Origin of the sequence: Butyrivibrio sp. VCB2006 (assembly GCF_000420945.1) — a bacterium.
Taxonomy (GTDB): Bacteria; Bacillota; Clostridia; order Lachnospirales; family Lachnospiraceae; genus Butyrivibrio.
Window position 1 is genome coordinate 1 of the sequence record NZ_ATVX01000010.1, and the last position, 57,671, is coordinate 57,671.

Sequence of the window (57,671 nt, forward strand, 5' to 3'; positions counted from 1 at the left end):
ATTGCTTCCTTACAGGAATTAAGTTCTTTCATACCTATACCCCTTCCAATTATATTGCCTTAAATAACCCGAATGCCTGTCATAGGCCCCAATTATGACAGGCATACAATATAGATATGATACCTTATCACTTCATAATTTTCAATATTTTTATTTAACGCGCAACATATATAGAAAATCTTGATACAAAATTAACACAAGATACAAGAAAGAATGCCGCTTGCGGCATTCTCGCGCCGAGCGCGGTTGCATTTATGCAACATATTCCTATCGCGCGAGTGCGCATCCTCGCGGAGCGTTTTTTATCTTATAGGAATTCCGAAGGAATTTCCTATAAGATAAAAAAATCGATTCAGCACGAAATGTACTGAATCGATTTGATAAACCTATTAACAAATACGAAGATTATTTGCAAAGAGCATATGTATCGCGAGCGATTGCAAGTTCCTCGTTAGTAGGAACAACAAGAAGTGTTACCTTACTGTCAGCAGTAGAAATGGTCTTCTCTTCTCCTCTAACCTTGTTAGCCTCTACGTCGATCTTAGCACCGATAAATCCAAGTCTGTCGCAGATAAGCTTACGAACGAAACCACTATTCTCGCCAACACCGGCTGTAAAGCAGATTACATCAACACCGCCCATAGCAGCTGTGTAAGAGCCGATGTACTTAACTACTCTGTATACAAATGTGTCTACAGCACGTCTTGCTCCGGCATGTCCGTCATTGTAACCTGCCTCAAGATCTCTGAAGTCAGATGAAAGCTCATCTGAAAGTCCGAAGACACCAGACTTCTTATTAAGAAGGTTAGTTACATCTGCTACAGAAGAATTCTCTTTCTTCATGATAAACTCAACTACTGAAGGATCGATATCACCGGTTCTTGTTCCCATGATAAGTCCCTCAAGTGGAGTAAGTCCCATAGATGTATCTATACACTTGCCACCGTCAACTGCAGAAAGAGAGGCACCATTTCCAAGGTGACATACGATCATCTTAAGATCCTTAGCATCTTTGCCAAGAATCTCAGCTGCACGCTTGCTTACAAATGAATGGCTTGTGCCGTGGAAACCATATCTGCGAATGCCATACTTCTCATAGTATGAATATGGAAGTCCGTAAAGATATGCATCCTGAGGCATTGTCTGATGGAAAGCTGTATCAAATACTGCAACCATAGGAACGCCTGGCATAACCTTCTGGCAAGCTCTGATACCGATAAGGTTAGCTGGGTTATGTAAAGGAGCAAGATCACTTACATCCTCGATAGCCTTAATTACTTCATCATTGATGATTACTGACTTAGTGAACTTCTCACCGCCGTGAACAATACGATGTCCAACAGCACCGATCTCCTCAAGCTTAACAACACCGTTCTCGGCGTTTGTAAGAGCCTCGATAACAAGCTCGATAGCTCTGTTGTGGTCTGGCATTGGCTCAACCTTGGTAATCTTATCCTTACCGGCTGGAGTATAAACAATCTGGCTACCCTCAATACCAATTCTCTCACAAAGTCCCTTGCAGATAACTGCCTCTGAATCAGAGTCGATGAGCTGGAATTTCAGTGAAGAACTTCCACAATTGATAACAAGAATTTTCATAAATAACCTCTTTTCATTATATTGATATTGTAGTTAACATGCATATAGAATAAAATCATCTACATGCTTATAGAAAATAATAGAATTCTGACTTAATTATTTTTTAGCCACATTATAATTGTATCAGTGTAAAATATATAAGCAAGGTAAAAATTGTACAAAAATAGGCAAAATTTGAAAGCGCTTACATCCACATGAAAACAATAGGTATAGTTGCAGAATTTAATCCATTTCATAATGGGCACTTACATTTGCTGAATTATTGCAAAAAAGAGCTTGGTGCCGACTATATTGTCATCGTCATGAGCGGCGATTTTGTTCAGCGAGGCTCTCCTGCCCTGGTGGACAAATTTGTGCGCACCAAAATGGCTCTTTCCTGTGGTGCTGACCTTGTTTTCGAACTTCCTGTCTGCTACTCCACAGGCAGCGCAGAATTTTTTGCCCAGGGTGCTGTATCTCTTCTTGATAAGCTTGGAGTTGTGGACCAGCTTGTATTTGGAAGCGAATGCGGTGACACTTCTCTTTTGACAGAGGTTGCCAATATTCTTGTAAAAGAGCCTGATCAGTACAAAGAAGCTCTCTCTGCCCATATCAAAAAAGGTGATTCCTTCCCGGTAGCCAGAGAAAAAGCTTTAACAGGATATATGAAGACCGCACAAGATAATAGAGAAACTGATCTTTCGGTTCTATCATCTCCTAATAATATCCTTGGAATAGAGTACATCAAGGCGCTTCTTTCACGGAACAGTAAGATAGAACCTATTGCTATCAAAAGGATCGGCGAAGCCTACGACTCAGAAGAACTTAATAGCCTTTCAAGCGCCTCCGGAATCAGATCAAGCATTACTTCCGGTGGTATTTCAGCTGATATAAGTAGTGCCATGCCTTCTTCATGCTATGAGCTTCTTTCTGAAAACACAGGTCGATTAGCTGATAACAAGCGTATCTCTGATCTTCTTCACTATAAATTATTACAGGAAAAAGAAAATGGATATTCAGTATATCTAGATGTAAGCGAAGATTTTTCAAATAAGATTTTGTCAAAGCTTGAGAAATACGAAAGCTTTGATCAGTTTTGCAATGTTCTTAAATCAAAGGACACAACTTACTCCAGGATCAGCAGATCTTTAACACACATTTTACTTGGGATAACAGATTCAAATATGGCAGCTTACAAAGAAGATGGCTACACCACCTTTGCCAGAGTCCTTGGAATGAAGGCCAAGTCATCTCCTCTTTTAAGGGAAATAAACAAGTCTTCCAAACCGCTTTTAACTAATATCAAAAATGCGCAGGAACTACTGTCTCCACTTGAATTTCGCATGTTCAAGGAGACCTTGTTTGCTACGGAAATCTATAACCTTGCCTGCCCTTCAAAAAACAATAATGAGTACCGTCTAAAGCAGATTATTTTATAAGCTTTTTCTTTTATATAATTTTAAGATTTCCCACAATGCATGCGGATTGAAGTTAACTTTTTGACGTGATAACATTATTATATGTAGGATTGTGACGTTTAATCGGAGGCATAATATGGGGCTTATCAAACTCGAAAAAGGACAAATACTTCATAAAGCAGGCACCGATGTTGTTGAAACTATAGAAGTTTTGGTCAAGGGAAGTCTTAAAGTTTCAAATCAGTTTACCTCGATTACTCTTACTGTGGGTAGTTTTGTTGGTATCGTAGAAACTCCCGGCACAGCCTACAAATATAATATTGAGGCTCTGGAGGATTCTGCAGTATACTCCTATTCCTTCGAATCCGAAGCGGATATTCCTAATGTAGTCAAATCAAACCCTAAGATTGCGCCTATTTTGGCTGCCCAATCCGTTGAATCAGCAGTAAAATGCTGTGACGTATATGAGCAGGAATATGACGATGCTATGGCCGAGTATGACCAGATTATCTCCGATTATACTGACTACCCTGCCCTTTGCATTAAGGTTGGCGAAGTAGCCAAGCAGTTTCCCGAAATAGCAGAAATCATTTCCCCTGAAAAGAGCGATAATATTTCCGATTGGGCATTTGATTTTGTAAGAAGTCTCAAAAAAAACGAGGCAACCCTAAAAAAATATGTATATCCTGCAAGTATAGAAATTGCCACCGGTGTAGTAATGCAGACCTATACCATATACACCAGGATATCCCAGGAATCTCAGCTTCTGGTAGAGTACAGAAATACTTTAAAGAAAAAAGCGGCGGCCTTTGCCAACACCATGAAAGCTATAAAGGCAAAGCTTAATGATATAGAAAATAACGGCGGAGACGGTGAAGGCACTGTAACTGTTGTTAATGCTCTGAATACTATTTTGCAGTACGCGGAAGTGCCTGCTGAAGTAGCCATGAAATTCGAAGAACAACTGGCTGCATTTAAGGCTATGAATAATCGCTATGATTCTGCAGATGAGGCCAGAGCTCTAAGAAGAAGCCTTGGAAGCACCTTCTTTGATGTATATACCCCAGCCTTCTTGAAGAGTCTTAAGGATGACAATGTTCCGACAGAACTTAAAATGTTCTTTATGTTTGGCTTTGTTGATGAGGAACTGGCAGGAGAAAAAAATACAGCAATTCTGTACAACATGGCAAAAGCCTATGTTCCGGACCCTGAAGGAAAGGTACTTCTGTGTTACGAATGGCTTAAAAAGATCTATAATCTTGAAGTTGAGCCTTCCAGAAATGAGTTTGACCAGGATTGGCCTACATATCTTCGTGAACAAAAGGCCACAGGACAGCTCAATCAGGCCCAGGTAGACCTTATGGCCGATGATCCTACAAGTAAGCTTAACTTTGAAATACATAATCTTTTTGCCCTTGGAAACAGAATGACCTTTGGCCGCATTTCAGCCTATGTTCCGGTATTTGATGCCCAGAACGTACTAAGACCTCTGGACATGGCATATCAGACAGTTGCCAAAATAAATGAATATTATTCCATGATACGAAATGTGGACTACGGAGTATTCTGCCGTTCTGCTCTCTTTTCAGATCCTGAAATCGGAGTTCCGTCCTTCCATTTTTCAGATGATATCACACCATACATGATCCTTATGCCCAATATAGGATCAAGAGCTTCTTTGTGGCAGGAAATCGAGGGTAAAAACAGAAGAACTCCCGCCAGAATGCTGGTATCTATATTTAACACAGAAAACACTGAAGAGTGCATGATAAGACTCTTTGCCGAGTTCAGATGGGAAATGTGCAAAACTGAACAGGGAATTCACTGGAATGATGTTACAGATCCTTCCCTTACTTCCATGTACTGCGATTACCTTCAGTTCTATAAAAAGAACCCTGCTCTATCCTCAGAAAACAAAGAAAAGCTCAGAACAGACCTTAAGAAATTCAGTAATAACTATAAAAATGTGTTCATTGCGGACTATCTTTCATATGTAAAGTTCGAAGCTGCCGGCTCACCAAGGTTAAACAAGGTTGTAAGAGAAATCCTGTTTACCTTCTGTCCGTTTGCAAAAGAGCTTCGTGAAAAGGTTGCAGACAATCCTCAGTATACAGAACTGATCAACCATTACAATACTCGTATATCCAACCAGACAAAGCCTGTTGTAAACATAATCAACAAGCTCAAGAAAGAAGAAATTCCAGTTCCGGAGCCTTTGATGACTCAGTACGAATTCCTGAAAAAATAACAAAAAAAGCAAGGGAGATTGCATTTGCGGCAATCTCCCTTAATTTTAGGCCATGTATTTCTTTTCAATACTCTGAATAAATTCTCTTGCAGCCACGGCATTATCAGGCTTGGTATCCTCCAATGTAGCGTGGATAAATGGCTTTTTCTCCACTGCAAACTTAACGATTGTATCGTAATTTATCTCGCCAAGACCGCAGGCCATACTCTTAACGCTGTCCCCTTCTACTACTGCATCTTTCAAGTGAATCATGCAGATATCTTTTTCCAAAAGATCAATTGCCTCTTCGAACACTTCCTGTCTCTGTTCAAAATTGTCTGTCCAAAGAAGGTTAACCGGATCAAAGATAATCTGAAGATTTGGAGACTCAATTCTATCAAGGACCTCTCTTGCTCTCTTAGGATTCCATACAATATGTCTATAAACAGGTTCAATTGCAACAATTACACCCATTTTCTCAGCATATTCGACTACAGGTTTAAGTCCGGTGATAAAAGTCTCAAGAGCTTCCTGTGAATGACAGGCTTCTTTATCATAGTGATAATCCACATTAGGAGCTCCGGTCTCAGTTCCGACCATACCTGCCCCCATAAGAGAAGCAAAACGTATATGAGCCATATATTTGTCCTGAGTCGCCTTAAGAGCAGCTGCGTCAGGAGTTGCAAGGTTAAGATAGCATCCAAGTACTGCCACATCAAGATCAGCTCTTCTAAAGGCATCTCTCATATACATAGCATAGCCCGGAGTAAGTGCATTTGTGTCTGCTGTAAATCCCGGGACCTTAGAAAGAGCTATGTGAGTGCAGCTAAAGCCCTGTCTCTTAATCTCCTGTAATCTTTCCTCAAATGGTAACTGTACTGTATCATGAAATCTAATTCCTATCTGCATAACATTTCCTTTCCTTCGTATGTGGGATTATGAAAACTCACATAAAGTTCATTATCAATACCGCCATATGCATACATACCAACAAGAGCACCTGTAAATCTCTTTCCCTTATCATACCCCTCATCACATAGATAATAAACCTTTGATAATGTAGCAAATGTGGTCAATTCTGAATCATTCAAATCCTTATCAGTAATTATTCCATAGCAAAGGCTTCTTTTCAAATGGTCTGTTGTCATTTTAAGTTCAATCTGACTACACTCTGCCAGCAATGGCTCCTCGCTGTATATATAGCTGTCAATTTCCCCTATATGTTCATTAGAATACACCAGTATTTTGTTGTCTTTTTTGATTATTCCAAATTCCAAATAAGTATTTTCGTCGTAGTAGCCGCATATTCCTGCTGTTTGGCCCTCAGTAAGGTTAGGTATGTCCATAACAACAGTATATTCAAAAGAAAAATCGCATTGTCTTCTAAGTACAATATTTCTGCTGTCTATGCTGCTAAGAGGCATTTTGCTTCCACGAATAATGAATGTTTCACTACACTCATCAATGTCCCTAATATACTTAAGAGCATCTTTTTCCAATGGCCTTGGTGTCATGTAGTCAAACGGAATACCACAGGGAGATATTTGCGCATTATCACTGTTAATTGAATCTCCTACAGTCCATTTTCCCGATTTCACTTCACCAGCTTTTTCAATATAAGGTTTAACCTGCATACAGGACGGTCCCTTTAGATTATTAACTATCGGCCAGCCATCTGCAGTCCAGGTAACAGGGTCAAGTGCTGTCTCTCTTCCGAGAATACTGTATCCATCCCCTATTTTTCTGCCGCATAGATATACCATAAACCATCTGCCATCAGGGGTTTCCACAAGATCTCCATGGCCACAGCGCTGAATTGTAGCACCTTCATCATTCTGTCTCATAATCGGATTATAGGGACATGGCTCATAGACTCCCATAAGTTCTTTACTTCGCGACACCGTCACTCTATGCCCCGGGCCTGTACCGCCCTCAGCCTGAAGCAAATAATAATATCCGTCCTTTTTGTATATATGAGGTCCTTCAGGAGCTCTTTTGTTACTTCCATAGTATAAGAGCACCGGCTCCGAAATCTTTTGGGTGCCTGTTTTATCCAGTTCAAAAATCCGGGCTCCCCTGTTTAAAAGCATGTATCTACGGCCATCATCGTCATTAAAAAGTCCCGGATCTATTCCATCCTCATCTATAAAAACAGGCTCTGAATATGGTCCCTCAGGTTTATCAGAACACACAATCATCTGCCTTCTGTACACCGGTCCTATATCATTAAGCCTGTATGTTGCCGCAATATAAAACTTTCCTTCGTAGTAGCTTATATCAGGGGCCCAGTAGCCTCTGCCCCCTTCCAGGCCATCAAGATAAGACCAATCCGGGTTAGTGATAGCATGGCCTATAATATCCCAGTGAATCAAATCCTTGGAATGGGAAATTGGAATACATGGGAAAAAGATAAATGAGGAATTTACCATGTAATAGTCATCCCCCACTCTACATATGGAAGGATCAGGAAAGAATCCGGTCCTGATTGGATTTCTGTAAAAATCCTCATACCTGTGGCCGTATTTTTCTGCAAGATAATTATCTATCTTCACAAGACCTGAGCTTTTATCCATAGATAGTTTAGCAGCCTCTAAAGCACCACATCTATCTTCCTCTTTTTTCTCATGTGATTTAAGCGCATCATTCTCTCTCTTCACAATATCCCAGGGAGTAACAAGATCCTCATCTCCCTGAAGTGGGTCCAATCCGCACCGCTCCACAAGATATATAAACATCTCAGGATTACCGGACATAGCCGCATAATGAAGCACAGTCCTGTGGTTATCAGCAAATTCATTGAGACTTGCCTTGGAATACTCTACTATCCATTTAAGCAGCATAAAATCACCATTTTGTGCTGCCTCATAAATACTTACTCTTCCAACATCCATGAAATTACACCTCGTGAATTTCCACTGATTTAAATCTTGCAAAACCTCTCGTTTCAGCTATATTTGTAACACCTTTTGCAAGTGCAAAAATGCCAATCTTGGCTCCAACCCAGGTGTGGTCGGAAGGCGTATAATCAACGTTAAGATCAAGAGCTGTGGATACATCCATATCTTCATTCAAAGTAATATACATCTTAAGACTGGGTGTATTATCCTTGTCATCAACGTTCTTATAATACAAATGCTCTGATGTAATAGTCTTATCTTCGCAGTCAAAAACAAGATGAAATCTGATATTTTTAAGCCCGTCTTCCAAAGAAATACCATAATCACGGCATAACTTTCCAAATTCAAATACATTCAAAAGCTTTTCTTTCTTGTCGCCATCTCCGCCGTAAGACTCTATAACAATAATTTTATACTTATCGTTCTCACGTTCAATATAGGCAGCCATATACTGTCCGCCTGTCATACATACACCGGCTCTGTTCCCTGGCAAAAGACCTGTCGCATCAAGCCTGATATCTCCTGTAAAAAGAGGATACACAAGCTTCTGAGTAAGTACATTTGAGCTTTTCCATATGACTGGTTCATCCTCGCCTGATGAATTAAGTGCATAGAGCTTTAAGCCCTTTTGACTTCCGCCTGCAAAATAATCCTTATGATTTCCGAGCCATTGCCACATAAGTCCAAAGGAGCCTTCCTCAAAATAATCTGATGCATCCAAATAGCAAGGCTCATCACAGATAACTGTATTTGGCTTATTCATCTCTTTTACCGGCTCACCCGCATCATCAACATCAGGATTTATACCTATTATGGGCCAGTCATTCTTCCAGCTTACAGGCTGAAGGTGGCAGATTCTTCCGTACATTCCTCTATCCTGAAAATGAATAAACCATTCATCTCCATTTACAGTGTCCACAAGGCCTCCTTGATGAGGGCCATTAATCGGAGTATCTCCTGTATGCATTACCTCTTTGATTTCATAAGGTCCATGAATATCCCTGCTCCTTAGAACAACCTGATAGCCTCTTGTCACGCCTCCTGCAGGAGCCCAAATATAGTAATAACCATTTCTTTTGTATACCTTAGGCCCCTCTATTGTAACTGCCGCATTCCTTGGATCATTTCCATCAAAGATAAAGTGGTCCTCGGATATCGCTTTAAGACCATCACTACTCATTTCAAATATGCCTAATATACTCTTAAATCCAATCCTGCTCTTGGCATAACCATGAATAACGAAGGCTCTTCCGTCCTCATCCCAAAATGGACACGGATCAATAAGCCCTTTCCCTTCAAGGATGCAAACAGGCTCCTCCCATTTTCCAAGAGGATTCCTGGTTCTGACTACATAATAGCCTTCATCAGGCATGCCATAGTATATATAGAACATTCCGTCATGATAACGTATAGAAGGAGCCCATACTCCTTCTGAGTGTCTTGGAATGTCGTACCTTGCTTCTTTGATATTATCGAGAGCATAACCCACCAGTTTCCAGTTAACAAGATCGTGGGAAATAAGAATTGGCAGCCCAGGTGTATAGTTGAAACTGCTTGCAGTCATGTAATAGGTATCGCCTACTCTGATCACATCCGGATCTGAATAATCGGCAAAAAGTATAGGATTTCTGTATCTTCCATTCTGCAAATCTGCTAAATAAGTCATTTTGAACTCCTCTGATAGTATCCAGGTATGTTTTATGATAATCCCATACTATCATCCATTGATTTCAATGTTATATGTTTCTTTTAGATAGTCTTTGTCTGCTATCAGGCTGCAGTAGGGTTCTGCAAGTTTTGAAACTTCTTTTGCAATCATTCCTGCATAAAGCATTGCTCCTTCATAGCGAAGATGGGAGTTATCCTCTTTACCTTCCGGTGCCCAGGAAATCTCCCCCGGAGCCAGATTCATATAATACTTTTTGGATGCGTTATCTCCTGTTCCCGCCAAAAATGCTCTACTCATTGAATAAAGGTCAATCACAGGAACATCAAATTTTTCTCCGGCTTCCTTCATTCCAAGAACATATTCTTCATGCCCGGAAAACTTAAGCTTTCCATTTTCATCAAATAGTCTTCTCTCAACAGGAGTGATAAATAATGGATATGCACCTTTATTTCTTGCAGCGTTAACAAACTTACCGAGATTAACTATAAACTCACCGTGAGGATCGGTGAATCTGGCAGGGTCATTACTCTTTTCATCGTTATGCCCAAACTGAATAAAAAGAAAATCACCTTTTGTTATTTCATTGTATATAGGAGCCAGCCTGCTTTCATCAATAAAGCTCTTGGTGCTGCGGCCATTTACTGCATGGTTATAAACAACCACGTCATTTCTCGTATATCTGTCAAAAGTCTGCGCAATTCCCGTTTGAGGATAAGTTACATATTTGTTAGTAGCGCAGGTAGAATCCCCTGCCCAAAAGATATGTCTCATTTTATTCCCTTTCTGAATGAAAAAAGAGAGAAATTCAACTCGAATTTCTCTCTCATTAGTTTTCAAAGTAATACCAAATTACTCCTTAACAGCACCAACATTAACACCCTGAACAAAGTACTTCTGAAGGAATGGATATGCTGCCATGAAAGGAAGGATAGCTACAACGATAGCTGCATAGTAAAGAGTATTCTGAGATACCTTGTATGCTGTTGTAGGTGTATCACCATCCATGATCATAACCCTCAGTTTGTACTGGAAGTTAACCTGATCTGGGTTTGTAATATAAATCTGAACTGTGCTGTAATCGTTCCATACAGTTACTGCATACATAAGACCGATTGATGCAAGAGCTGCCTTGGAAAGAGGAAGCACGATCTTGAAGAAGATTCCCATAGGTGAGCATCCGTCAATCTTAGCTGCCTCAAAAAGAGACTCAGGAATGCCCTCGAAGAAGTTCTTCATAAGTACCAAGTTGTAAACGTTCATACCATGCTTGATAACAAGGATCCACATTGTATCTACAAGGTGAAGCTGTTTCATAACAAGGTATTCAGGAATCATACCACCAGAGAAGATCATTGTGAAAAGGAGGAAAAATGAAAGTGCATTTCTTCCCGGCATCTCTTTCTGTGTAAGTACGTATCCACCAAGTGTTGAAAGTACAAGACCAAGCAGTGTACCTAATACAGTTGTAACAACTGAGTTAATGAATGGTCTGTAAAGTCTAACTGTAGTAAAAATTGTAAGGTATCCGTTAAAAGTAAAGTCCTGTGGCCAAAGCATGAACTTGTAAACGCCAACAGAGTTGAATGAATCAACAAGTACTTTCCAAATAGGAATAAGAACAATTAAAGCTATGATAACGAATACTATATAGTTGACAACGTCAAATGCATGTACTTTATTTCTCTTAGCTTTCACACGCATTGGAGCCTGTTTAACCTGTGCCATAATGTCCCTCCTTAAATAATTCCGCGTCCACGGATCTTCTTACTAGCCCAGTTACATACAAGAACAAGTACGCAACCAACTATAGATTTGAACAAACCAACGGCTGTGGTATATCCATAATCAGGAATAGCTGTAAGGAAGGTCTGACGATATACATATGTTGAAATAACGTCTGATACATCAAATACACGGTTGTTATATAAAACGAATACTGATTCAAAAAGGTTAAGAACCTTTGCAAGGTTAAGGATCAGCACGATAATTACCGTATTCATAAGTGCTGGTACTGTAACATACCAAATTTTCTGAAGTCTTGAAGCACCATCTATGTCAGCTGCTTCATAAAGCTCAGGGTTAATACCTGATAGTGTTGCAAGGAAAATAACTGTTCCCCAACCTGTCTCTTTCCAGATATTGATAATGTAGAAAATAGGTCTCCATAATGACTTAGTATGGAGGAAGTCAATACTCTTAGTAATAAGATCCATTGACTTAAGTGTTTCATTTACAAAACCAGTTGATGAAGTAGAAAGGAACAACTGGAAAATAGCTGCTACTACCGCCCATGACATGAAGTGAGGCAGATAGATAATAGTCTGCAAAGACTTCTTAGCAAACAAATTATGCATTTCGTTCAGGAAAACTGAAACAAGTACAGATGTAAAAGTTGTAATAAGCAACTTAGTGATAGATATTTGTAGCGTATTTGTAAAGGCTGTCCAGAACTCCTTCTTACCAAACATAGTCTCAAAGTTCTTAAAACCAACCCATGTGATGTTCTTCAGCTTATACTGGTAAAATGCGTATCTAACGCCGAGCATAGGCCAATAATAAATTATGATTACGAAAACTAGTACCGGAAGAAACATCAAATAGTATCCACGGTTGTTCCAGATACGTGTACCAAGAGGTTTCTGATTGATAGGAGCACCAGTGGATGTAGTAGTAACGTTCTGTTTCTTACTCATTGCATCCTCATCCTTTCACAAAAAATCGTTAATTTTTTTCAATTTAATTATATCAAAACACGAAATTTCTTCAAAAAAATCCCACCCTCCAAAAGAGCTTTTCCCTTGGAGGATGGGAAAAAGTCAAATCTTTATTAGCAAAAAGCTAATTACTGAGCGTTGAGCTCGTCAAGAATCTGCTGAGCGATATCGCCAAAGTCAGCCTGGTATGTAGCTACAGCTTCCTCAGGTGTGATCTCACCAGCGATTGCCTGCTTCATAAGAGTTGTCTTCTCTTCTACAAGAGCTGCCTCGTTCTCTGTAAGAGTATCGCAAGAAGCTGCTGCAGGAGCGTCAACACAGTTCTCTGTGAAGAACTTGTTACCAGCCTGTACAAGCTCGTCGTTATCAACGTAACCGTTTGTAAGAGGAGCAATTACAAGTACTGGATCGAGGTGGTTCTTCTTCCATACAGAGTTAGGGTCGTTAGGAGACTGCTTAAGGTGGAACTGACCCTCTTCATATGAATAATCCTTCTTCTTCTCTGGATCATCAGCGTTTGTTGTGAACTCTTCAGCGTGAATTGACCAGTGAACATCCTCAGCACCATATGTCCAAAGTGTCTGAACCTTGTCACCATCAAGCATTGTCTCAAGAAGAGCATCGAAGATAGCCTGCTCACGAGCTGAGTTGCCATCCTGATCATCTGTGATTACCCAAACTGGAGCTTCTCTGTTGAGGTATCCGCCCCATGTATCTTTGATTTCCTGGATAGGAGCAAGCTGTACAAGTCTGTCGTCGCCGAGCTCGTTGTCAACTTCCTGCTTCTCCATGTTTGTTGTAAGTGTTCTAAGCCATGTACCAGCCCAGTATGTGAATACACCTTCTGATGTTGTCTGATCGTTTGAGAAGAACTTCTCACGAGCCTGCTTTGTTCCAGCATCCTCTGTATCAGGATCGATAACGCCATCAGCTGCACCCTGTGCAAGTCTTGCAAGAGCGTCTACAGTAGCCTGCTCCTGGAATCCATCTACCCAAACACCATCCTTCTGATAGAATGAAGGATATGCGCCCTGCCAGAACTCTGGCATGTAGTTGATGTATGGAGCCTCATCAAGCTTACCGTAACCAGCTGCGATAACACCGTATGTACCAGCTGATCCGTTTCCATCAGGATCGTTCTCTGTGAATGCCTTAAGCATTGCATAGTAGTCATCGAAAGTCTTGATATCGTCAGCCTTCATGCCAACTGCATCAAGCCAAGACTGCTTAATGTATGTAACACATCCGTTACCATATGTAGGAGCGAATCCATAAAGGTGTCCGTCCTTGTCCTTCATGTTCTCGTTAACTGTAGGAAGAGTTACACGAGCCTGGAACTCAGCGTTTGCATAAGCATCAGCCATATCCCAAAGAAGGCCTGTTGTCTGGTACTGTCTAAGCATTGTAGCGCTCATGATAAGAGCATCAGGATAAGATCCGTCACCAGGCTCGCCTGTAGTAAGAAGACGTGAAACTGTTCCTGAGTAATCTGAGTGGTCAAGCTGGTTGATAACAAGATCAACTGGGTGGCCAAGTTTCTCAGCTACAGCAGCTTCCCACTGCTCTTCGAACTCTTTCTGTCCGCTCTCTACTGTTGCTGTAAGTGTTCCGTCAACAACGATGTTAAGAGTCTCAAGTGTGTACTCCTCAGCTGCATCTGCACCAGCTTCTGCTGTAGCATCGCCAGCTTCTGTAGCTGTTGTGTCAGCAGGTGTCTCTGCAGGTGTCTCTGTAGGTGCTGTCTCGCTACCGCAAGCTGCAAGAGAAGCTACCATTGCTGTTGAAAGAAGTAATGATAAAACTTTCTTTTTCATTATTTTTGTTCCTCCCAAAATAATTTTTGAAAATAAAATGTAAGCGTTTTCACTTGCTTATGTACGTACTTTATCACGGATTAAAATCCATTGCAAGCATGAATTTTGTAGGATTTGTAACAAAGTTGTTCACTTTTTTCGGAAAGTGGCGTTTTTACTGCATTTCCGAAAGTGCTTACATGTAAAAATTAACAAGAATTTTTTTAACAAACTATGAACAGATTTGAAAACCGATGGATATTTAACTACATTTTCCACAACGCAACCGGTTTCCGTTTGTGCATCTTGCACAACGGCAAATTTTAAAATATTCAGTTCATGCTGATGGCTTATCACAAATTGCTTACATTTATTACAAAACCACATTCAGGTCATGTTTGCGTAAGTCCTTACATTTATAGAGTAACGCCTCTCTTCCAAATAGCCATATCATGGAATCCGGCCTCTTCACTCTTAAGTTTTTCTCCGGAAGCTGTTCTCAATATCTTGTCAAACAGTTCATCTGTAAGTTCCTCAAAGGTTCTGCCCTCAAGGATCTGGCCTGCTCTGAAATCAATCCAGTTGCTCTTCTTATCTGCAATAGTATTATTACTTGCAATTTTCATAGTAGGTACTGGACATGCAAATGGTGTTCCTCTTCCTGTTGTGAAAAGAACTATCTGAGCGCCAGCACTTGCAAGAGCTGTTGCTGCACAAAGGTCATTTCCAGGAGCACAAAGAAGGTTAAGGCCTGTTACATCAGTCTTTTCACCATATTCCATTACATTCATTACAGGGTAATCACCTGACTTCTGGGTACATCCAAGAGATTTATCCTCAAGAGTTGTGATACCACCAGCCTTGTTTCCAGGTGAAGGATTCTCGTAAATAGGCTCGCCCTGCTTGGTGAAGTAATCCTTAAAGCCATTTATCATATTAACTGTATCGTTAAATGTAGCTTCATCCTTACATCTGTTCATAAGGATTGTCTCTGCGCCAAACATTTCAGGAACCTCTGTCAGGATAGATGTTCCACCACACTCGATAATTCTGTCTGATATTCTGCCTACCAATGGATTAGCAGTGATTCCGGAAAATCCATCACTTCCACCGCACTTAAGTCCAATTACAAGCTTAGAAGCATCAACTTCCTGCCTCTCATCCTTAGAAGCTACTTCTATAATTTCTTTTAAGAGATTAACTCCGTCCTCCATCTCGTCATCAGACTGCTGAGATACAAGGAACTTAACTCTTGATTCATCAGCCTTTCCTATATAAGGCTTAAGAACATCAATGTTGCTATTCTCGCAGCCAAGACCTAAAACAAGCACACCGCCTGCATTAGGGTGATTAATAAGATCTGCTAGAATTGTTCTGGTATGCTCCTGATCATCTCCAGTCTGAGAGCAGCCATAGTTATGTGTAAATGCGACAACCTCATCTACGCTGCCCTTCACAAGTGCATTAGCCTGTTTAGCAAGAGCTGTTGCAATGTTATTAACGCATCCTACAGTTGGAATGATCCAAACTTCATTTCTGATTCCAACCTTGCCATTTGCTCTTACAAAGCCCTTAAATGTGGCCCTTTTAGTACCCATCAATGAAATCTTTTTATCTATATCTTCCTTATTAGGCTCATATTTATAATCAAGAATTCCCTCAAGGTTTGTCTTGATATCATGAGTATGAACCCATCTTCCTATACTTATATCCTCTGTAGCATGCCCAATAGCATATCCGTATTTGATAACATTATCATTAGAAGAAAGATCTTTAATTGCTATCTTATGTCCGGCTGGAATTTCCTCTTTAGCCGCTATTTCTCTGCCATCTGAAAGAGTAATGCTCTCTCCCTCTTTAAGCGGCTCCAGACATACAACAACATTGTCTTCCGGATGAATTTGTAGATATTTACTCATATAACCTACCCCTTTTTCTCTAAAATGCTAAATGTAAGCGTTTACATTTAAACTATATTATTACAGTAACGTTTAGTCAATAAATTTTTAGTTAACGCGTATTCTCTGAGTTATATTATATATTAATTTTAACGTTAAACTTTTTGCTATTGTATTTGATTTCTCGGTCTTGTATAATACTTTTGAAAAAATATATGAAATCGCTTACATATTTTTTACATTTTAAATTTGTGGGTCTAGTTTCACTTGCTAAGAACTACTAAACTATATGAATATTGTGGAGGTAAATTGGATGAAAAAGTTCATGGATGAAGACTTTCTGCTCCAGAGTGAACCTGCCAGAAAGCTATATCATGAATATGCTGAGAACATGCCTATTCTTGACTATCACTGCCATATCAGCCCCAGAGAAATTGCTGAAGATCGTCACTTTGAGACAATTACTCAGGTTTGGCTTGGTGGAGATCATTATAAATGGCGTCTTATGAGAGCCTTTGGTCTTGATGAGAAATACATGACCGGAGATGCTTCCGACAAAGATAAATTCCTTATGTTTGCTAAATGCCTTGGTAAGGCAGTAGGTAACCCACTTTATCACTGGGCTCACCTTGAACTCAAGAAGTACTTTGGTTACGACGGAGTTCTTAATGAGAAAACAGCTGAAGAAGTATACGATATCTGTAATAAAGTTCTTCAGTCTCCTGATATGAGTGTTCGTAAGCTCATCAAGATGAGTAACGTTACTTTAATTTGTACAACAGATGATCCTGTTGACTCTCTCGAGTGGCACGACAAGATCAGAGAAGATAAATCTTTTGATGTTAAGGTTCTTCCTGCTTGGCGTCCTGATAAGGCCAAGAACATCAGAAAGCCTGAGTTTGTTTCATACATTAATACTCTTTCAGAAGTAAGCGGTGTTAAGATTGATTCTTTTGAAAGCCTTAAAGAGGCACTTAGAATAAGGCTTGACTACTTTGCTTCCAAGGGATGCAATGTTACAGACCATGCTCTTGAGTATGTAATGTACAGACCAGCATCTGCTGAGGAAATCGAGAAGATCTTTGCAAAGCGTCTTGCCGACGAAGAGCTCTCTTACGAAGAAGACCTCAAATATCAGACAGCATTTATGCTCTTTGAGGGAGAAGAAATTGCCAAGAGAGATTGGGTAATGCAGCTTCACTTTGGATGCAAGCGTGACAACAATACTCCTATGTATGAAAAGCTTGGTCCTGATACCGGTTTTGATACAATTGATGCTTACTACCCTATGGGCGAGCTTGCAGATTTCCTTGATGCTCTTCATTCCAAGAAGATGCTTCCTAAGACTATTCTGTACAGTCTTAACCCTAATGATGACAAGATCATCAACACTACACTTAATGCTTTCAATGAAGGTCCTGTTGTAGCCAAGATTCAGCAGGGAAGTGCTTGGTGGTTCAATGATACTAAGCTTGGTATGGAAAGACAGCTTGCATTTGTAGCTGAATCCGGTAACCTCTCAGGTTTCGTAGGAATGCTTACAGATTCACGTAGCTTCACTTCATACACAAGACATGATTATTTCCGTAGGATCCTCTGCAATTACCTTGGATCACTTGTTGAGAACGGTGAGTTCCCTGATGATTATGATATCCTTGGCGAAATTGCTGCTGATATTTCCTACAACAATGCAGTACGATATTTCAAATTTCCTTTAGAAACGAGATAAACTGTATGAGTAACCAGATGACAATATATGATATATCCAAAAAAGCTGGCGTTTCCATTGCTACAGTTTCAAGAGTATTGAACGGCAGCACAAATGTTAAGCCTCGTACCAGAAAAAAGGTAATGGATATCATCGAGCAGTATGGCTACAAGCCAAATGCTTTTGCCAGAGGACTTGGTCTTAATTCCATGAAGACCATAGGCATTCTTTGTGCTGATGCCTCTGACCTTTATCTGGCCAAAGCCATCTATTTTATCGAGCAGAATTTAAGAGAAAACGGATATCACTCAGTACTTTGCTGTACAGGTTATGAAATGGCGTCCAGGAAGGATTCACTTAATCTTCTCCTGTCCCAGCATGTAGACAGTGTTGTAATGGTAGGTTCCAATTTCATCATGAACAACGCTGAAGATAACCAGTATGTCAAGGACGCAGCTGCTACTGTTCCTATCATGCTTCTTAATGCAGACTTCGATTGTTCAAATGTCTACTGTACACTTTGTGATGATTACAAAGCCACACAGGATGCAACCGAGAAAATGTTGGATGCAGGAGTAAAAAATATCCTTTATCTCTACAATTCCAATTCATATTCTGGCCTCAAAAAGCTGGCCGGATATCAGAATGCTCTTCTTACACACGACATTCCTCTCAAAAAGGAAATGCAGCAGTGTTTCAAGGGTAGTCACGAGGATATAGATGGTGTTAAGAATTTTGTAGAATCCATCTACAAAAAGGGAATTAAATTTGATGGTATTGTTACCAGTGATGATTTCCTTGCAGTTGGAGCAATGAACTTTGCAAGAGCCAATAATATAAATGTTCCTAAGGATTTACAGATCATCGGATACAATAACTCTATTTTGACCCTTTGTTCTGAGCCTGACATATCTTCTGTTGATAACAGACTTGAAGATATGTGCATTCAGCTTGTAAAAACTCTTATCGGTACTCTCTCTCAGAATGAGATGCCACAAAAGACAATCTTTTCAGGCGAACTTATAAAGCGCGGCTCAACTTCATTTTAAAAATAATGCGATAGCTTTCACAAACGAAGGCTATCGCATATTTTTTACTTATTTATTAAGCAGGCCTGCAAGAACGAACACAAGCGGAGAATTCCAGTAGATTGTAATTTCATTTAGTGAGTAGCAGGCAATGTCGTCCAGATAGCATTTCATTGGAGGTAGGTCTTTTCCTCTAAGTTCCTGTGCCTTTTCATCGTGAAGACCAACATTGGGGCCTCCGGAAACAAGTCCTGGCCAAGGCTGTTCAATATCATCTATAGCGGTGGGACGAAGATGGGGATTCTTATATGCCTTCTCTCCGTTTCCTGTCACATAGCTTACATCCATGCTATTGCAGCCAAGAAGATAATCAAGTCCCGATTCTATAGCGTTCCTATAGTTCTTCTTTGAATCGAGTCTATAAGCTACAGTAAGTACCATCAGATACTTAAGAAGCTCCATATTACTTCCCCAAATGAAATCTTTTTTATCCATGCAAAGTCCAAAGCCATTTCCGGATGCAACTAAGACAAGTCTGTCAGCTTCAGATAAAAAGCTGCTTCTTGCGTTCAGGCAAAGAGTATTATCTTCTCTTTTTAGAATAAGAGATAAATTGCCAAGGCCGGCTACTTCTGCCCATCCAAGGCATGTAAATACATCTCCCTGATATCCCTTTTTCTGAAGCTTCTTATCAAATGCTGCCAGTCTCTCCTTTAGTGCCATAGCCTCGCTATAGTATTTACCGTCAGAGGTTGCTTCATACATTGAGCACGCCGCCCAAAATCTGTTTGATATATCCTCAGCCTCATCATACTGGCCGGTGTTGGAACCTTCCGGATTGAAGAACAAAAGCTCATCAGGATTCTCAGAAAGCCACTTATACGCTAAAAGAGAACGCTCCATAAGCTTATCGGCATATTTAGCATCGTACTCTTTATAAATTGTGCTTGCCAGCGCGAATACTGCTGCAATATCCGCTGTTGCAATTGAAGACACAGCAAATAAAAACAGCTCATTTTTGTCATCCTCGGGCATAATGAAATCGGCATGATTAAAGGTAGTAACCTTATGCCATACTGATCCGTTTTCCCTTTGCATCTTCATAAGAAAATCAAGCTCAACCTTGACCTCAGCAAGAATCTCAGGAAGATATCCCTTATCACAGCTTTCTTTTGGGATATCATAATGAACATCCAAAAGCCCCTTAAAGAAACGCACTCCATATAATAGATGAGCTACAGCAACTGCTCCTGCTGTTGAATATCTGCCGTAGTCTCCTGCATCATGCCATCCCCCTGTAACATCAACAGGTTCGGTATCTTCTCCGTAAACGGTAGCCTTTGTCATATGGCAAGGCTCATGATGATACTCTCCTGCATACTCCCTTGCGAGCGCATCACCGCATCTGAGGAAATAAAAGCACTTGCATATATCCTTCATGAGTTTGTCGTATGCATTATCTCCAATTTCAAATGTGGCGCTTTCGATTCCACCCGCAACAACTTTATATTTTCCCTTTGCTGTGAGGGCGCTGAAATCAGCAACAAATGCATCTTCTCCGGATATTTCATCTGTTCCGAAATGCTTCACATCTCCTTCAAAAGCGTTTTTACCATTTTCATCCACAACATAAAAGTCGTGAGCTTCAAAGTTCAAAACAGCTTTCTTTTCGGCATTACATAAAAAACCAACCTGATTAACAAATACTTTTTTCACCACAAGCCTCCCTATACAGTAATTATCACTATTATAGCAACTACTAATCTTCAAATATAGTCATTTATTGCTTTCCGGCAATTTTTTTGATGTGAAATCTACATTATATCTTCTTTACAAGGACTTTCCTTTGGAGTAACTTAGTATTAGTGTTTAAAAAAGCTAAGGGGGATTTCACATTGATTTCGCAGTTACTAGAAACAATAACTTCCAAATATCCGCTTATAAGCCGCGGCAGCGCAGGCTTCGATGGAATCAAAATCAAGGGGATGACATTTACTATAGGATCTTACGAGGCAGAAGGCCTTGGTCATGTTTCAACCATGAGTTCAAAGGGCTTTTTCGGCCTAATGAAAATGGACACTCTTATCATCACTCCATTGGAAAAAGATCTTCCAATTTTCTCCTATGACAGAATAAAAGCCATGGGCAACGACAAGCTTTATATTGAGTTGTATGATACCATGATAGATCCGCCTTCATTCGAAGCCCTGGATAAGATAAAAGAAAAGTATAAGGATCTGCCGGCTTTTACACCTGGCCCACAGTGGTATGAGAACATTAAGCTTCCTCAGACGGTTACATATTCAGGCAAAAAAGCTGACTCTGATAAATTTAACGCTATGGCAATAGAATACATGAAAGCTTTCATCAGTATCAGCGCTCCTTCTGTTTCCGATGCTGAAACCAAACAGAAAAAAACTGATTATTATGTAGATGGACTCCTTAACAATGGTGGTCCCGCAACAGACGTATTCCTAAAGGCAATCGGCAAAGAGAGAACAACTACTCTATTCAAGGAAGTTCTTTTCTAATACAGATGCGCAGAATGTAAACAAAAAGACTAGTACATATCACAACTTGATTATACTAGTCTTCTTTATTATCATTAATTCTCTGCATCAATAGCAAGCTTTATAGCTCCCATAATTCCCTGATCATCATTGAGGCTTGCCGGAACAATGTATTCGTCTAAGTTATCCAAGGTCTTGGTGCTAATATATCCTGCCATTTTCTCCTTAAACACTCTTCTGATCAAAGGAAACAGCTGCATCTGATGCATAACGCCGCCACCAAGAATAATCTTCTGTGGGCTAAGTGTCATGCAGAAATTCACTAGTGCAGTACCAATGTAGTCAGCTTCCAGTTCCCAGACAGTTTCATTATCAGCAAGCTCTTTGGCCTTCTTCCCCCATCTCTTTTCTATAGATGGTCCTGCCGCAAGGCCCTCAAGGCAACTGTCATGATATGGACAGACACATTCACCCTTATCATCAGCTCTTTTGCCGACGATAACGTGACCAAGTTCGGGGTGCATCATTCCATGAAGGAGTTTGCCATTTGTCATAACTCCGCCGCCAATTCCGGTACCGATAGTAAGGTATATGGCATCTGTAAGCCCTTTGGCACAACCATAGGTAATTTCCCCAAGAAGCGAACCATTAACATCAGTGTCAAAGCCTACAGGAATGCCAAGTGCATCCTTAACATAGCCTACAATATTAAAGTCCTTCCAGGCAGTCTTTGGCGTAGATGTAACGTACCCATAGGTCTCAGATTTCTTATCAAGATCTATAGGGCCAAAGCATGCTATTCCAATGGCAGCAATGCCTTTATCTTTAAAGTAATTGATTATCTGAGGCATTGTTTCATCCGGTGTTGTTGTAGGTATTGAAACCTGCTCGTGGATCTTGCCAGTTTCATCTCCAATTGCGCACACCATCTTGGTTCCGCCTGCTTCCAAAGCTCCGTATAACATAATTACTCCTTCCCATCAATAATACTATCAATAATGCCGCCGCCAAGAACTACATCGCCATCATACAGTACAGCTGACTGTCCTGCTGTGATTGCTCTTTGTGGTTCATCAAAGATAACCTTGGCCTTGCCATCTCCAAGCGGTATAACGGATGCCGGCTGCTCTTTGTGTTTATATCTGATCTTGGCCTGGCATCTAAATTCATCTGTCGGCTCAGTTCCAGTTATCCAATGGAAGTCTCTGATTATGAGCTCTCTTTTGAAAAGATCTATGTTGTCTGCAAGAATAACCTTATTATTCTCAACATCAAGTTTGGTTACATATAGCCTTCTATCTGCCGGAATACCAAGGCCACGTCTCTGGCCAATAGTATAATTGATTATTCCGTCATGCTCCCCAAGAACCTTTCCATCCTTATCAACAAAGTCCCCATGAGGATATTCCTTGTTCCTGTATCTCTTTATCATTCCGGCGTAGTCGCCATCAGGCACAAAGCAGATATCCTGGCTTTCACTCTTATGGGAAGTCACAAAGCCATACTCTTCTGCAATCTCTCTTACCTCCGGCTTAGTAAACTCTCCAAGAGGGAAAAGAGTGTGCGCAAGCTGCTCTTCAGAGAGATCATACAGCACATAGCTTTGATCCTTGTTAAGGTCTTTGGCTTTCTTTAAGTAAAAATGACCATCTTTTTCCTCAATTCGAGCATAATGACCGGTTACTATATAGTCACATCCATACTCCAATGCCCTTTTATAAAGGCTGTCAAATTTAAGATATCTATTACATCTGATGCAGGGATTTGGTGTTTCCCCCTTTTCATAGCTACATACAAAGGGCTCGATTACCTTATCCTTGAACTCAGCCTCATAATGATAAATATTGTATTCAATACCAAGCTTGTCGCAAACCGCTCTGGCATCCTTAGTATCCTCTATACTGCAACAGGTTCCCAGAAGATCTAGACCCACCATGTCATTTTCATAAAGTCTCATAGTGCAGCCAACACAGTTATAACCCTTTTTAAGAGTAAGGGCTGCTGCAACACTGCTGTCTACTCCGCCGCTCATGGCTATAAGTGCCGTATTTGAAGATTTCTTCTCATCAGAAACCGGTTTGAATTCTATTCCATCCATAAATCAATTCCCATCAATGCCTAAGTTTAATATTCCTAGTTATTTTACCACATAATAAAGCCGCAAGGTAACTTAATACCTTGCGGCCTATAATCGAATTGTTTTTATCTTACAATTGCAAATGCAACCTGAGCTAAATAAATCAATATCATAACAATACCCTCAGGTCTGTTAAGTTCCTTTTTACTGATAAGGAAGAGGTATGTAACAACACTCATAAATATCAGTACAATAAGGTCGAAGAAAGAAGCAAAATTCACCGCTACAGGATGAACTGCTGATGAAACGCCAAGGATAAGCATCAGGTTAAAGATATTTGATCCAATTACATTACCGACAGCAAGTCCTGTCTCCTTCTTTCTCGCTGCAATAACTGATGTAACAAGCTCAGGAAGTGATGTTCCAAAGGCAACTACAGTAAGTCCGATAAGAGTTTCTGTCATACCAAGGGCTCTGGCGATCTCTTTGGCACTATATACAACTGCCTGTCCACCACCTACGATAGCAACAAGTCCAAGGACAATAAAAAGGAAACATTTCCATACAGGCATGAGTTTATCTTCTGATTCCTCAGTTTTATTCTCTTTGGCAGACTTAATAAGTACAAGAATATAACCAACAAACAAAACAATAAGAATTATAGCCTCTATTCTTCCGATCAATCCTGCCTGATCAGCCATGCTGTGTGAGAACAGTCCGCCTTCCAATACAGTGCTTGAAAAAGAAAAGATTAAAACAAGTACTGTAACGATAATTGAAAATGGGAAATCTCTTTTAATGATATCTTTGCTTCCGGGAACAGTACAGAAAAGTGCACATGCTCCAAGAACCACCAAAAGATTGAACATATTTGATCCTACGACATTACTGATCGCAATCTCATTGGAACCGGCAAGTGCTGCAGTTGTACTGACTGCAAGCTCCGGAGCACTGGTGCCAAGAGCAACGATTGTAAGACCAATGATAAGGCTGGGCACTCTGAATACCTTAGCAAGGGTGGCTGCGCCATCCACGAAGTAATCAGCTCCCTTTACAAGAGCTACAAAGCCAACGATTAACAGTAACAGATTTAGTAACATATTTTTCCTCCTTAAAAATATGCAGAAAAAAAGAGACCTTTTTTCCACAAAAAAATTGTGGTAAAAGTCTCGCTAATTATAACATATCCCGAGGATAAATCCTGTGCTGACGATATATGTTACATGCATTAAGCATGCAAGCTACTCCCTATTACCTAGAGATGATTATAGCACAATGTACTGCAAAATGACAAATATTTTTATGACAAGAGGTGCAGCCTGCTTTTATCTAGCGATGCAAATAAGGACATATATATGGATATTCGAATAAATTCAAATCCATATATATGTCCTTATTTACATCACTTGATAAAAGCAGGATACGGGAATCGAACCCGCCTCCTTAGCTTGGGAAGCTAATATACTACCGATGTACTAATCCTGCAAATATATTTGCCTATATCTAGCACCGACTATTTAATTTTAGTCAATATATGGTATAATTTCAAGAGGAATTGAACCTATAGTTCCCGTAAACAACAGACTTTTTGGGGAACACAAACTAGATTTGTGTAGAAAGCAGGAGAAATGACAGAAAAAATGAAAAAAGTAGCAGGTAAGAGCAAAGGTCTTGCCGGAGAATTTCGTGAGTTTATCATGCGTGGCAACGTGATGGACATGGCTGTCGGTGTTATCGTCGGCGGTGCATTCCAGAAGATAATATCCTCTCTTGTAGATGATATTATCATGCCGGTAATCAGCCTTCTTACAGGTGGTGTTGATTTCAACAACAAATTTGTAGTCCTTGATGGCGGAAGCTACGCCACATTGGAAGCTGCCAAGGAAGCCGGCGCAGCTACACTTAACTACGGAACATTTATCACAGTAGTTATCAACTTCATTCTGATGGCTCTGGTAATCTTCCTTCTTGTTAAGTTCATGAACAGCGTGTCCAACAAATTTGCCAAGGAAGAGGCTGAGGCACCAGCTACTACCAAGATTTGTCCTAAATGTAAGAGCGAGATCAACATCGAGGCAACCAAGTGCCCTTGCTGTACTTCAGATCTTTGATTTTGTATTTATCAAATTTTCATTTCAAGCATAATAATACGGCTACCGCTTATTTAAACATAAGCGATAGCCGTATCTTTATATTCATTATTCAGAATATAACATGATATTTACATAATTATCTGATTTATTGCATTATTGTCAACGTAATATAATTCATTAACTATTTTCATTAACATAGATTGATAATCTACTCTGTATGATATCAGCTACCTCTTTTGCACTCTTCTGCCCGCTATAATATGCGGATGCCTCCTCAAAAATAATATTATTAACGCTTGAGTTATAGTTGCTGACAAGAGTCAGGGACTTAATGAAGTTTGTAATCTCCAGAACTTCGTCTTTGGTAAGAGGCTTCATAGGGATATCCTGACCACCGATATAGTAGGAATCCTCATACTCTACCTTAACACCATCCTCTTCGTAATATGGATTGTGAGTAATCTCATCTGCTTTTTTATCAAAGCTGGACTTTCTGATAGGGAAGCAATATGTATCATCCTGATACTCTTCAGACAGGAAAGCCTTTATGTATTCCCAGGCAGCATCCTTGTATTTGCTCTGGGAGCTGATTGCCAGACGCTTACTTGGATATATAATTGAGTTATTTATGCCCATATCATTAGGATATCCGACAAAAGATATATCTGTGCCGAACATTCCCTGTTTCCAATACTGATAATCACGGAATTCACTAAAGGACATTATTGAGAAAAGTGCATCATCAGTTCTATACAAAGTATCTTTATAATCTTCCCATACATTATCCGGGAATTCTTCTACGAAATCCTTGCTGAATTCAAGGAAATGTATAAAGGACTCACTGTCAAAATGACAGGTCTTGTTTTCCCAATCAATATATGTATTTCCTGAATATCTTATGCCCTGTTCAAGGAACTCATTTCTGGTTTCAAGCCCAAATGCTGTCTGTTTGGTAGCCCCCATTTTATCCATGAGGTCTTCGCAGTCCTTGAAAGTAAGAATATCCTTGCCATCAGTAAGCTTGGTCTTCATGACCATTGTTGCGAAGTAAAAGCTTGGAACGAGCTGATAAAGCTTATCTCCTGTCTTGAAAGCATCAACGACATTAGTCAAAAGATCACTTTCCGATACATCAGGATCATTAGCTAAATAATTAGTAAGATCTGTGAACAGTCCCTTATTAATATAACTGTCAACCGGAAGGTCATCGGAAATCACAAGAATATCCGGTGTATTGCCTGAAACGATGTCCATATTAAGCTTTTCAGCTCCGGCTCCATAGTTATCATCTGTATCATAAGAAGAATAATCCACAAACTTAATCTTGTATTCGCTATTATTTTTATTAAATGCAAAAGCCTGTTTTCTAATTTCATAGTCAAGGTAATATCCGCCCAGAGTAAGAATCTTTTTATCCTTAACATCCTCAGGCGCCACCTTGGTAAGTCTTGCCAAATAGAAATTGTAATCAGCGTCCGGAAGGCAAGCCACAAACTCAGCATCGCTTATTGCAACCACAGCACTGACAGATCCATCTGCCTCGATATCTGAATCCACATAGTCCATAAGCTTAGTCATTGAATCGCTTGCTGCATCATATCCCCAGAAACCTTCAGAATCGCTCATGTAGAGATCATATCCACTTCCGCCAAAAAATGTTCTGTCTCCATAGGCAGAAATAGCCTGTGACTTACTACCAATTGTGCCTGTTTTGGGATCAAAGCTGCAAAGGTTATTACCATTATCATCGTAATAGGATACAAATATCTGCCCATTAAAGCCTCTATACAGCTGGTAATAGATATAGTCGTTAACCTGAGACTGATCAACAAGCTTTTTAAATCCATTTTCTTTGGTATAACTGATTATTCCCTGATCCAGGCTTAAAAGAGCTGTTCCGTCATCCGTTACAGTAAAACTATTGATAGCTACGTATCCATCTTCGCCAAAGTCCGCCATCAGATCAATCTTTTCCTGAAGATTACCCTCTTTATCGTAAATTACAAGATAGGTCTCATCTTCACCTGAAGAATAATAATCTGTTTCTATTTCAGATATTTCATCTGATGCATCCTCTGAAGCAATCTCCTCTGAGCTTTCCTCTTCGGAACTTACTTCTTCAGAACTTGCCTCCTCAGAACCAGCCTCTTCTTCCGTGAAGATATGCATTTCTCCATCGTCTGATTCTTCCGAATGTCCTTCTTCATCAGGGTCTTCTATTTCCTCATTGCTCCAGGCATATTTAAAATTAATACCATAAATATTACCCTCGCCGTCAAAGCTCAGATATGAAATACTGTCATTATCCTTGGAAGGAAGCTTTATGTTTTGTACATCAGAACCATCTGAATAAAAAGAATAAACATCAATATGGTCTCCTGATGAATATGTTGACGCATAAACCCTGTCTCCAACACAGGATACTCTGTTTATGTTCTGAACATTGTCCGCAATATCAAGCACTTCAGTCGCAAACACATACTCTTTGGATGACTTAGTTGCATTTTCAATCAAGCTATCATTGGATTTTTTACCGCACCCTGCAGCTGATATAGCAAGGATTGTAGCAAGAGATATGCATATACCCTTATTAAATACTTTCCTCATTTTCATAATCTCCTCTCAAGTATTACAAGTTATCCTGCTTTTTATCGGATAGCTTAGCTTTTTGCCTGGTTTCAAGTTCATATTTCTTATCAGCCGCATACTCAATAAGGCCTTCAATTGTCCAGGTCTTATGTCTATAAGCATGAACAGCCATAACACAAACAATTAGCACACAGGCAATTTTGCAAATAAGCCTGATCATATTAAGTAGCGCCAATACGTCTTCATAACCTCTTGCCACATTTTCCCAGTAAGGATAAAAAATAGGCTTATCCCACATACTTCTTTTACCGAAGCTTGTACTGACATCAAGAAGCTTAAAGAACGAAAATCTGTCCGTATTATCGACTACGTTAATATATTTATCATCATAGCCGGAGCTAAGTTTAATGCTCTGAGCCACAAGTCCGTCAACTGGATTAGGTGCCACAACCTCATAGCAGTTTATCCCACCAATATTGGCCGTCGAACCATCCTCAGAAATCTCAGCGTTACTTGTCTTACCGCTTAGTATCTCTCCATATCTTGAAAGAGAATCATAAGACATATAGACGATACTCTCTGACAGGCCTGCCGCCTCATTCATACGGCCTTCCTGTCTTTTTACAACGCCTGCCACATAATGGTTTACGCCGCCTATGGTGACGCACTGGCCAACGATATCATTAGAACCAAATAGCTGCCAGGCCAGATCCTCATCGATGACAATCTTATCCTTCATAACTTCGTCATCAGAAAAGTACGAGCCGCTTACAAGCTCCAATGGATGGAAAAAGAAAAAGTCACCGTCAACGCCGATTGTCACGATATTCTCAGCTGTTCTGTTTTCAAAAAGAATTGTTGATATCCCCTGAGCACTAAAACAGCTGTTATATACCTTAACCTCTTCCTGAACTTCCTGACTTTTTTCATCATCCGTCTTTTTCTTGCCAGGGACGTTGGTATCAACTATTTCCTTTTTGTCGGCTTCTTTCTCATCGTCATCCACCGCAATAATTCCTGCTTCTACAAGCTTTTTTTCAAAGTTGTACTCCAGCTTTCTGATCTCACCAGGGGTAATTTCCCTATCCTCCGTGTAGAAAAGACTTACCTGGGCAACGCTTCCATCATAATCCCACCTGTCAGCACCAAGCTGCTCCGGCATTTTAGAGATAATGATTCTGCTAAAGAGCCCCATAACAAGATCAAGTAGCAATAACGCAGCAAGAATTATCAGGATAATATTACGTTTTTTATTTGAAAAAAACTTTTTTATAAAATCCAATATCTTTTCAAAAACCATTACTCGTTTGCCAGCCTCACCTGTTCTCCTGCCTTAACAGGCTTAGTTGATGTTGTGATAACATACTCATCTCCATTAAGAGCTGCGTTGATTGCGGAGTAGTTATCATCTGATGCTATAACCTGTACATCTACATTAGATGCAATATATCTGTTTCCAAGAGGACTGGATTTACTGTTTACCACAAGTACAAACTTACCTGTGCTTCCGGTCTTGATTGCGCTGTTAGGTACGATCATGTCATAGTCAACAGATCTCTCGCCGATGGCAAGAGAGATGGACTGTCCCGGAGTAACCTCGGTACTCTCAATCTTAAAAGTGAGAAGCTTTCTGTTTGATGGATCAGACTTGTCGTTTTTAATAGATGTGAGTGTTGCTTTAAACTCATCGCTGAACATCCATGAATTCTGAGGTCTTGCAGCATCTCCAACATGAAGTTTCTGAGCCTGCGCATTTGTTACAGAAAAGCTTGTAGTCATATCTTTACCGTCAATCTGTATTACAGCTATAGTCTCATCTGCAGAGATAGACTCGCCGGCTGCCTTATTAACCTGTGATACAGTTCCTGCTACAGGAGCCTTCACAGACGCTCCCACAGACTCTTTTTCAAGCTCAGCAATCTTTTCCTTCTGCTCCTTGATACTGTCACGCTGATTGCAAAGGGATATCTCGGCATTTATACTCTTTACCTGCTTGGTCTTCTCTTCTTCTGCCTTCTCAAGTTCTTTCTTAGCAGCTGTTTCATTGGCCTTTGCTTCTATCAGCTTCTGATCATAGCCAATGCCCACCTGGCTCTTATAGGTCTCAAGTTCCTTGGTCTCACGGTCATTCTCGTCCTCAACATGAGTCCATTCCTTCTTGGCCTTTTCAATAGCCTCTGTATCGTTAGGATCATAGGTATATTCAATATACTTCTTCTGATACTCAGCGTTGGCATTCTCGTAATTATAGGTCAAAGTCTGGTATTCGATTTCGTTCTTGTCATGGCTTTGAAGATCAGTCAGGTATTCAACAGTCTTGGTAGCTGCATCTGCCACTGCCTTGGCTGCATCATATCTGTCATTGACACCCTTAAGCTTAATCTGGTAAGCATCATAGGAAGTTGTAGCCCCGCTTCTAACCTTAGAAATGACATCATCAGGAACATCTCCTGAAAAAAGTGCCTGCTCATAGGAAAGCTCCAGCTTTTCCAGGTTTTCTCTGGCTGTCTTAAGCTCCTCAGACTCTCTATCCTCAAGGTAAAAGAGTACATCTCCGATTTCCACGTGCGCTCCTTCTTTGACAGCAACACCTGATACCTTCCTGGTCTCTTTTAATGTCACATTGTATGGATCCTCAGCTGATACAGTTCCTGAACCTCTGATTTGAGGGCTCACGGATCCCCTGCTTATCTGCTGGGTTGCAACCTGAGGCAGTGAATAATTCATAATTGTGTTGGAAAAGAACGTAAGAATCAGCATTACTGACAAAAAGCCAATTGCAAAATTCTTGATCATATCCTTTTTATCAACAGGCTTCTTGTCGTTATCCTTGACAGAAACCACGCTGCCCTCAACTACCTCTACCACATCATCATTTTTTGAAAACTTGTCTGACATCTTAATAAACTCCCTTTAACCCTTTATTCCTCCCTGGTATGAGATTCCCTCAACCAGATAATCCTCGCCGTACAAGAAAATAAGTAACGGCGGAATCAAGTAAATAACTGCTACTGCAAAAGCAAGACTAATCTCCCCTGAATTAATCTTGGACAAAAATACCGATAGCGGATGCATATCCGAATCCGGCAAAAGAATAAGCGGCTGCTCAACCATGTTCCAATAATCAAAGAACACCAATATGGCAATTGAAGCAATTCCTCCCTTACACAAAGGGAAACATACCCTGCTGAAGATATACCACTCATTCGCCCCGTCTATGGACGCAGCCTCCATAACTTCTGTAGGAATACGCCTCATAAACTTGGTCAAAAGATATACCGCAAAGGGCGAAAATATTCCCGGAAGCCAGATGGCCCATTTCGTTCCATAGATTCCTATAGCCTTGGATACAAGGAAATTAGGAACCAGTGTTACCTGATAAGGCATCAGCATCATGATAATGTATGCAAAAAAGATAATGTTCTTAACACGGCCCTGATATCTGGCAAAGCCATAACTTGCAAGGGTGGCTATAACCAGCTGAAAAACAACAATTGGACCAACGTATAAAATGGAGTTCCAGAACTTGAACAAGTATTCCGGACTCTTAAACAAAACCGTAAAGTACTGTGTAAAGCTGACCATATCCGGGATAAACTTAAGATTTACCGTCTTGGATATGAATACCTTTCCGCCCTTTTCAGTAGTTGCAAATATACTTCCGTAATTGGCACTTATCTCCGATGCTGACATAAAAGAATTGGTTATTGTCAGTATAGTTGGCAAAAGAAAAATAAAAGCAAAAACTATTGCGGCCACAGTAACAAGCACTGTCTTGAAGTTATCAATTCTGATTTTTTTCTTTTTATATTTATTCTTGAAACTAACCTGAGCACTCATTTATCCATCACCCTTCAATATCCTTTCCAAACCAGTTCTCAACTGCATACATGGCATAAACGAGAATGGTTACAACAATGAACATGATGATGGCTGCAGATGAAAGCTTCTGATAATCAAGAGAAGCAAAGGTGTTATTCATAAAGTGCTGCAGTATATAAAGGGTCTGATACGGGTAATCTCCCGTCATAAGGTATATTTCCCTAAATACCTTAAAGGAACTGATAAGTGACATAATAGCTACAAACAAAATTGTGGAAGACATGTATCTTACCTTAACGATCCAGAATACCTGCCACTTATTGGCATTTTCAAGGGCCGCCACCTCCAATAAATCCTTGGGAATACTGGCAAGGGCTGCCATAAATAAAATCATGTTGTAGCCAAGATTCTTCCAAAGAAACAAAGCGACAATAACTATATAGGCTTTGTCTGACTTAAGCCAGTCAATCTTGTCATTACCAAACACACTGAGGAAATTGTTAACTATTCCGTTCTGATGAAACATTACCTGCCAGATCAGAACTACTGACGCTGTAGGAACCATCAGAGGGCTTAGGAAAAAAGTCCTGAAATAGCTTTTAAAAGGAATCCTTGATTCCATAACGGCCGCCAGAAACAATGAAAGAATTACTGCTAGCGGAACAGCCATCAGTGAAAAAACAAAGGTGTTAGAAGCCGCCTGCTGAAATGCAGCATTTTTCCAAACGTTTATGTAATTCCGTAAGCCAACAAATTCCTTCTGTATAGGGTTGTTTATCAGTGAATAGTAGATAACAACCCCAAAGGGCGCCACAAAAAACAGCAATACACCAAGTAGTGAAGGCAGAAGAAAAAGCCAGGATATCAGCTTTTTCTTCTGAAGTGCTGTAAGCTTATTGGGTATCTGAATAGACAAAACTTGGTACCTTCCCCATTTCAAAAGAATAATATCTTGCAACCGTGCTGGTTCCGTTCTTGCCGTTTCGTACATTGGCAATTACCGAAAACTGATTGTTGGTAAGTTCATATGACCTGTACCATCTGCTGTAAAAATCATTGCAAACCACATTCTCTATTATATCCCTAATCTGGTCTTTTTCGGTATAGGTAAAATAGCCATATTCTGTGTTTTCTTCAATAGAATCAACATCCTCTTTCTCAATATCGTGACCGGGATAATAATTTGTTATCTCTATGCTTTCAATGATGTCTAAGTTTATTTCACTATCTGTATAGATACCATACTTTTTAAGCAGCTCAATGGTATTTGTGTAACAATCATAAACATTAAGAGTACATTCGCAATATCCCTCATCGCCATAGTTATCGAATTCAATCTGACCAATAGGGCGATTTGTGCTTGCCATTTCAAATGTGAAGTTATTTTCTACATCCTTCATGTAAGCATCACTGATTTCAGCATAAGACAGCTCTTTAGTTGTCTCATTTCCTGCAAAAGAAATGTACTGTACATTTCTTGTTTTTGCATTTTCAAGGTCATACTCTCTCATTTCATCATCATGGAATACTTCAAAATAGCCTTCCCTGTACTCCGGAGAATCGATGATTGCAGAAAGAACCTTTGTATCCATGTTATAAGGGATGCAGATGCTTCTATATACAACCTTTCCATTTTTGAGCCTGTAAAGGATATCCTCATTCCAGCCACAATCAATATATGTGCCGTCATTCTGGCTCTTCTTCCAAACCTTTTGGTTCTTAAGTCCCTCTTTTACCAGTTTGTTGAAGTTCTCAACATCAGTGATTTCCATATATAATTCAGGATTATTTTCAAAATCACTGTATTTATTGCCACGAAGTAGTCTGTAATTGTAGCCGGTACTAAGAAGTGCACAGCTCTCAACTTTAGAAGCATCAGGTATATAACTGTCATATCCGATCAGGTCCCCCCTGAAAATTACAAAGATAAGTGATACCACAGCCAGGGCCATAATTGTCTGGGCTTTACCATTTAAAATGCTACGAATATTACCCTCAAGAATGCCCTCTATAATGCAGCCGGAAATAATGGTAGCAAGCACCATAACCACAAACATCATTATGTAGAATCTTGAGCCGTTCCAAATATACCCATTCATGGAATAAAAGATATATCCGCAGCCCAGGCCTATGAGAATGCAGGAAACAATCTTAAGCACCCATCTAAATGGCCTATATACAATAGCCTTTCCGGCATGTTCAGCTCTTCTGAATTTGCTAAAGACAAGGACAAAAACAAAGGCTATTATTCCAACAAACAGAGTATCCAGATCATAACGTATTATTCCGCAGATGCTCTCTTCTAACGTAACAAAAGAGTTACTGTAATCACTGATGTTATATCTTAGTCCCATTAAAAAGCCATAAGCTGAAATTCTGTCATAGAGAGGAGAGCCAAAGAACCCTGCCTCTCCTCTTGCTGAGTAGGTAGCAAAAAATACTTCTTTGAAGGAAGTTATCTCCAGGCCAAAAACTAATGAAATAGCCAAAAAGAAGGCCAGCACCAGCATTGCAATGAACATATTTCCTGTCAGCATAATTGCCAGTATCGTAATGTTATAAAAAGCAAAGAATAAAACCAAAACTCTTACAAACTCTATAAGAACAGATAACAAAACGACGCTGTTAACCGCGCCCATGCAGGCTGCAATTATAAGAGCAATGACATTTACAGATAAATACATCATTACAAAAGTTGAGATAGCATTTAAATAGTTTTTCCTAATGCGTTCTCTTCTTGTTGTAGGCTGACTTAAGTAAAAGTCAATCATACTGTTGTTAAACAGATATGAAAAACCCTGAAAGGCAAAGGCAATTGCAATTCCTGCTACCAGAACCCATCCTACCTGTTCAAGTCCCAAAACTCTTGTAACAGCAAGATATTTCTCATGCTGTGTTACAGCTGCGGCCTGATGATGAATTCTTCCAAAGTTAATTGATCTTGATACCATGACTATTGTTCCAAACACATAATAAACAGCCATGAGTACAAAGCCCAAGATGGATGACCACAGAGTTCTTGTTATATATTTTTTGTGATTAGATATTCTATTACTCAAGGATAAACTTGCGGATGTCATACCCAACTACCTCCGTTTCACTAATAAATATCTCCTCCAGGGAAAGTGGCAATACTTCAAAGAATATTGGATTGCCTCTCTTGAAAGCCGACTCAACCTCTTCTCTGTCGCCTCTCATTGTAATAGTGTGAAGTCTTCCTCTCTTTTCGTGAATAAGAACATTAAGGCCCTCCAGAGCACTTTCTTCATCGCTATCATTTGTAAATACACACTGAACTTTCTGCATCTTGAGCTTCATGTCGCTAAGATCCTCGGAAAGGATCACTCCGCCCTGATGGAGAAGTCCTATGTGATCACAGATATCCTCAAGTTCTCTAAGGTTATGGGATGCGATTATTGGTGTAAGTCCTCTGTCAGACATCTCCGCAGCGAAAAGGCTCTTAACGCCCTGTCGTACTACAGGATCAAGGCCATCAAAGGTCTCGTCGCATAAAAGGAACTTGGTTCCTGCACATATTCCCAATAGGATTGAAACCTGCTTTTTCATTCCCTTGGAAAAAGTGCTGATCTTGCGCTTTGTATCAAGCCCAAAGCCGTTACACAGTTTAAAGAAACGAAGCTTATCGAATTTATCGTAGATTTCCTCGTAGTAATTAGCCATTTCCTCCGGAGTACTGTTTGGAAGGAAATACTGATCATCCGAAATATAGAAAATATCTTTTTTAACCTCAGGGTTGTCATATACAGGTCTGTTATCCACACAAACAATACCTTTGTCAGGTTTGATAACCCCGGCAATTATTCTTAGTATTGTGCTCTTACCTGCTCCGTTTGTACCTACAAGACCAAACACTTCACCATCACGAATATTCAGTGATACATGATTGACAGCCTTGATGTCATCAAATGATTTGTATAATTCCAGTAACTCAATCATGCCCTTCCTCCCTTTAAACCTTTGTTGTCAGCAGTTAATGCATTGGCACCTCCTGCCATCTGTAATCTATCCTTAATTTCAGCAATAATTTCTTCTAAAGGAATTCCTACATCTTCTGCTTCTCTGAATAACTTCACAATAGACTCAATAAGCTCACTCTTCTTGTTGTCTATCATGGAGGAATTGCCCTTTACAAAGTTCCCTCGACCCTTCACCGTATAGATAAAGCCCTGGCGTTCAAGCTCAGCGTAAGCTTTCTGCACAGTATTAGGGTTTGTGGACAGTTCCATTGCAAGGCTCCTTACAGATGGCATCTGATCGTCTGCCTGAAGGATTCCCTTGTACATCTGAAGTTTGAAATTCTCAACAATCTGTTCGTAGATAGGTCTACTATCCTGGTAATCAATTAGGTTCATCTCATCCCCACCATAATTAATAAAACGTTAATGTTGCCTGTTCCCAGCTGACTGACCTGATGTTTTAGATGTATATTAACTGTACTAACATAACTAGTACAGTTATACATTAAAACACCCCCCGCAAAAATGCAAGGGGTAAATAATTAATTCTTGAAGCTGTGTACAGGTGCAGGAATTCTGCCGCCTCTATTAACAAATGCATCACAAGAGAACTGGTTCACAGGCATTATTGGTGCATAACCGAGAAGTCCGCCGAATTCTACAGTCTCGCCAACGCCCTTTCCGACTACAGGAATAAGTCTTACAGCTGTTGTTTTCTGATTAATCATTCCAATGGCCATCTCATCTGCTATTATACCGGCGATTGTTGTATCCTTGGTATCGCCCGGAATAGCTATCATATCAAGGCCAACTGAGCATACGCAGGTCATAGCTTCCAGCTTTTCAAGCGTCAAGGCACCTGCCTCAACTGCATTTATCATGCCCTGATCTTCACTTACAGGAATAAAAGCACCTGACAATCCGCCAACATAGGAAGAAGCCATAACTCCGCCTTTTTTAACCTGGTCATTTAAAAGAGCCAAAGCTGCTGTAGTTCCCGGAGCGCCGGCATGTTCAACGCCAATTTCATGAAGAATATCAGCAACGCTGTCTCCTATTGCAGGTGTAGGCGCAAGAGACAGATCGATAATTCCAAAAGGAACACCGAGTCTCTCTGATGCTTCTTTTGCAACAAGCTGTCCAACTCTGGTTACCTTAAATGCAGTCTTCTTAATAGTCTCGCAGAGGACCTCAAAGCTCTCTCCTCTTACCTTTTCGAGAGCAGTCTTAACAACGCCGGGGCCTGATACTCCAACGTTAATAATCTTGTCTGCTTCTGTAACGCCATGGAAAGCTCCGGCCATAAATGGGTTATCATCAGGAGCATTACAGAAAATTACAAGTTTTGCACAGCCAAGGGAATCATTTTCTTTGGTAGCCTCAGCAGTCTCCTTAACTATAGACCCCATAAGTCTTACGGCATCCATATTGATACCGGTCTTGGTGGAGCCAACATTAATCGATGAGCACACAACATCTGTGGTTGAAAGAGCCAGTGGAATAGACTCAATCAGAAGCTTATCTGCAGGTGTCATTCCCTTGCTGACAAGAGCAGAATAACCACCGATAAAGTTTACACCAACCTCTTTAGCAACCTTATCAAGAGTCTGCGCAATACTTGCAAAATCCTCTTTAGTCTTGCAGGCAGCACCACCCACAAGAGCTATAGGAGTAACAGATATTCTCTTGTTAACGATAGGAATACCATATTCCCTTGAAATCTGTTCGCCTGTAGCAACAAGGTCCTTGGCCGCCTCGTATATTTTGTTATAAATATTCTTATTAAGCTGATCCAAGTCAGTACTGATACAATCGAGAAGACTGATACCAAGAGTTATGGTCCTGACATCCAGATTCTCTTTTTCAATCATCTCATTGGTTTCTACAACTTCATTAACATTAATCATAACCGGTCTCCTAATACGCAAACGACTCTACCGCGCCACGTATAAACATGGTGCAGCAGAGTCGAATTATTTAAATTCTATGCATAGAGTCAAAGATTTCTTCTCTCTGACACTTGATTACAACGCCGATATTCTTGCCAAGCTCCTCCAAATCATCCGCAACTGTGTTGAACTCCTTGGATGTGCCGGCCATATCAACGATCATCATCATATTAAAATAGCCACTTACGATAGTCTGGGAAATATCAAGAATGTTAATGCCTGCATCAGCAAGATATGTACATACCTTAGCAATAATGCCCACTGTATCCTTACCAACAACTGTGATAATAGTCTTGTTCATAAACTCCTCCCACGTGTTCGTCATTAGTAAAAAAAATACCAATATATTAAGCAAATGTCAATTGCTATTGATCAAAATGTTAAAACCGGTGACAACTCAGATCTTTTAGCCACCATAAGCTTAAAATCACTGGCATGATATGGATTATCATTCATATCAATTTCAACTCGAACCGTCTCATATGCAAGTTCAGGCAGATTATTTTCTTTGGATAAATGCCCCAGGAATATTCCTTGCATTTTATCATTCAAAAGCTTGCAGAGAAGCTCTCCGCTCTTTTCGTTTGAAAGGTGACCACAGTCACCAAGAATACGTCTCTTAAGCTGATATGGATAAGGACCGGTCTGCAACATTCTGATATCATGATTTGCTTCAAGAAGAAGTGCATCACAGTCTTGAAGGCACTCTACCGTATAATCTGTATAGCATCCAAGATCAGTAGCCACGCCAATTTTCTTATCGCCGCAGAAAACTCTATAGCCGCAAGGCTCATTGGCGTCGTGGGATATAGTCATTGGATTGATGATCATATCCCCAACTGAGACTTCTTTGTCTACAGAAACAGGAATAAACCTTGAATTTGTCATCTCAGCCTTTTTATCACTGACTCTTATTCCCTGAATTGTTCCCGCTGTAGCATAAATCGGTATATCATATTTTTTCAAAATGGTATGAAGAGCTGCGATATGATCCACATGCTCATGGGTTACAAAAATGGCATCCAGATCACCAAGTGTAAGATCAAGTCCGTTTAATCCCTCTTCAATCCTCTTTTTACTAACTCCTGCATCTATCAAAATATGGGTATTATCCGAACCCACATAGGTACAATTCCCACTACTACCGCTAGCAATACTTGTAAATCTCATAAAACACTCCAAACAAAACTCTTTAACATAAAAACAACCGAGGAGTATATCATATCATACCCCTCGGCATCTTAGATATAATTATTTCCAATATACTTCAATCTTATCCCCTTCACTTATTGGCTGCATATAGTCAGGGGTTCCGCCGTTTAAGGTGGTCACAATTGACCTTCCGTTTGGCTTGGAAAGATCAAAATCTATTGCATCGAAAATATCAACGAAGATATAGTCAGCCTTGCCATGAAGAGTTGTAGGTTCATTATTGATGACAACATGAAGATCATGAGCCAGGATATTTCTGATTGGCTCTGCAGGCTTATCATACGCCTCTTCAGAATTCTCACCGGGAAGGTCCTCGAAGGACAGCTGTCCATCCTTACCCTCTACTATCTTGACGTTATCATCATCGCTTTCATAAGATTCTTCATTAGCCAGTCTGATTGCTTCCTCATCTGCACTAGGGAAATCCTCGTAGTAATCCATGATCATTTCTTCCTGATCCTTGAATTCTACTTTAAAGTTCTCATATACAGGAGTGCTGGCATCCCCTCGCTCATTGTTAACGATGATTACTGTATCCTCTGTAAGAGTGATATCCATAAGTTCTGCAATCTGCGCTGCAGTATTGTAATCAAGAACCTTGACCTCATCACCGGGCTGAATATCATAGAATCCGGTCTGAGCTTCACCGTTAACCGTAGCATATCTGGAAGCTTCTACGCTCTTACCATTTACATTTACATTAAACTTGGTCTTAAACTCAGGAATGCTCTCAATTGTAGCCTTACCGGGTTCTCCTGCAGTAGAAGGCTTAACATCAATAATATCATTGGCATGGAGCTTACTGTGAATATCTGCAGGCTTGCCATTCAGGGTAATAACTGCAGCTTCACCGGGCTCACCACGGGAAGTTCTCTCCTTGCCATTAACTGTAAACTTAAGCTCTGCGCCCCTCTTTGGGAAAAGATCTTCATTAGGGAAAGCCACCTGCATGGCAGCATCCACAATCTGAAGTTTACCGTTATCATAAAGCTTAGTCTGAGTTCCGTTAAAGGAAACGAAGATAAAGTTATTGGCTTCCTCATAGTAGCTAAAGCAGATACCAAGCGGTGTAACAAGAAGTGAGTCTCGTTCAATACCATCATTATTAAGGAAGGTAATGCCCTTCATAACTTCTTCACCGCGAAGTGCTACTCTTTCCTCAGAGATTCCCATCTCCTTGGCAATTGACTCGGTGTATCCCGGAACGCATCCGCCGCCACCTACTACAAATACAGCACTTACAGGATTATCACCGTTAAGTCTCTTTATCTCCTCAACAGCTTTTTTAGCCATCATCTCTACCTGAGGTTTGATGATCTGCGCAATTTCCTTCGCTGTTATAGTCTTGTCCAGTCCCATGATGTCCACATATTTAACTTCATCCTGGTGACTGGCTTTTATTTTGATCTCGTCAGCGGCATTAAAGTCCACAAGACACTTTTTTGCAATAATTTCAGTAATATCATCACCTGCTATAGGAAGCATACCGTAAGCAGTAATAGATCCGTCGTCTGTTACGCAGATATCGGAAGTTCCGGCACCTACATCCACAAGAGCAAGATTAAGCATTCGGAATCTGTCAGGAATTGCAACCATCATAGCCGCTATAGGCTCCAACGTCAGATTTGCAACATTGAGTCCTGCTCTCTCGCAGGCCTTATAAAGAGCATCAACGCAGTCGTCCGGAAGGAATGTGGCAATAAGCTCAACGCTTACCTTACCTGCATTATGTCCCTCAAGATTGGCAATCTGATAGCCATCCAGATAATAATGCATTACAGAATATCCAACCAGGTAGAACTTATGGCCTGTATTATTTTCCTCAAGGAATTTGGAATAAGCCTTCTCAACGGCAGAAGAATCCAGATTATAAATATCTTCATCCGTGATTTCATGTTCATCCGGATATTCGTAATCATATGTGATTCTGACGGTCTTAAGCACACGACCAGCGGCAGCTATACAAACATCCGTAAGATGGATATCTGTCTGCTGCTCCAGTTTTTCTTTGACCATGCGGATTGTCATGCCAACCTTACCGATGTCATGAATCTGTCCGTCCAGCATGGCACGGGTCTGATGGGTTTCAACAGCCTGAGCAATTACATTGAACTGCCCTTCATTCATATACCCAACAGTACCTACAACACTTCTGGTTCCAATATCAAGTCCAAATACAACCTTCTGATCAGCTTGTTCTAAACTAGGCATACTTTAAGTCCCCTCAATACTCTTAATTATGCAACCTGTTGTCTACTTAAGTCTAAAATCTGAAAGTTTTCGGTCAATCTGAGCCGCTGAAGTTTCAAGGCTCCCACTGTTGTCAATCACAAACTGGCAATGCTCCCTGAAAGTGGCATCATCAAGCTGCTTTTCCAGGATATCATTTATCTTTTCATCAGAATATCCTCTTGAAGCCTTTAGCCTCTTCCTCCTGGTATCTTCCGACGCATACACATACCAGAGTTCATCTGCTATCTTGTCATAGCCATTTTCAATCAAAAGAGCTGCCTCTACAAAGACAAAGTCAAGCTCACCGCGAGCTCTCTCATCCTCTATAATATTAATAATAAATGCATTTACTGCAGGATGCAAAATATTATTAACTTTTTTTAGCATATTTTTATTATTAAATATTGCCGAAGCCATCTTGCCGCGGTCAATTTCACCATCATCGCCCAGAACTTCTTCCCCCAGAAGCTCTACCAGCTCGTCATAGGCGGGATATCCCTTTTTTTTGATATCGTTGGCAACATCGTCCGACAAAATGATGCGGCAATTATAATGCTCACCTATATAGCCAAGGACCGTACTCTTTCCTGCCCCCACACCGCCGGTGATGCCTATAATGTTTGTTTTCCCTGGTCTTACTTTATCCATATTCCAATCAATTACCCATACACTAGTATCGATGTTATATCTTACTTGGCCTCATACCAGTCTGAGCCGGTATGGCACTCTGCAAGAAGCGGAACTGACAGATCAGCCGCTCTCTCCATTTCCTGTGTCAAAAGAGCTGTAACCTTCTCTACTTCAGATGGAGCTGTTTCAATTACAAGCTCATCGTGGATCTGAAGAATAAGTCTTGATAAAAGATTTTCTTTCTTGAGCCTGAAGTAAACATTTATCATGGCAATCTTCATGATATCCGCTGCAGTTCCCTGAATAGGCGCATTCATGGCAACTCTCTCGCCGAACTGTCTAACCATGTAATTACTTGCCTTAAGCTCCGGAATAGGTCTTCTTCTGCCAAAAAGAGTCAAGCTATAGCCCTTTCCCTTGGCATCTGAAATAACTCTGTCCTGATAAGCCTTAACTCCGGGATATGTCTCGAAATACTTTTCCATGTATTCCTTGGCTTCTCCAACTGATATGGAAAGATCCTGTGAAAGGCCAAAAGAGCTGATTCCATATACAATTCCGAAGTTAACCGCCTTGGCATTACGTCTCTGCAAAGGTGTTACCTCTTCAAAAGGAACATGGAATACCTTGGAAGCAGTGATTCCGTGTATGTCCTTGCCCTCATGGTAGGCATCAATAAGTCCCTGATCCTCGGACATATGAGCCAGAATACGAAGCTCAATCTGGGAATAATCCGCATCTGCAAACACATAGCTTTCCTTAGGAACAAAGACCTTACGAATAAGTCTTCCCAGTTCAGTTCTCATAGGAATGTTCTGAAGGTTAGGCTCCGTAGAACTTATACGTCCTGTCGCAGTAATTGTCTGATTAAAGCTTGTATGAATCCTGTCGTCGGCTTCTATATAGGCAGCCAAACCGTCCGCATAAGTGGATTTAAGCTTGGCAAGTCCTCTGTATTCAAGAATGTCCGCAACAATCGGATAATCTGGTGCCAGCTTTTCAAGCACATCTGCAGCTGTAGAATATCCGGATTTGGTCTTCTTTTCAGCAGGAAGACCGAGTTTCTCAAACAGTATTTCTCCCAGCTGTTTAGGTGAATTTATATTAAATTCGCAGCCTGCTGCATCATAAATAAGTTTCTCAAGCTCTGTAATCCTAACCTGAAGCTTATCTCCATAAGCCTTGAGTTCTTCTCTTCTGGCAATGATTCCCTCTTTTTCCATGGAATAAAGAATATAGGAAAGCGGCATCTCAATGTTATAAAAAAGATCTTCCATTTGGAGCTTTTCAAGCTTCTTCCTGATAATCGGCGCAGCCTTCAGGCATACAAACGCGCACTTACATGCATACTGACAGGTTGTTTTTTCATCAGCTTCCTTAATGCTCTTCTTGCCGAAGAGATCAGCCTTCTTATCAAGGGTTAATCCAAGATATTCCTTGGCTACATCAAATACCTCATAATCATTTTTATTAGGATCTGCTAGATAAGCGCCGATCAGATTGTCAAAGCATCTGGGCTTATTCTTGTAGGCTAAACCGATATTTCCGTCATTGCTACTTGTATATCCATAATCTCTTGATGTAATTTCTTCAGGAGTAAATACCCTGAAGCTCTCCTTAATGTCAAAGGTCACAAGGCTTACACTGCTACTAAGTTCAGTAAGTTTCTTGCCAAGATAGTCAGCAGTAATGAAGTTCTCTACAGGAATATAAATCGCTTCGTTTTCATCAAAACAGACAGAAAGGCCCAAAATCTCCTTATGTTTGGAATCATCTGCAGAAATAGTGTCTGTAAGGAAATAAAAAGCCACATAATTAGTAACATCTTTTGCTCCATATTCTGCAGCATTCTTAAATATCTGTTCAACCTCGTTAAGATCCGATGTAGACTTCATAGTAAGGCTAAAAGCCGGTGCAGCCTTGACCTGTCCCGTAGGAGAAAGAACCGTAAGCTTATCTGAAAGTGCAGATAACAAGGCTTCGCTAACTTCAAAAGAAAAGCCGGATTCCGAACCGTTCTCAGAAACCCCTGCAGTCTCTTTTAATAGACCTGCAAGGAGTTTTACCTGATCAGTAACAACACTCGTCTCATTCAAATCAGAGGCTACAGAAACCTCCACCTTCCCGGCATTTTCATTTCTTATGATATTGATCAGCTTAAAAAGCGCACCATAGGCACCGCTTACAACTCTTCCCTCAGAGTCGGTAAAAGTAGGCATGCTATAGTACGCACCATTAACATATTCATGTAAATTAACAATAATCTTATCCAAAATAAAACTACCCCAACTTAAATTTATTTATCCGATTGTCAGAGCTAAAACAACCGTGGCTGCAGCCAGCGCCACAACCAAAAGCTCAAGAATAACACTTGCAAGTACAAGATAACGTCTGCCGTTTAATCTCTTCCTGGCATCACGCAACAGCCCGTCAAGCTCCGCCTTGAGGTTAAAGGTATTACCATCCTCAAGTCTCTGCATACCGATCTTGACAAGGAATTGGATAGTCAGCTCCTCTTTGCACTCAGGACATGTCTCTATATGGTTTAAGAAATCGGCCAACTGCCGATTATCAAGGTCATCGTCCAAGAAAAGAGCTATGACCTTATCTGCATCTTTACATGTCATATTATTCCACCAAATATAGTATAAAAATATTGGATTTAAATATATAATCCTACAACATATAGGATACAACAAATCCCAGTAAAATAAAAGAAAAAAGACTATCTTCCGATTCACGGAAGATAGCCTTTTAAGTTTACTTTATTAGTTCTTGTGCTCCTCAATACCCTTGAGAATCTTCTTTTCATTGTAGCTAAAGAAGATAACAGCACCGATAAAGCATGTAATAAATGCAAATACTGCTGTTGTTCTGTAGCTCTCAGGAGTCTTAGATACAGTAAGTGATGTGAATACTACAAGTGCAAGTGCCTGTCCCATCTTGAATGCGAAGGTACGTGCTGCGAAGAACATACCACTTCTGTCTTCACCTGTCTCAAGTCTTGTAAGCTCTGCCACATCGGCAACACAAGCCTGAGGAAGGATTCCAAGGATTGCCATAGGAATTGCAGCTGTAACAGCTACTATGAAGCCCCAATGAATGCCCTGTCCGCAGATTGCTGTAATACCAAATACAACGCTGTAAGCAAAGAATCCGATGATAATAAGACTCTTTTTACCAATCTTCTTGGCAAGGATATTAACTACAGGATAAAGACATACGCTGATTGCAGTCATTGTTGCTGTAAGTGTAAATGTCATTGTGTCAGGAATTCCCATGAGCTTTGTCTCATAGAAAGCAAGTCCTGTCTGGAACAAAGTAAGTGCGAAGAAATAAATAACATCGCTATATACAAAGTGTCTGAACTGTACATTTGAAAATGTTCTGATCAGAGAAGTGAAAGGCCTGGTCTCACTTGGCTTAGAGTCGATGTAATCTCTCTCCTTGATGTAGAATGCAGGGAACAGCATAGCAAGGCAAGCGATTGTAGCCATAATAGCAACAGCATATCTGATTGAGTTCTGCTGTCCTACAGATGCCTCAAGTGCTCCGGCCAGGTTAGGAAGCAGGAATGAAATACTCTGTCCAACAATGAAAGTAAATGAAATATATGTTGAAACATTGATTCTGTGCTGCTGTGTATCACCAAGTTCTGCAATAAGAGCATTATATGGTGTGCAGAACATTGTCATGAACAGATAGAATACCATCAAAAGTATGAACAGCAATGTATCATTGAGTCCGATGCTTGCTGTCTGTGGAACAGTAAACAGTGCAATTGTACAGAGGGCAAATGGAATAGCCATAACACGCATGAAAGGTATTCTTCTGCCTCCCTTGTAGTTACTTCTGTCAGACCAGCCTGCGATAAGAGGATCAGTAATAGCATCAAAGATTCTTCCTGCTGCAAGTACAAGTCCGAAAAGTGTAAGTTTGAACAAAATAGGTTCCTGTGTGATGCCGGCAGCAAAAAGACCGGTGTTAGGATTCTGTGCATCAGGGCTTCCTGTATAGTAATAAACCATCCAGTTGGAAACTACACCTGACAGAAGGCTCCAGCCAAACTGTCCAAGAGCAAATACCCACAAAAGTCCATTAGTAATCGGTTTAAGTTGTTTCATTTTTGATTCCATTATTTGTTATCCTCCTTGAGTTTCATCGCCAACTCTACCACTTTCTTCGCCCCGTCATAAATTCCCATGTTCTTGTTAAGAACAATTGATTCACACATTTCATCAAGAAGTCTGGTATTCAGGAACTGATCCAGCATCTGGATTGTATGTGGAATGTCTCTGCACTCAAGTGTTCCATCTCCGATCTCAGCGGAATGGATTGCCCCCCACATTTCGTGCTTACCAACTCTCTTGATGAAGAGCTTAGGTACAGGATAGAAAGCAAGTTCTGAAGGCTTAGTAACCAGTACATCACAACTTCTCATAAGAAGGTTGGTTGTATAAACTGCCTCAAAGATATCCTTATGATAGAATCCGTGGATACCTGTGATTTCTGCATTAGGATCAAGTGCCTTTTCTGTAAAGGCCAGGGTATCTTCCCAGTTGTCCATATGCTCATGCTTAAGAGCTGCCATTTCAGGTATTTCTGATACAAGCTGATCCCAAACATTTCTGTAATCGCCAACATTTACATATAACATTGCCTTATTATCCTTGATATAAGGAATAAGGTACTTAATAATCTCAGCAAAGATTTCTTTCTGAGCTCCTGCTCCACCAATAGTAAGAAGGAAGCGCATAGCTTTGCCACTCTTTTTTCTGTTAAGTCTTGCTTCACAATCTTTTTCTATATTCTCAACAAGCTCGTAATCAATGTAATGACCTGTGTAAACAAGGTCTTCCTGAGGCATTGGCTGACATACCTTTTTCTTGTTCATGCCATTGAGGATACGATATCCCATGTAAGCGTTCTTGCACTGGATTGTATGAAGACTTCCCTCTGAAAGATGAAGTGCCATTGGCCAGTTATCAGGAATAGCATTGACAACATGCTTCATTCCTGCATGAATAGCTGCCTGTGCAGGCCATACATGTGTAGCAATTACCGGTATATCCTTAGGAACATTCTTGTATACAGGAGCCATAAGCTCTGCATTCTTCTGATCCTTGGCATTGTATGTAAGAGCTCTGAATCCTTCATAGTTGGTAGGCTCCCATACAAGCTTATTGAAAATAGGATTCTTGGAAAGTCTTGAACCAAGTGAATAAAGATCATTCTGATGTCCAATAACCTTGGTACATGTGGTCTCAGGATATGAGTTCAAATCCAACCAATATGGTGTATATCCCAAATGTCTGGCATAAGATGCCATAGCCATTGATATTCTGTAGTGGCCAAAGCCCATTCTGATATTCCCTACGATAATACCCTTACCGGTGTCCATCTCTCCCTCTGAGACACCTGCAGAACTTACTACGATATTTTTTACACCAAGTAACGGTCCTATTACCTTGTTGTCTGTAACCTTAATCTTGTAATCTACAGCAGAATCATCGCCAAATTTCTTGATATAGCTCTTCTTGGATTTAAGAGCACTCTTATAATCCTTGTCGCTTATCTTGTTACCAAAAATAACCTTTGATTTATCCATTATAGTCTCTCTTCATTCTGCCAGCAGATAATATAGAAAAAAGTATTATCGCTCTGGCCAAGTAAATAATTCGGAAACGCATTATTATAAATTTAGTTTCCGGTAAAATAATAGCATTTTATGCACAAAAACATCAAGAAACGCTTTCTACAAATTTCGTTTCCTGCTTTTGTGCACTTTTACTTATTTAACTGATTATTTACCTTTAAATGACGGAGATAATAGAAAGTTCTCTTTTAGAAGACAGATTGACGTACTCTGTTCCGCATTTAACCACGGGCTTAGACAGATGATCCGGATTAACAAAAATGATTTCTCCGGATTTTCCGTTACTAAGAAGTACTCTGTTTGCGATAAATGTATTAACAATATTAGATAAGAAGGTCATGATAACTTTGGGATCAAACTTATCAATACCCTCTCTTTCAAAGTTTTCGATAACAGTAAAAGGACATATTGCGTCCCTATACTCTCTCCTGGCTGTCATTTCATCATAGACATTTGCCACAGCCACAATGGACGCAATATGATCAATCTTTTCATTTCTGAGAGCCAGAGGATATCCGGAGCCGTCTCTCTTTTCATGATGCATAAGGACACAGTTCTTAATATGTACATCTATATCTTTGTTCTTGACCAGTTCATAGCCTTTGGTAACATGAGCTCTCATTGCCTTTTGCTCATATTCAGTAAGAGGCGTGGTTTTATTAACAAGATCAGGAGGCACGAGCATTTTTCCAATGTCATGAATAAGACCACCTGCTGTTGCAAGCTGAATCTCATCATTTGAAAGTCTCATCCAGGTAGCTATGGTATTGCTGATAAGAGATACATTTAATGAGTGCATGTAAACCGCATCACTGTTGTCTCTAAGGTTATGAAGCATATCAAAGATACCTGATGTACCACCGGCTTCAACAAACAAGTGATAAACAGGCTCTGTAAGCTTATCAATGTCCAAGGGCATAGTATCATTTGCGATCATCCTGAAGGATTCTTCAAGCTTTTCCGCATTTTCCTCAATATGCTCTTTGAATTTTATGAATTCCTCGGTCTGCTTAAGCTTTTCTGCATAAGAAAGATTCTCATAGGGAACTTCTTTCTTGGGCTCAACATTCTTCTTTACATCTTCTACAAAAATATTATAAAGGGAGTGCGCTTTAATACGGGCAATGTCCTTTTCATCAAGAACCGTGCCCTTAGGCAGAACCAGACGATCGTCTATAGTATAGATATTTTCGGAAACAACTAAACCCGGTTCGAGTTTATCTACAGATACAAGCTTCATACATTATTCCTATACAAAATGATATATGCATGTTCACAATATTACGATTATATTATACCACTAAATTAAATATATTTTTATTACCATTGAAAAAGCCCTTACTCTGAACAAGTAAGGGCTTAAACAGTGCCGGCAGTGGGACTTGAACCCACACGTGGTTACCCACAACAGATTTTGAGTCTGCATCGTCTGCCATTCCGACATGCCGGCTGATATGAAAATTATAAGCTGTCCGCCACATGACGAACAGCTTATTTAATATAACACAGAAAATATCCATGTTCAATAGTTTTCAAAAATTAAACTGCAGCTTTATCTGAGTATTGAGCCTGAAGAAGTGACTTTACAGCCGGATCCTGCATAGTCTTGATGGCATCGATAGCACACTGGTATATTGCAGCCATCTGCTTGGTCTGCAGATCATTAGCCTTACATCTGTTTTTCATCTGCGTAAAGTGATTTATTGCCTGTTCTGCTACAGATTTTGACACTTTATTGCCGTTACAATACAGTGTACCTGTTTCAGCATTAAATCTTGAATTCTCATATTTGGTTGGTGCATATTCCCCTGCCCCCATAGATGCGGCAAGTTGATTGATCAAATCAGCTCTGTTGATAGCCATAACAAATCTCTCCTCATTTATCATTATCTTTCCTTCGTTTTAAAGCCATATTTTTATATCATAAAATTTTTATAAAATTAAGCTAATTCACAAATTCTAAATATTTATCCATAACAAGCACAAAAACAATATTTTGGCATCAGCTTATTTTGTATAAATTAACGAAATATAGTGAAATAATGATACATAAGTAAGTTTGCTCAGTGAAATAAAATATTAATCCCTTTTTATTCCAGCTCAGAAAAAATTCTGGCTACTTCATCAAAATTCTCGGCAGCACTATAATCACACAGATAAAATGCAGCATTTTTGTTATAGATAAAATCACACTGATAGGTCATATCCTCTGGCCCTACAGGGAAATAAATATAGAGGTAGTCGGTTGACGTGTCATTATAATAATCATGGTAAGTTTGAAGGGCCGGATCCAGCATGATGATATCCGTTCCTTTTCCAATAGACATTGAGCCATTGGTATTTTTGTTTCTAATATCGATTGTATATCCGGCGTAGGAGTGGTTATCGATTTCCCACTCTCCCCCTAAAGCTTCAATAAATCTCTCTACAAAAGCCTCCCATTCCTCATCAGTAACTGATGGAGAATTCCGAACTTCTGATGCCAAAAGACCTCTAACCACATCACATTTAACATCATAGTGGTAAGCATCCATGATATCAGCAATTGTCTCTTTATATCCGCCGCACAATGTTGCTATGTTTTTGTGCTCAAAATCAATCATTGCCTGTAATTCTTCTCGGGAATAATCATCCTCCGTTAAACCAAATTCCTCATATATGAAATCCGGCGAAGCAACTATTTTGGTAGTAGGATGCGTAAATACCGTCTCACCACACAGTTCATTAAATTTATCTATGACAGGATAGAAATGATCCGGTATTTCATCTCCCTCCAGATAAATAAACTTATTTTGTTTTTGCCCATCCTCATCTTCGTAGTAAATATAAAGATTGGCTAAATAGTTAACATCCTCACTTCTTTCAGCCTGATGAGCATCACAGTAGTCATAAAAAAAGTTAAAGTCTTCTCTTGAAATAGTATGAGAAAGCTCACTGGAAAGTTTAACCTTATCAACACCCTTTTTTAACTTATTAGTAACTACTTTGTAATTAGGATAATCGGCATTGTAGACACCATTATCAGTTTTAGCCTGAATTGCAATTGAAATCCATTCTACATACACCTCATTTTCATTGGTTCTGGGTGCAGTATTTGTCTTTTTAGAAGATATCTTAAAGATATCCCTATCCCCGGCATTATTACATCCGATCAAAGAAATCGAGAGTATCAATAAACATAGCACAGTACATAGACTTTTCGTAAAATTCCCCATTTTCATGTATTATATGCTCCCCCATCTCCTTAAGAACAATTTATAGTTCTTAGTTATTCTGCTTCTCTTTAAAAAGATAATATGCAAGCACATGGATTGACTGTTTGAAATCTCCCCCATGAATTCTCTTTAAAAGCTCTTCTTCCGGAAGGAGCTTCACATACAAAAACTCTGTTTCATCAAGTTCCTGACTACTTACCTTCTTGCAGCCTGTAGCAGCATAAATATGAACTCTGCTGTTGGATAAGGTTGCATTTGCTGGAATAGTCAAAAGATGTTTCCAGTCATTCGAAACATAACCTGTTTCCTCCTGAAGTTCCCTTCTTGCAGCCAGGAAAGCATCCTCTTCTGTGGCAACTATGTTGTCCTTCGTGATGTAAGGAACGTCACTCTTTTCCTTGTACTCAATACCTCCTGCAGGGAACTCTGTGGTAATCTCATCTATTCCATGTCTATATTGACGAACACAGATAAAATGCCCATTTTCGTCAGTGGCAACAACTACAGCAAAGCTGTGCTTGGAATAGTTGTACACAGGCCCAATCACTTCTCCGTTTGGAAGCTCATAGTCACATTTTCTAAAATCAATCCACGCATCCTGGCAGACATGTTCTACATTAACTTCCTTCCAGGTTAAGTTTTCATTTTTAGTAGTCATATTTTTTCTCCATGCCATGAGTATTAGAATTCAATCAAAAAATTTCTATCCAATCAGTTGTATCCTTGAGCATTCCATTGGTAATATCCCTGATACTATACTGCAGTTCCTCATCATCTCTGACCATCGTTCCGAAGGTTTTTTCAAAAGTTTCGGTCACATCCTCCGGAAGGACTCCGTTTTCTATATCTTTTGAATCTATAGCAGTTGGAACCACTATTTTTCTGACAATGTAAGCAAAACTTGTGGCCGTTGGATTAACAAATCTGTATAGTCCAATCTGAAGCTTATCGGAATACTCATTTTTAGCCTCCATGGACTTAAGCTCTGCCCCAAGATCCGTTGGAAATGCCAATATGTCATCTCCATTATTTATTGCAGAAAAAGGATTCTCTATAACCTCATGGACAATAAACATAAATCCAAGCCCATCGTAGTACCTGCCGTATACACTTGTGGTATTGGTATCACTATTTACTCTTGTCACGGTAAAGATATCTTCATACACAGTAATCGTATCATCCCCCATAGAAGTGAGGATATTGTCGCACCTAATGGCATCATCATACATAGTCTGTGGAATGATAAGTGTACCTGTACCGTTTTCTTCACTTATAAATTCCAGCTTTAAAAACATAGTATCAGATACAAGCGGATTTCCGGCAGCGCCGTAGAACATCTTAACCTTTTCATATCCATACTTTTGGCCGATTTCTTTGGCCTTCGCCTTTAAGTCTTTGACATAGTAAGTGGTATTTCCATAGTCATAAATATCAGACCAGATGCTCTTTACATTTTTGTTCCAGTACCTGTTCAAATTATCAACAGTAGAGGTGTCTCCGGCCATAGCTAGTTTGCTTGTAAGGATAAGTTCACGCTTATTACCCAAAATTTTGTTGAAAGCATTCTGACCATAGTACATATCCGGAATTGAAATATGGTCAACTTCTGTTTCCCCATACTGTTTCAAATATAGATGCATATAAAACTGAGGAACCGATTTCCCATTTTCAGAAACTTTATCAGTTTGAGGCCCATATAAATGCACTTCTGTAAGCACATGACTATCAACATCAAAAAAGTACTCTGCCCTTTCAAGAGTGGCAGCATCACCAATTAGGGACTTAACAGCCATGCTGATGCTGGAAATGTTCCCTTTGAGTTTAACAGCATAGTATTCATTCAAATCCCCTGTTTCTTTTCCTCTGCGTTCAAGAGAAGCATCGCTTTTTGTGATCTTAGGAAAAAGAATATCCTCTATCTCAGGCTGATAAATAATAAGGTTACTGTTACTGCCATTCTTATCAAGCTTCTGTTCAGGCAGACCATCTCTTTTACCGTTATAATAGTTATATTTATAGCCCCAACTGTGACCTTCCTTACTATGAGACAGATTTCCTATATCTACCTCAAGACCTCCCATATAGTTGTCATTATCGATATAATCAAAAGTGTAATCAATTTCCGCTGTTTTGGAATCATATCCCTGATTATACACCTTAAAGGCTGTAGCCCTGCCGCTATAGTAATATTTGCCGCAATATCTTAATGTTTCATAGGAAGCATCAAACAGAGAGTCCACTGTAAAGTCTCCCCTATCGTCTGAATATATCCCATCATCTTTTTCCGTGATAAGTTTAAAGGCAATCAAACATCCGAAAACTATTACCACTATCAGAAAGAAGCAAGTTAAGATATTGATAATTTTTCTATTTTGCTGCATTGTCGTATTTCCTGTTACTTTCCTGTATATATAGTCCATGTGACAGTGTTCTCTATGGCACCGTCAATAATACCCTTTTCTTCGTAAAGCCCCTTAAGATACTGCTGGCTCTTGTATTCAAGTCCATATTTATCCAGATCAATCACGCATTCTTCATCCTGATAATCGATTTCGCTAAGGGCTTTATTATTATATCTTGCCACATAGAATCCTTCCACAGAATTGAATCTGTCATTGCTACCACCGGCAAAGGTTATGTGTCTTAGCTCCACATTGTCAGCATTACTATATTCTGATGCAAGAAGACCAAGCTTTTCACCATCCATTGCACAGAAGTGATCACGCTCCCTGTTATTTCCAAGATCAGGTAAAGAATGTTCACATATCTCATACATATCAAGTTCAAAGCCCTTACTTCCAAGAAATCTGCACAGTACCTTGCAATCAGACATATCACTGGTTTTCTTGCAGATTAAAAGCTTGTCGCCATTCATGAAATATGAATCTCTTCCCAGTGTTGCTAAAGAAATTCCGCTTACCAGCTTCCCATAGTCAACAGACACTGGAATGATTATTGTTCCATAGTCATTTCTACTCTTAGTAAAATCAAGCCTGATCAAAAGGTGTCTGTTTCCTTCAATAACATCTGAATAGCCATAGGATAAAGATACATGATCATATTCATACTTGGCACCAACCTCTTTTGCCCTGTCCAGCAAATCCTGCATGGTATAAGCTCTACTATAGTTATAGATTTCCAGCCACATGTCATCAACGTTTTGATTCCAATGGGACAGGTTATTATCCAATGTCCAGGTCCTTCCTGCCATCACCATATCAATATTAAGTTCGACAAGTTTCTTATTATCCACAAACTCTTCCAGTTCATTCTCATAAAAACCGGAAATAGGAAGAGCAATGCCATCCTGAGATACCAACTGGTAATCTTCTACATTCAGTGTCATCTCAAGAAGCGGTGCATTTTCTCCGTCCTTAGTCATAAGAGAGGTGACATCACTGGAAATGTATATTTCTTTTAAAACGTGTGTAGCCTCATCAAAGCGATACACAGCAGTTGTAGGTTTTACAGTCTTTCCTATCAGTGATTCCAATGCAATTGAAATATTACTGATATCTCCCGAAAGAGTTACATCTATAGTTTGTATGTCCGGCATAATACCGTTATCCCTTGAAACCTTTTCCATGCTGTAATCACAGTTATTTATATCAGGGAAAAGAATTGACTCTAATGAAGGCTTCGTTATCTTATCCTGCCCAAAATCTCCATCCACATTCAGCTTGGAGTAATCCTTACCGTCAATCCTTCCGTCATTACACACATAAATACAACGCCAGAATTTGGAACCAACGTTGCCAACCGGCATACAACTGGCATCTACGGAAAGCTCTCCCATATAATTATCTCTGTCCACATATTTTCTGCTATACGTAATATCAGCATATTTCGTATCAAACCCGCCCATATGCATTTTATGAGCAGTCACTTTTCCGGATATATTAACGCTTCCGGCATATTGCAAAGTCTCATCGGACTGGGAAAAGAGCTTTTGAGCAGTCAACTCCCCTCTTTCATCCGATATGCCAGTGTTATCCGAATCCTTATTCTCTTTTTGAGCAGCCACTATATCTGCAGGTCTTTTCTGGTCAACAATTGAAAAAATAACCCCTGAAAGCCCCGCCATCATAATTGCGGCGGCTAATACTCCCAAAACTCTGTTACTTTTATACATACTACTCCACTAATAATCCCGATTGTATTATTACTAAATAAACAATATAAAAATCTTTTTTGTTGATACCAACGCAGAGATTATATCAAAAATAGAAGATAAAACGCTATAAAAAAATGCCGGTCAACGTTTACGGTCAACGTTCTGCTTCAATCAATAGAATTTTCCCGCAAAAACATGCATTTTCGATACATTTATCGTATTGCGTGTTGCTTATTTCTTTGCATTGTCTGTCTCAGCACGCATACCCATTGTTATGGTCATTTTGCGTGAAATTTCTTCTTAAATTATCATTATCACAATCATAACTCAGCCTCTTCTGCACACAATAGTCACGCAAAATTATCTTTTATGCATGAATACGTGCAAAAAGACTCATAATCCTTCACGCACGACAGTAATAATTCTTCTTTTGCGTGCCCTTTATCGATATTTCGTATTGTTCTCATTTTGGCACTTTGTTAAACCATGTCATGTCTATATTAGACATTAAAACGCAGCCCACAAGACTTATTAAGCCTGTAGGCTGCGTTTTAAAAATGCTATCTTCTATTCTTGTATTTAAGAGCAATCAGAATTGCTATTAGAAGCGCCAGAACCGAAACTCCCAAATAAATGTAGGAAGTTTTTGATATTCCTGACATTCCGTCAAAGTCTCCTGGAAATCCCTGAGGCATATCACCGGAAAAATCTTCCGGGAAGTCTCCGCCAAAATCAGATTTATCGCTTGTATTCGAATCTTCTGTAGAACTTTCACTGCTCTTGCGGCTATGCTCTCCGGATCCGTGATGCCCGCTGTGATTCTTGTGACTTTCCGAGCTTTCCTCCGAACTATTATCGGAGGTATCACTGCCTGGGCCACCGGATCCACCCGGGCCACCGGATCCACCCGGGAATCCGGATTTCTCGGAATCACTGTCTCCGCCGGGACCACCGGATCCGCCAAAACCTCCGCCCATGGATCCAAGGTCAGAAAGATTTATTGAAGACGCATCAACAAGCGCATCAGGATTTGCTGACTGCTCAGCATCGGTTGATCCAATGGTTCCATCAAGCTGGCCTTCAATACTCTGGCACCTAAGTTCAACAAAGGTCTTAAGAGTTTCTACTGCTTTCTCAAACTCAGAGGTCTCGCAGAACTTGGTAGGATCTTTCTCCACATAGCCGTAGATCATATCATAGGTTGTGCTGATAAGATTCTCAAGATATCCGCTTGTGTAGAACTGCTCAAGGAACTCCTGATAATACTCATGATACTGCTGCGTATACTCATCACAGGAAATTATCCATGAGAACATCGGCCTGTCCGTATCTCCATCAGTAATGGAAAGAGGATTATCTATAGGATCATTGACTGCACTGTCGGAATCGCTTGCCTGAAAAGTACCGTAAGCAAGGTTATAATCCCATGGAATCATGGTCATAAGGCCATCTTCTTCATAGAGATAATAGTTATGGATCATGCTTCCTGTGTAACTGTCTCCGTTCACAACAAAGTTATGAACAACCATATATCTCATAAGAGCATCTACATCAACAGCTTCAGCAATAGCCTCGGCATCACCATTTTCTACGCCCTCATTTAGCGATTTAATGGCGCTTATAAGTCTCTTTTTATCTGAATAGCTTATTGCGGTCTTGGCACTTTCAAAAATATTTGAGTAGCTGTCTACATCGTCATCCGAGTACTGAATCTTGGCATCACTGCTACCCATTCCAAATTTGCCAGCGTCTCCGCCTGGGAAACCACCGCCTGGGGAATCGCCTCTGGGACCCTCAGATGAGTTTTCATTCTCAGCATTAAAATCTGATGGCGGAGTGAAGTCACCTGATCCAAAGCTTCCTGGATTAAAGTCTCCCGGCGGCGTAAACTCTCCTGTCTCTTCTGTTTCTGAAGAATTCTCCGATGAATTGTCATCAGTTTTATTGCCCTTTTCAAAAGGATTTTCTATGCCCAGTTCATCGAAGTCCATTTCACGCATGTCGAATCCGCCACCATTACCACGGCCGCCGCCCATGCTAGTAGTATCGGGCTTATAAAGCTCTCCATAATTAGAGCCGTAATTTCTTTCAAGGAAGGAATCTTCCACCGCCTCAACAGCCAGGAATAGTCCCCAATCCTCGCCATTAACTGTAACATAAGTGTAGCTTACAAGTGGTGAAGCCACCCCAAACTCATTCATGAGCTTGTAGGCAATATAGTCCTTCATCATTGTGTAGTCCTGGATAAGGTTGTTAAGACATAGTTTATCCAGGCCATAATAGGTGTTATTGTCCTGATAACTGTCAAATTCTATCTTTAAGCTGTACCTCTCACTACCCAGCTGCGAAACAGTTGAAAGAGATGTATTTCCCTTAGCACGAAGACCAACATTCTTAATGGTCTCACCATCAATGGTTACGTTTACCGCAGTATATTCCTCATTGGTGGCAGTTTCCAGAAATGCATCCCAGTCATCAATCTCGATATCTATACTGTGAACATAGCTGTCATCGAAGATTTTATCCTCATAGCTAAGGCTCACAGAGTCATCCGCAACAATATCCAGCTTACTGCCGTTCATAAAAAGAACTGTTGCAAGCAGTGCCAGTATAGTGATGATGATACACACTCGTTCTATATTCTTGTGTGTCGACATCTTATCTC

General features: G+C 40.1%; 43 protein-coding genes and 2 tRNA genes. 6 read left to right on the forward strand and 39 right to left on the reverse strand.

Annotated elements, in window-relative coordinates; all coding sequences use genetic code 11:
- Positions 1-405: 405 nt before the first annotated feature.
- Positions 406-1,599 carry an acetate/propionate family kinase gene (locus tag G613_RS0110810; protein WP_029232648.1) on the reverse strand — a complete coding sequence of 398 codons (1,194 nt, stop codon included), beginning with the start codon at positions 1,597-1,599 and terminating at the stop codon, positions 406-408.
- Between the two features lie 194 nt (positions 1,600-1,793).
- Here G613_RS0110810 and G613_RS0110815 point away from each other — a divergent pair, with 194 nt between their 5' ends.
- Together G613_RS0110815 and G613_RS0110820 are read left to right on the forward strand one after the other, a co-directional pair.
- Positions 1,794-3,017 (forward strand): nucleotidyltransferase, encoded by a 1,224-nt coding sequence (locus G613_RS0110815; protein ID WP_029232649.1) that lies wholly within the window; start codon positions 1,794-1,796, stop codon positions 3,015-3,017.
- A gap of 115 nt (positions 3,018-3,132) precedes the next feature.
- The gene (locus G613_RS0110820; protein WP_029232650.1) at positions 3,133-5,244 is read left to right on the forward strand and encodes a Crp/Fnr family transcriptional regulator; all 2,112 of its coding nucleotides are present in this window, start codon (positions 3,133-3,135) and stop codon (positions 5,242-5,244) included.
- A gap of 45 nt (positions 5,245-5,289) precedes the next feature.
- Here the strand turns inward: G613_RS0110820 and G613_RS0110825 are convergent, their stop codons facing one another.
- The 8 genes from G613_RS0110825 to G613_RS0110860 all read right to left on the reverse strand — a co-directional run bounded on the left by G613_RS0110825 (position 5,290) and on the right by G613_RS0110860 (position 16,215).
- A complete protein-coding gene (locus G613_RS0110825; protein ID WP_029232651.1) occupies positions 5,290-6,132 on the reverse strand; it encodes a sugar phosphate isomerase/epimerase family protein in 843 nt (280 codons plus the stop codon).
- Positions 6,123-8,114: a family 43 glycosylhydrolase gene (locus G613_RS0110830; protein ID WP_029232652.1), complete on the reverse strand. Its 1,992-nt coding sequence runs from the start codon at positions 8,112-8,114 to the stop codon at positions 6,123-6,125. Before G613_RS0110830 ends, G613_RS0110825 begins: the two co-directional genes overlap by 10 nt.
- A 4-nt stretch (positions 8,115-8,118) precedes the next feature.
- Complete coding sequence (locus G613_RS0110835; RefSeq protein WP_029232653.1) at positions 8,119-9,786, reverse strand: glycoside hydrolase family 43 protein; 1,668 nt, start codon at positions 9,784-9,786, stop codon at positions 8,119-8,121.
- 51 nt (positions 9,787-9,837) lie between these two features.
- On the reverse strand, positions 9,838-10,560 hold the full coding sequence (locus tag G613_RS0110840; RefSeq protein ID WP_029232654.1) for a rhamnogalacturonan acetylesterase: 723 nt from the start codon (positions 10,558-10,560) through the stop codon (positions 9,838-9,840).
- 78 nt (positions 10,561-10,638) lie between these two features.
- Positions 10,639-11,514 (reverse strand): carbohydrate ABC transporter permease, encoded by an 876-nt coding sequence (locus G613_RS0110845; RefSeq protein ID WP_196805055.1) that lies wholly within the window; start codon positions 11,512-11,514, stop codon positions 10,639-10,641.
- Positions 11,515-11,525: 11 nt separating this feature from the next.
- Positions 11,526-12,482 carry an ABC transporter permease gene (locus tag G613_RS0110850; RefSeq protein WP_029232656.1) on the reverse strand — a complete coding sequence of 319 codons (957 nt, stop codon included), beginning with the start codon at positions 12,480-12,482 and terminating at the stop codon, positions 11,526-11,528.
- Positions 12,483-12,631: 149 nt separating this feature from the next.
- On the reverse strand, positions 12,632-14,317 hold the full coding sequence (locus G613_RS0110855) for a hypothetical protein (protein ID WP_029232657.1): 1,686 nt from the start codon (positions 14,315-14,317) through the stop codon (positions 12,632-12,634).
- 395 nt (positions 14,318-14,712) lie between these two features.
- On the reverse strand, positions 14,713-16,215 hold the full coding sequence (locus G613_RS0110860) for a UxaA family hydrolase (protein ID WP_029232658.1): 1,503 nt from the start codon (positions 16,213-16,215) through the stop codon (positions 14,713-14,715).
- A gap of 292 nt (positions 16,216-16,507) precedes the next feature.
- Between G613_RS0110860 and uxaC the strand changes: the two genes are divergently transcribed.
- Together uxaC and G613_RS0110870 are read left to right on the forward strand one after the other, a co-directional pair.
- On the forward strand, positions 16,508-17,923 hold the full coding sequence (gene uxaC, locus G613_RS0110865; RefSeq protein WP_029232659.1) for a glucuronate isomerase: 1,416 nt from the start codon (positions 16,508-16,510) through the stop codon (positions 17,921-17,923).
- Between the two features lie 5 nt (positions 17,924-17,928).
- A complete protein-coding gene (locus G613_RS0110870; protein ID WP_242826137.1) occupies positions 17,929-18,951 on the forward strand; it encodes a LacI family DNA-binding transcriptional regulator in 1,023 nt (340 codons plus the stop codon).
- 48 nt (positions 18,952-18,999) lie between these two features.
- Here G613_RS0110870 and G613_RS0110875 read toward each other — a convergent pair whose 3' ends face one another.
- Positions 19,000-20,646: a glycoside hydrolase family 9 protein gene (locus G613_RS0110875; RefSeq protein ID WP_029232661.1), complete on the reverse strand. Its 1,647-nt coding sequence runs from the start codon at positions 20,644-20,646 to the stop codon at positions 19,000-19,002.
- A 179-nt stretch (positions 20,647-20,825) separates the two neighbouring features.
- Between G613_RS0110875 and G613_RS0110880 the strand changes: the two genes are divergently transcribed.
- A complete protein-coding gene (locus G613_RS0110880; protein WP_029232662.1) occupies positions 20,826-21,461 on the forward strand; it encodes a hypothetical protein in 636 nt (211 codons plus the stop codon).
- Between the two features lie 74 nt (positions 21,462-21,535).
- On the opposite strand, the gene G613_RS0110885 is transcribed toward G613_RS0110880, so the two are convergent.
- The 4 genes from G613_RS0110885 to G613_RS0110900 form a co-directional block, all read right to left on the reverse strand.
- Positions 21,536-22,405 (reverse strand): ROK family protein, encoded by an 870-nt coding sequence (locus G613_RS0110885; RefSeq protein WP_029232663.1) that lies wholly within the window; start codon positions 22,403-22,405, stop codon positions 21,536-21,538.
- A 2-nt stretch (positions 22,406-22,407) separates the two neighbouring features.
- Positions 22,408-23,538: a tRNA 2-thiouridine(34) synthase MnmA gene (gene mnmA / locus G613_RS0110890; RefSeq protein WP_029232664.1), complete on the reverse strand. Its 1,131-nt coding sequence runs from the start codon at positions 23,536-23,538 to the stop codon at positions 22,408-22,410.
- Positions 23,539-23,642: 104 nt separating this feature from the next.
- Positions 23,643-24,617: a calcium/sodium antiporter gene (locus G613_RS0110895; RefSeq protein WP_029232665.1), complete on the reverse strand. Its 975-nt coding sequence runs from the start codon at positions 24,615-24,617 to the stop codon at positions 23,643-23,645.
- Positions 24,618-24,931: 314 nt separating this feature from the next.
- A tRNA-Gly gene (locus G613_RS0110900) sits at positions 24,932-25,002 on the reverse strand.
- 155 nt (positions 25,003-25,157) lie between these two features.
- Here G613_RS0110900 and mscL point away from each other — a divergent pair.
- Entirely contained in the window at positions 25,158-25,628 is a 471-nt protein-coding gene (gene mscL, locus G613_RS0110905) for a large conductance mechanosensitive channel protein MscL (RefSeq protein WP_029674845.1), read from the forward strand.
- Between the two features lie 159 nt (positions 25,629-25,787).
- Here the strand turns inward: mscL and G613_RS0110910 are convergent, their stop codons facing one another.
- From G613_RS0110910 to G613_RS0111030, 25 genes are all read right to left on the reverse strand, one after another.
- A complete protein-coding gene (locus G613_RS0110910; protein ID WP_029232667.1) occupies positions 25,788-28,217 on the reverse strand; it encodes an ABC transporter substrate-binding protein in 2,430 nt (809 codons plus the stop codon).
- A gap of 22 nt (positions 28,218-28,239) precedes the next feature.
- Positions 28,240-29,499 carry an ABC transporter permease gene (locus G613_RS0110915; protein WP_029232668.1) on the reverse strand — a complete coding sequence of 420 codons (1,260 nt, stop codon included), beginning with the start codon at positions 29,497-29,499 and terminating at the stop codon, positions 28,240-28,242.
- Positions 29,499-31,097, reverse strand: coding sequence for an HlyD family efflux transporter periplasmic adaptor subunit (locus G613_RS0110920; protein ID WP_029232669.1), 1,599 nt, complete (start codon positions 31,095-31,097; stop codon positions 29,499-29,501). The genes G613_RS0110915 and G613_RS0110920 overlap by 1 nt, the downstream gene beginning before the upstream one ends.
- A 15-nt stretch (positions 31,098-31,112) precedes the next feature.
- Positions 31,113-32,039 (reverse strand): carbohydrate ABC transporter permease, encoded by a 927-nt coding sequence (locus G613_RS0110925; protein ID WP_029232670.1) that lies wholly within the window; start codon positions 32,037-32,039, stop codon positions 31,113-31,115.
- A 7-nt stretch (positions 32,040-32,046) separates the two neighbouring features.
- Entirely contained in the window at positions 32,047-32,937 is an 891-nt protein-coding gene (locus G613_RS0110930; RefSeq protein WP_029232671.1) for a carbohydrate ABC transporter permease, read from the reverse strand.
- Positions 32,915-35,101: a DUF6449 domain-containing protein gene (locus tag G613_RS0110935; RefSeq protein ID WP_029232672.1), complete on the reverse strand. Its 2,187-nt coding sequence runs from the start codon at positions 35,099-35,101 to the stop codon at positions 32,915-32,917. Before G613_RS0110935 ends, G613_RS0110930 begins: the two co-directional genes overlap by 23 nt.
- The gene (locus G613_RS0110940) at positions 35,073-35,978 is read right to left on the reverse strand and encodes an ABC transporter ATP-binding protein (RefSeq protein ID WP_029232673.1); all 906 of its coding nucleotides are present in this window, start codon (positions 35,976-35,978) and stop codon (positions 35,073-35,075) included. Before G613_RS0110940 ends, G613_RS0110935 begins: the two co-directional genes overlap by 29 nt.
- Positions 35,975-36,394, reverse strand: a complete 420-nt coding sequence (locus G613_RS0110945) for a GntR family transcriptional regulator (protein WP_029232674.1) — start codon at positions 36,392-36,394, stop codon at positions 35,975-35,977. Before G613_RS0110945 ends, G613_RS0110940 begins: the two co-directional genes overlap by 4 nt.
- 146 nt (positions 36,395-36,540) lie before the next feature.
- On the reverse strand, positions 36,541-37,905 hold the full coding sequence (locus G613_RS0110950) for a PFL family protein (protein WP_029232675.1): 1,365 nt from the start codon (positions 37,903-37,905) through the stop codon (positions 36,541-36,543).
- Positions 37,906-37,975: 70 nt separating this feature from the next.
- A complete protein-coding gene (locus G613_RS0110955; protein ID WP_029232676.1) occupies positions 37,976-38,248 on the reverse strand; it encodes an ACT domain-containing protein in 273 nt (90 codons plus the stop codon).
- A gap of 71 nt (positions 38,249-38,319) precedes the next feature.
- Complete coding sequence (locus G613_RS0110960; RefSeq protein WP_029232677.1) at positions 38,320-39,117, reverse strand: MBL fold metallo-hydrolase; 798 nt, start codon at positions 39,115-39,117, stop codon at positions 38,320-38,322.
- A gap of 81 nt (positions 39,118-39,198) precedes the next feature.
- On the reverse strand, positions 39,199-41,370 hold the full coding sequence (locus tag G613_RS0110965) for a cell division protein FtsA (RefSeq protein WP_029232678.1): 2,172 nt from the start codon (positions 41,368-41,370) through the stop codon (positions 39,199-39,201).
- 42 nt (positions 41,371-41,412) lie between these two features.
- Positions 41,413-42,039 (reverse strand): dephospho-CoA kinase, encoded by a 627-nt coding sequence (gene coaE, locus G613_RS0110970; protein ID WP_029674849.1) that lies wholly within the window; start codon positions 42,037-42,039, stop codon positions 41,413-41,415.
- A gap of 41 nt (positions 42,040-42,080) precedes the next feature.
- Entirely contained in the window at positions 42,081-44,294 is a 2,214-nt protein-coding gene (gene polA, locus G613_RS0110975) for a DNA polymerase I (RefSeq protein ID WP_051151065.1), read from the reverse strand.
- A 27-nt stretch (positions 44,295-44,321) separates the two neighbouring features.
- On the reverse strand, positions 44,322-44,648 hold the full coding sequence (locus G613_RS0110980; protein WP_029232681.1) for an anti-sigma factor family protein: 327 nt from the start codon (positions 44,646-44,648) through the stop codon (positions 44,322-44,324).
- 141 nt (positions 44,649-44,789) lie between these two features.
- Positions 44,790-46,157 (reverse strand): MFS transporter, encoded by a 1,368-nt coding sequence (locus tag G613_RS0110985; RefSeq protein WP_242826138.1) that lies wholly within the window; start codon positions 46,155-46,157, stop codon positions 44,790-44,792.
- On the reverse strand, positions 46,157-47,629 hold the full coding sequence (locus G613_RS0110990) for a DUF6937 domain-containing protein (protein ID WP_029674854.1): 1,473 nt from the start codon (positions 47,627-47,629) through the stop codon (positions 46,157-46,159). The genes G613_RS0110985 and G613_RS0110990 overlap by 1 nt, the downstream gene beginning before the upstream one ends.
- Before the next feature lie 205 nt (positions 47,630-47,834).
- Positions 47,835-48,917, reverse strand: a complete 1,083-nt coding sequence (locus G613_RS18700) for an HD-GYP domain-containing protein (protein WP_029232684.1) — start codon at positions 48,915-48,917, stop codon at positions 47,835-47,837.
- A 127-nt stretch (positions 48,918-49,044) separates the two neighbouring features.
- Positions 49,045-49,127, reverse strand: a tRNA-Leu gene (locus tag G613_RS0111000).
- Between the two features lie 89 nt (positions 49,128-49,216).
- Positions 49,217-49,540, reverse strand: a complete 324-nt coding sequence (locus tag G613_RS0111005; protein WP_081647870.1) for a hypothetical protein — start codon at positions 49,538-49,540, stop codon at positions 49,217-49,219.
- A 227-nt stretch (positions 49,541-49,767) separates the two neighbouring features.
- On the reverse strand, positions 49,768-50,898 hold the full coding sequence (locus G613_RS0111010) for a hypothetical protein (RefSeq protein ID WP_155828076.1): 1,131 nt from the start codon (positions 50,896-50,898) through the stop codon (positions 49,768-49,770).
- A 43-nt stretch (positions 50,899-50,941) separates the two neighbouring features.
- Positions 50,942-51,550 (reverse strand): NUDIX hydrolase, encoded by a 609-nt coding sequence (locus tag G613_RS0111015; protein WP_029232687.1) that lies wholly within the window; start codon positions 51,548-51,550, stop codon positions 50,942-50,944.
- A 34-nt stretch (positions 51,551-51,584) separates the two neighbouring features.
- Positions 51,585-53,273, reverse strand: coding sequence for a hypothetical protein (locus G613_RS0111020; protein WP_155828077.1), 1,689 nt, complete (start codon positions 53,271-53,273; stop codon positions 51,585-51,587).
- Between the two features lie 14 nt (positions 53,274-53,287).
- A complete protein-coding gene (locus tag G613_RS0111025; RefSeq protein ID WP_029232689.1) occupies positions 53,288-55,024 on the reverse strand; it encodes a hypothetical protein in 1,737 nt (578 codons plus the stop codon).
- Between the two features lie 542 nt (positions 55,025-55,566).
- Positions 55,567-57,663: a CotH kinase family protein gene (locus tag G613_RS0111030; RefSeq protein WP_029232690.1), complete on the reverse strand. Its 2,097-nt coding sequence runs from the start codon at positions 57,661-57,663 to the stop codon at positions 55,567-55,569.
- Positions 57,664-57,671: the final 8 nt, after the last annotated feature.

What these genes read in the sequence shown, in the direction of transcription:
- G613_RS0110810 (WP_029232648.1), bottom strand. Translation starts at nt 1,599, where the DNA reads ATGAAAATTCTTGTTATCAATTGTGGAAGTTCTTCACTGAAATTCCAG.
- G613_RS0110815 (WP_029232649.1), top strand. Translation starts at nt 1,794, where the DNA reads ATGAAAACAATAGGTATAGTTGCAGAATTTAATCCATTTCATAATGGG.
- G613_RS0110820 (WP_029232650.1), top strand. Translation starts at nt 3,133, where the DNA reads ATGGGGCTTATCAAACTCGAAAAAGGACAAATACTTCATAAAGCAGGC.
- G613_RS0110825 (WP_029232651.1), bottom strand. Translation starts at nt 6,132, where the DNA reads ATGCAGATAGGAATTAGATTTCATGATACAGTACAGTTACCATTTGAG.
- G613_RS0110830 (WP_029232652.1), bottom strand. Translation starts at nt 8,114, where the DNA reads ATGGATGTTGGAAGAGTAAGTATTTATGAGGCAGCACAAAATGGTGAT.
- G613_RS0110835 (WP_029232653.1), bottom strand. Translation starts at nt 9,786, where the DNA reads ATGACTTATTTAGCAGATTTGCAGAATGGAAGATACAGAAATCCTATA.
- G613_RS0110840 (WP_029232654.1), bottom strand. Translation starts at nt 10,560, where the DNA reads ATGAGACATATCTTTTGGGCAGGGGATTCTACCTGCGCTACTAACAAA.
- G613_RS0110845 (WP_196805055.1), bottom strand. Translation starts at nt 11,514, where the DNA reads ATGGCACAGGTTAAACAGGCTCCAATGCGTGTGAAAGCTAAGAGAAAT.
- G613_RS0110850 (WP_029232656.1), bottom strand. Translation starts at nt 12,482, where the DNA reads ATGAGTAAGAAACAGAACGTTACTACTACATCCACTGGTGCTCCTATC.
- G613_RS0110855 (WP_029232657.1), bottom strand. Translation starts at nt 14,317, where the DNA reads ATGAAAAAGAAAGTTTTATCATTACTTCTTTCAACAGCAATGGTAGCT.
- G613_RS0110860 (WP_029232658.1), bottom strand. Translation starts at nt 16,215, where the DNA reads ATGAGTAAATATCTACAAATTCATCCGGAAGACAATGTTGTTGTATGT.
- uxaC (WP_029232659.1), top strand. Translation starts at nt 16,508, where the DNA reads ATGAAAAAGTTCATGGATGAAGACTTTCTGCTCCAGAGTGAACCTGCC.
- G613_RS0110870 (WP_242826137.1), top strand. Translation starts at nt 17,929, where the DNA reads ATGAGTAACCAGATGACAATATATGATATATCCAAAAAAGCTGGCGTT.
- G613_RS0110885 (WP_029232663.1), bottom strand. Translation starts at nt 22,405, where the DNA reads ATGTTATACGGAGCTTTGGAAGCAGGCGGAACCAAGATGGTGTGCGCA.
- mnmA (WP_029232664.1), bottom strand. Translation starts at nt 23,538, where the DNA reads ATGGATGGAATAGAATTCAAACCGGTTTCTGATGAGAAGAAATCTTCA.
- G613_RS0110895 (WP_029232665.1), bottom strand. Translation starts at nt 24,617, where the DNA reads ATGTTACTAAATCTGTTACTGTTAATCGTTGGCTTTGTAGCTCTTGTA.
- mscL (WP_029674845.1), top strand. Translation starts at nt 25,158, where the DNA reads ATGAAAAAAGTAGCAGGTAAGAGCAAAGGTCTTGCCGGAGAATTTCGT.
- G613_RS0110910 (WP_029232667.1), bottom strand. Translation starts at nt 28,217, where the DNA reads ATGAGGAAAGTATTTAATAAGGGTATATGCATATCTCTTGCTACAATC.
- G613_RS0110915 (WP_029232668.1), bottom strand. Translation starts at nt 29,499, where the DNA reads ATGGTTTTTGAAAAGATATTGGATTTTATAAAAAAGTTTTTTTCAAAT.
- G613_RS0110920 (WP_029232669.1), bottom strand. Translation starts at nt 31,097, where the DNA reads ATGTCAGACAAGTTTTCAAAAAATGATGATGTGGTAGAGGTAGTTGAG.
- G613_RS0110925 (WP_029232670.1), bottom strand. Translation starts at nt 32,039, where the DNA reads ATGAGTGCTCAGGTTAGTTTCAAGAATAAATATAAAAAGAAAAAAATC.
- G613_RS0110935 (WP_029232672.1), bottom strand. Translation starts at nt 35,101, where the DNA reads ATGACATCCGCAAGTTTATCCTTGAGTAATAGAATATCTAATCACAAA.
- G613_RS0110940 (WP_029232673.1), bottom strand. Translation starts at nt 35,978, where the DNA reads ATGATTGAGTTACTGGAATTATACAAATCATTTGATGACATCAAGGCT.
- G613_RS0110945 (WP_029232674.1), bottom strand. Translation starts at nt 36,394, where the DNA reads ATGAACCTAATTGATTACCAGGATAGTAGACCTATCTACGAACAGATT.
- G613_RS0110950 (WP_029232675.1), bottom strand. Translation starts at nt 37,905, where the DNA reads ATGATTAATGTTAATGAAGTTGTAGAAACCAATGAGATGATTGAAAAA.
- G613_RS0110955 (WP_029232676.1), bottom strand. Translation starts at nt 38,248, where the DNA reads ATGAACAAGACTATTATCACAGTTGTTGGTAAGGATACAGTGGGCATT.
- G613_RS0110960 (WP_029232677.1), bottom strand. Translation starts at nt 39,117, where the DNA reads ATGAGATTTACAAGTATTGCTAGCGGTAGTAGTGGGAATTGTACCTAT.
- G613_RS0110965 (WP_029232678.1), bottom strand. Translation starts at nt 41,370, where the DNA reads ATGCCTAGTTTAGAACAAGCTGATCAGAAGGTTGTATTTGGACTTGAT.
- coaE (WP_029674849.1), bottom strand. Translation starts at nt 42,039, where the DNA reads ATGGATAAAGTAAGACCAGGGAAAACAAACATTATAGGCATCACCGGC.
- G613_RS0110980 (WP_029232681.1), bottom strand. Translation starts at nt 44,648, where the DNA reads ATGACATGTAAAGATGCAGATAAGGTCATAGCTCTTTTCTTGGACGAT.
- G613_RS0110985 (WP_242826138.1), bottom strand. Translation starts at nt 46,157, where the DNA reads ATGGAATCAAAAATGAAACAACTTAAACCGATTACTAATGGACTTTTG.
- G613_RS0110990 (WP_029674854.1), bottom strand. Translation starts at nt 47,629, where the DNA reads ATGGATAAATCAAAGGTTATTTTTGGTAACAAGATAAGCGACAAGGAT.
- G613_RS18700 (WP_029232684.1), bottom strand. Translation starts at nt 48,917, where the DNA reads ATGAAGCTTGTATCTGTAGATAAACTCGAACCGGGTTTAGTTGTTTCC.
- G613_RS0111005 (WP_081647870.1), bottom strand. Translation starts at nt 49,540, where the DNA reads ATGGCTATCAACAGAGCTGATTTGATCAATCAACTTGCCGCATCTATG.
- G613_RS0111010 (WP_155828076.1), bottom strand. Translation starts at nt 50,898, where the DNA reads ATGAAAATGGGGAATTTTACGAAAAGTCTATGTACTGTGCTATGTTTA.
- G613_RS0111015 (WP_029232687.1), bottom strand. Translation starts at nt 51,550, where the DNA reads ATGACTACTAAAAATGAAAACTTAACCTGGAAGGAAGTTAATGTAGAA.
- G613_RS0111020 (WP_155828077.1), bottom strand. Translation starts at nt 53,273, where the DNA reads ATGCAGCAAAATAGAAAAATTATCAATATCTTAACTTGCTTCTTTCTG.
- G613_RS0111025 (WP_029232689.1), bottom strand. Translation starts at nt 55,024, where the DNA reads ATGTATAAAAGTAACAGAGTTTTGGGAGTATTAGCCGCCGCAATTATG.
- G613_RS0111030 (WP_029232690.1), bottom strand. Translation starts at nt 57,663, where the DNA reads ATGTCGACACACAAGAATATAGAACGAGTGTGTATCATCATCACTATA.